Raw genomic sequence first — 55207 nt, 5'->3', positions numbered from 1 at the left:
CCACACACGAGCAGGTACGCGTCGCCGCGATCGCGGCCCAAGCCGACGAATTCATCAATCGGCTGGACAAGGGCTACGATACGCAGGTCGGCGAACGCGGCGTCACGCTGTCTGGTGGCCAACGCCAGCGCATCGCCATCGCGCGCGCGATCCTGAAGAACGCGCCCATTCTGCTTCTGGACGAGGCCACCTCGGCCCTCGATGCGGAGAGCGAAACGCTCGTACAGAAGGCGTTGGATGGGCTTATGCAAGGGCGCACCACACTGGTCATTGCCCACCGCCTCGCCACCGTGCTGAAAGCCGACCGCATTCTCGTCATGGATCAGGGCCACGTCGTCGAAGAAGGCACGCATCAGAGCCTGATCCGTCATGGCGGCATTTATGCGAAACTCGCTCGGCTGCAATTCGATGCGGCCAACGAGGATGTCCTGGCGGCCGTCAAGTAGGCTATCTCATGTCGAATAGCGACTAAAGTCTGATCGACGGATCTCCCGTAGGCAGTTGCCTTTACGGCAACCTGCCCTAACCTCCCTGTGCCCGAGGTAGGGGTTTTGCTGTTGAAATCAGTGGGAGGAGATTCGGATGGCGCTTTCTAGAATTACCCGTCGCATGTGCCTGGCGCTCGGCCTTGGCCTGTTCGCAGCGGCCACAGGCACAGCCGCATCGGCCCAGGCTTTTCCCGACCGTTCCATAACGATGATCGTGCCCTTTGCCGCCGGTGGTTCAACCGATGTCGTCGCCCGTATCGTCGCGCAGAAAATGTCCGAGGATCTCGGCCAGCAGGTCATCGTGCAGAATGTTGCGGGGGCCGGCGGCAATCTTGGCGCTGGCAATGTCGCGCGTGCCGCGCCGGACGGATATACGATCCTGATGGGCACGGTCGCCACGCACGCGCTCAATCCCCTGATCCTGAAATCGACGCCCTATGATGCCGAGAAGGATTTCGCGCCGATCTCGTTGCTCGTGATTGTCCCTAACGTGCTGGCCGTCAATCCGGAACTGCCCGCAAAGAACGTGCAGGAACTGATCGCGCTGTTGAAAGCCGATCCGGACAAATATAGCTACGCCTCATCCGGCAACGGCACGCCGCTGCATCTTTCCGGCGAACTTTTTAAAAGCATGGCGGGCGTCGACATGCAGCATATTCCCTATAAAGGCGCTGGACCGGCACTGAATGACGTCATCGGCAACCAGGTACCGATCATGTTCGACAACCTGCCCTCGTCGTCGAGTCACATCAAGGCCGGCACGCTGCGAGCTCTGGCCGTAACAACCGCCGAACGCGCGTCATCCTTCCCTGATATTCCGACCATCGCGGAATCCGGTATCCCGGGATACGAGACCTACACGTGGAACGCGCTCTTTGCGCCGGCCAATACGCCGGCCGATGCGATCACCCGCCTCAATACCTCCGCCAACAAGGCGCTGACCGATCCGGCCGTTGCCGAGCGGATGAAAGAATTCAGCGCAAAAATCGTCGGCTCCACGCCGGAAGAACTCGGCGCCCATGTGAAGGCCGAGCTTGCGAAATGGAAACCGGTCGTGGAGGGCGCCCATATCCAGATGGAGTGACCGCAACGGGAGGGGACAGCATGCCATCAGCCCCTTCTCTCGCGCCCGATCCAACCGGCGGCAATTGGACGCCATGCAATTGAATTCTAATTAAGGTAGTGGAAAAGCTGGCAGTTCTGGGCTAGCTTTCGGACGGCTGATGCATGATTTCAGCTTACCAGGAGGGATCCATGTACAGATTTGAAGTTTACAAGGATAAGGCCGGTGAATTCCGCTTCCGCTTCAAGGCGTCGAACGGCGAGACCATGTTCTCGTCCGAAGGCTACAAGGCGAAGGCATCCGCAATGAACGCCATCGAATCCATCAAGAAGAATTCGCCTGGCGCTGACGTAGTGGATCAGACAAAGGCGGAAGCCTGACTGGAAGCGGAGGCGGCATCAGTCGCCTCCAGCACTCTCCGCTCAGCGTATTTTTCGCACGCATTTCCATATGATCGATTTTTTCGACAGCAAATGTCGAAATGAAGACGACTGAGACCTCATTGTTTCGGAACGGCTTGACGCCGCGCCACCGGGGCATTGCAGCATGGGCGAATTCGGCCTTAGATGCTGTCTGCCCGGTCAACGCCCCCAGAGGATCAGGAGTTTCCGATGCAATACGCACTTATCATCCGTGAATCCGCAGAAGACTTCGTCCGCCGCAGCGACCCCGCTTACCGCGACGGCTGGACGGCCTATACCAAGGCACTGGTGCAGGCCGGGATCTTGACTGCCGGTGCCGGCCTGACCCCGCCTGAGACAGGCACGATCGTGCGCCGCAAGGGCGAGAACCATGATGTACAGGATGGCCCCTACCCGGAAGGCAAGGAATCGCTCGGCGGCTTCTACGTGATCGACGTGCCCGATCTCGATACGGCGCTCGAATGGGCCACGCGCGTTCCCGTCTCCGAACAGGGCTCGGTGGAGATACGGCCCCGGCTGCAGGTCGCGTGAGGCCGTTGTGACATCTGATGCGGGCCGTGCCGCCGAGAGAGTGGCACGGCAATCCTACGGCAAGCTCATCGCCTTCCTTGCTGCTCGCTCCCGCGATGTTCCGGCGGCGGAGGACGCCCTGTCTGATGCGCTGGCGGCGGCGTTGCGGGTCTGGCCCGAGCGCGGCATTCCCGACAATCCCGAGGGCTGGCTGCTCACCGCAGCCCGCCGCAACCTTATACAGGCTGCCCGCCATCAAGCTGTCCGCGACAATGCCAGAGAAACGATTACGCTGGCCATCGAGGAGGCCGAGGAGCGCATGAACGATGCGCAAAACGCCGACTTTTCCGATGAACGGCTGAAGCTGCTTTTTGCCTGCACGCATCCGGCGATCGATCAGTCCGTTCACACGCCGCTGATGCTTCAGACTGTGCTCGGCATTGATGCGAAGACAATCGCACAAGCCTTCATAGTCTTGCCGGATGCCATGAGCCAGCGCCTAGTGCGAGCCAAGGTCAAGATCCGCGATGCCGGCATTCCCTTCGCCATTCCCGAGCGGCAGATCCTGACGGAACGGCTGGCAGATGTCCTCTCGGCAATCTATGCTGCCTACGGGCTCGGCTGGGATGGTCTCGATGGTGAAGGAGACAGTCGCACGGGCCTGACCGATGAAGCGATCTGGCTTGGCCGCGCACTCATGACCATCCTGCCCGACGAGCCGGAGGCCATCGGGCTGCTCTCGCTGATGCTTTATTGCGAGGCGAGAAAACACGCACGGCGTGATGTCGATAGCGCCTACGTACCGCTTGAGGAACAGGATACCGGCCTCTGGAACGAAATCATGATGGCGGAAGCTGACGCGTTGCTGCGCAAGGCGGGCACCTACGACCGCTTCGGTCCGTTCCAGTGCCAGGCAGCGATCCAGTCCGTCCACGCTACGCGCCGCCGGACAGGCACGACGGATTGGAAGGCGCTCATTACCCTCTACCGGGCACTCGTCGCGATGAAACCGACACTCGGCTCGAACGTCAGCCATGCCGCCGTCATCGGCAGAGTGGACGGCCCGGCCCTGGCCATCGCCCTGCTGGATGAGTTGGAACAACGGGGCATCGCCAATTACCAACCTTACTGGGCGGTACGGGCGCATCTGCTGGCAGATCTTGGCCAAAGTGACGCCGCGGCAGAAGCCTACAGGATGGCGATCGGCCTCAGTAACAGTCCCGCCGTCCGCACTTTCCTCACCGGCAAGCTTCAGGCCGTTATTTCTCGGTCAGCTTGAGCTCGATACGGCGATTGGTGGCGCGCGCCTCCGGCGTATCGCCCGGTGCAATCGGCTGGAATTCGCCAAAACCTGCCGCAACGAGCCGGTCTGCAGGCACACCCTGCGCGATCAGGAACTTCACGACCGAAATCGCGCGGGCGGATGAAAGCTCCCAGTTGTCGCGGTAGCGGCCTGAGCCTGAGAGAGCAACATTGTCGGTATGGCCATCGACGCGCAGCACCCAGTTGATTTCGGGCGGGATTTCCTTGGCGAGGTCAAGCAGCGCCGCGGCAAGCTTTGCCATTTCTGCCTGGCCATCCGGATTGAGGTCGGCACCGCCGGACGGGAACAGCACTTCAGACTGGAAGACGAAACGGTCGCCGACGACGCGGATGTTCTCGCGATCGGACAGGATTTCGCGCAGGCGCCCGAAGAAGTCCGACCGGTAGCGGTTGAGTTCCTGCACGCGCGCAGCCAGTGCCACGTTCAGACGGCGGCCGAGATCGGCGATCTTCGTCTGCGACGTCTGATCCTTCTCCTCGGAAGCCTGCAGCGCTGCCTCGACAGCAGCGATCTGGCTGCGGAGCGCCGCGATCTGTTGGTTGAGAAGCTCGACCTGGCTGAGGGCACGGTCGCTCACCTGCTTCTGCTCATCGAGCTGTTGCGTCAGCGTTCCGATCTGCTGCTTTGCCGCATCCTGGCCGCCGGCACCGGCGCTGAGAAGCGCCTGCAAGCGCGTACGCTCGCCCTCGGCACTCGCAAGCGACGCCTGCAGATTGGCGACCGAATCCTGAAGATCCTGATTGCTGCCCTTCTCGAGCGCCAGCAACTGCGTGAGCTCATTGATCTGGCTGTTCAGACGCGTCAGCACCTCGTCACGGCCGCTGATTTCGCGGCTGAGAATGAACTGGCCGACAACGAAAACCGTGAGGATGAACATGATGGCGATGAGCAGCGTCGACAAGGCGTCGACGAAACCCGGCCAGTAGTCGACCGCGCGCTGATGGCGACGGTTGCGGGCAAGAGGCATGGTTTACTTGCCCTCGCTCTTTTCGACCTGGCCGGACCGCTCACGCGCTCTGTCGCTGCCGCGGTCTTGTACGCCGATGCGTTCAGCCAGACGATCGAGCGTGCGGCGCATCGCCTTTGCCTCGTCCTGCTGGACCTCGATCCAGTCGCGCAGCATCTGCTGCTCGTTGCGCATGTTCTTGACGAGGCCCTGGATGCCTTCGGCAAGGCTTGCCATGGCGGCGACCGATCGCTGGCTGGACGGGCCGTCCCCTTCGGCTACCTTTCGCAGATATTCCGACAGTGCCTTCATATCTTCCGACGAGCCGGCGGAAACGCCGTCAAGCGCCGGCACCGGAATGTCGGAGCCGACATCGGTAACGGAGGAAAGCCAATTTTCCAGCTCCGTATAGAAACGGTTCTGCGCACGTCCGGCCTGCAGATCGAGGAAGCCGAGGATCAGCGAACCCGAAAGACCGAGCAGCGAGGACGAGAAAGCCTGGCCCATGCCGGAAAGCGGCATCGCAAGCCCTTCCTTCAGCGTCGAAAGCACATCGCCGGTACCATTCGAGCCGGCATCGAGCGACTGGATGACAGAGCTGATCGAGCCGATCGTGCCGATAAGGCCCCAGAAGGTGCCGAGCAGGCCGAGAAAGACGAGCAGGCCGATGAGATAGCGGGAAACGTCACGTGATTCGTCGAGACGGTTGGCAATTGAATCCAGAATGGAGCGCAGCGCGGTGGTCGACAATGCAACCCCGGACTTGCCTCGATTTCCGATCAGCGCCCGCATCGGCGCGAGCAGCCGCGGATTGCGGTTTACCTTGTCGGCACTGCCGGCAGCGCGGAAGGAATTGAACCAGCGTACTTCCGGGCGAAGCGACAATACATGATTGAAAACGAGAATGATTCCAACGGCAAGAACGCCGACGATGAGACCGTTGAGACCCGGATTATGCATGAAGGCGGTCTGTGTTTGCCGGAACAGGATCGCCGCTATGAAACCCACAATGATAAGGAACAACACCATCGTCCAGAAGAACGACATGGGACTGGAAAGCTTGTAGGCGTAGCCACCGGCCGTCTTCTCGGTGGAGCCGAACTCGGCCGCATTCACATTTTCCATAGATTCCTCGGCCTCCGGATTCATTGCAGCCGGAGACTAGATCAACATTGTGCCGAATTGAAGTATGCGCCGCCGAAAAGCGGGACTTTACAACAGCCTGTTTCCAATACCCATCAGCGGGTCGGGACGGGCCGCTTGACGACTTCCATCAGGGCCTTCTGGATGTGCTCGTTACCTGCAACGATCGAGCCCGTCTCCAGGATCGAGGTGCCGCCGTCCCAATCGGTCGCAAAACCGCCGGCTTCACGGATGAGCAGAATGCCGGCAGCCATGTCCCACGGCGACAGTGCCGTTTCCCAGAAGCCGTCGAAACGACCGGCGGCCACATAGGCAAGATCGAGCGAGACGGCGCCCATGCGGCGAATGCCGGCGACCTCACCCATAACATGGCGCAGCTCGATTAGGAACCTGCCGTGATTGCCGCGGCCAAGATGCGGCACGCCGCAGCCGATGACGCTGTCGGAAAGCACCCGGCGCGAGGCGACGCGCAGCCGGCGATCGTTGAGGAACGCGCCGCCACCACGCTCAGCAGTGTAAAGCTCGTCCGTTGCCGGATTGAAGACCACGCCTGCGACGATCTCATTGTTGCGCTCGAGCGCGATCGAAACCGCGAAAGCCGGAATACCATGCAGGAAGTTGGTCGTGCCGTCGAGCGGGTCGACGATCCAACGGTGCGCACCGTCGGTACCCTTGATCTCTTCGCTCTCTTCGCCGAGGAAGCCATAGGTCGGACGCGCCTTGAGAAGTTCTTCCTTGACGATCCTCTCGGCCTTGCGGTCGGCATTCGAAACGAAGTCGCCCGGCCCCTTCACAGATACCTGCAGGTTCTGCACTTCCCCGAAATCACGCCCCAGCGACTTGCCTGCCTTGATGGCAGCCTGAACCATGACATTGAGAAGAGCTGAACGGGCCATGTGGGCATTTTCCTTGGATAATACGGGACGCGCTGTCAGGGGCGGGATATGTCCCTGAACGCCGGAAGCGACAGCGCTGCATAGATTGGCGGCCTCAAGACCACAAAATCAGGGAAATTTCAAGGGGAATGCCGCATGGCAGGGTTGCAGCACGAAAGGATAGTTCCCAAATTATTCTGGACAGATCAGTCTGGAAACTTTATTGAGGCATCATGGCGAGGCACAAGGAATTCGATCGCGACACCGCACTCAAGGCAGCCATCTCCGTGTTCACCGAACACGGCTACGAGGGCACGTCGACGGATGCGCTGCTGTCGGCCATGAAGATCAGCCGGCAAAGCATGTACGATACTTTCGGCGACAAACGCAGTCTCTATCTGGCAGCGCTCGATCGCTACAACAGCGATAGTGTATCGGAGCTGCTGGCCGACCTACAGCGCGATATAACGCCGTTGAAAGCGCTGGAAGAAACGCTGATCGCCTTTGCTTCCCGCCCGGAGGCCGAAGCCGGCCGTGGCTGCCTCGGCGTGAGCGCCGTATGCGAGTTCGGACGCACGGATCGCGAAGTCTCGGCCTTGACCGACAAGGCAGGCCGCCGGCTTTCCGCCGGCATACAGGCGATCCTTGAGGAAAGCCGGAAGCGAGGCGAGATCGCAGGCGATGTCGATACCGCCGATGCCGTCCAGTTTCTCGGCTCGACACTGTCGGGCATGAAAGTCAGCGCCCGTAACGGCGCCTCCTCGGAAATCCTGCGCGGCATCGCCCGCCTCGCCATCCGAAGCCTCCGCTAGACTACAGGCACACCTAAACCCGATCTCGCATACCCGATTCCAGACTAAACAGTCCAAAAAGAAAGGAAGTCACAATGTCCCAACCACTTTCCGGCAAGATCGCTCTCGTCACTGGCGGCTCGCGCGGCATCGGCGCTGCAATCGTGCGCCGCCTCAGTAGCGACGGCGCGACCGTCGCATTCACCTACGCTGCTTCGGGCGACCGTGCGAAGGCCATCGTCGAAGACATCGACGCGAAGGGCGGCAAGGCGCTGGCGATCAATGCCGATAGCGCTGATCCGAAGGCCGTTCAGGATGCGGTCGAACAGACGATCTCAGCATTCGGCACCATCGATATCCTCGTCAACAGTGCCGGGATCCTTTTGCTGAACCCGGTCGAGGATTTTCCCCTCGAGGATTTCGACCGCATGTTCGCGGTCAATGTCCGTGCCGTCTTTGCCGGCACGCAGGCGGCTGCACGCCATATGAAGGCAGGCGGCCGCATCATCACCATCGGCAGCATTGTCGCCGAGCGGAGCGGCTTCCCGACCTCTTCGGTCTATGCCATGACCAAGGGTGCGGTCGCGGCCATGACGCGCGGCCTTGCCCGCGATCTCGGCCCGCGCGGCATCACCGTCAACAACATCCAGCCAGGCCCGACTGCGACGGACATGAACTCGAACGAAGCCAGCCATGAGATACTGAAACAGTTGATGGCGCTCGGCCGCATGGGCGAGGACAAGGAAATCGCAAGCTTCGCCGCCTATCTCGCCAGCCCCGAAGCCTCCTTCATCACCGGCGCCAGCCTGACGATCGACGGCGGTTATCTCGCCTGATGCCTTAAAAACGGACGGCGGCACAAATGCGCCGCCGTTCCATTGGTTCAGCATTGGAGGTTCAAGATTTCTGTTGTGTAATCAGCACTTCGCGGGCGATCTGGTCGAGCGACAGGATACGGTCGACGCCGCCCTTGGCGATAGCTTCCTTCGGCATGCCGAAGACAACCGAACTCGCCTCGTCCTGGGCAACGGTGTAGGCGCCGGCCTGATGCATTTCCAGCATTCCGCGCGCACCGTCATCCCCCATTCCGGTCATGATGATGCCCATCGCGTTTGAGCCGGCCGAACGGGCAGCGGAACGGAAGAGAACATCGACGGACGGGCGGTGACGGGAAACCAGTGGCCCCGGCTTGACGGACACATAATAACGCGCGCCCTGACGCTCCAGCAGCATATGCTTGTCGCCCGGCGCAATCAGCACATGACCGCGCAACACAGGATCGCCGTCGGCCGCCTCCTTGACCTCGACTTCACAAAGGCCGTTGAGGCGCTTGGCGAATGCTGCGGTGAACTTCTCCGGCATGTGCTGGACGATGACCATGCCCGGTGCATTGGCCGGCAGCGCCTCCAGAAATTCGCGCAGGGCTTCCGTTCCGCCCGTCGAAGCGCCGACGCAGACGACCATTTCCGTCGTCTTCGCCATTGCCCGACCGGTCGGCGGCGGCAGCATCGCATCGGCCGTCAGCTTCTTGGCTGGCCCTTCTGCCGAAGCCGAGCGGATGCTGCCTGCAGCGCGGCGCATATTGGTAAGCCGCGCATGCGAGGCGCTCTTGACCACTTCGCGGATGCGCATGGCGTCATCGGCCAGGCTATCTGCCGCACCGATCTTGGATTTCAGGATGACGTCGACGGCACCTGCCTCAAGCGCCTGAAGCAGAGTTTCCGAACCCGCTTCCGTCAGTGAGGAGCACATGACCACCGGGATCGGCCGCTGCGACATGAGTTTGCGCAAGAAGGTGATCCCATCCATGCGCGGCATCTCGACATCGAGGGTGATGACGTCAGGGATCTCTTCCTGGATCTTGCGTGCCGCCATGAACGGGTCGGAAGCCACGGCCATGACTTCGATTTCCGGGTCTTCTTCCAGAACCCGTGTCAGCGTCTGCCGGACACTGGCGGAATCGTCGATGATGAGGACGCGGACTTTTTTGGCCATAGTATCCTCTCAAATGCGCTGGAACACCGTATTCGAAACCTGCTTCAAGGGAAGGTCGAAGCCGGTGATCGATTCTGAGTGACCGATAAACATGTAACCGCCCTTCGCGAGGCAATTGCAGAGACGGGTGAGCACCCCGGCCTGCGTCTGCTTGTCGAAGTAGATCAGCACGTTGCGGCAAAAGATCAGGTGCATCATGTCGCCGATAGGATACTTCTCATCCATCAGGTTCATGCGGGCGAAGCCGACACGGCTGCGCAGCTTCGGCGAGATGCGAACCTCGCGGCGACCCTGCTGTTTGGCAACCATAACATATTTCTTCTGCAGGTCGCGCGGCACCGGAGCGATCAGATCTTCCGCATAAATACCTTTGCGCGCTGTCTGCAGCACATCGGTGGAGAGATCGGTCGCCAGCACATTGTAGGAGACATCGCTGCGGTTCTCGACGAACTCGGCCAGCACCATGGCCATCGTATAGGGCTCTGCACCCGTCGAGCAGGCAGAACTCCATGTGCGGATCGTCCGCAGGCCGCTGTCGGCGAGCGTCGGGAGGGCGACCATCTGCATATATTCGAAATGCTTGGCTTCCCGGAAGAAGTCGGTCTTGTTGGTCGTCACGACGTCGATCAGGTAGACGGTCTCCTGCTCGAGACCATCCTCGTTGAACAGGAAATCACAATAATCGTCGAAGCTTGCATGGCGCGTGGCGCGCAGACGCCGGCGCAGCCGGCCTTCCAGCATCGTCAGCTTCGTCGGCGGCATTTTGATGCCGCTATAGTCATAGATGAACCGTGCCAGCTTGTCGAAATTACGCTTGCTGATCCTGTCACCCGGCAATTGGGTTTCTACCGCTGCCATACTCATAAAACGCGACGCTCCGAACAGGTCTTGAGGGCCTCAGGCGGCCGATTGCAGGACAGTGGCATCCTCGCGCGACAGAAGCCGGGCAAGGTCGACGATGACGACGAAGCCGTTCTCGCGGCGCACGACACCGGCAATGTAATCCGACCGCCAGCGTACGCCGATATCGGGTGCGGACTCGATCTGATCGCGACGGAAGGGCGTCACTTCGAAAACGCGGTCGGCAACGAGGCCGAGCGTCAGAAGGCGATTTTCCATCGGAACGTCGAGAACCAGCACGCGCGTATGCGGCGTCGGTACTGTCTTTGACATGCCGAGCTTCAGGCGCAGATCGATCGTCGGGACGCCCTGGCCGCGCACGTCGCGCAGGCCGAGCAGATAGTCGGGGCCATTCGGAATCTTGAATGCTTCCGCATAGTCGAGGATTTCGCGCACCACCTCCACCGGAACGGCGAAGATCTCCTCGCCGAGGCTGAAGGTCACGAATTGGGCTTCCAGAGATGTTGTTGCCATGATCAACCGCTTTCCTTGGATTCGGGCGCCCCCATTATCGGAGACGCCTGTTAACATATTGAAAGGACCCGGATGCTCAGGCGCTTTCCTTGAACTCGGCATCCCCGTCATCAGGGCCACCCATCGACATATCCAGGGCAAAGCCCTTGGCGCGTGCCTGCTGGGCAGCAACCGTATTGGCAGCCGTGGTCTTCTTGCCGACCGGCTTGCGGCCTCCGGTCGGGGCCGGCGTGCGGACGCTGACCTTGGCAGCCGGAGCACGCGACAGGCGGTTGCCGGCCATGTCCACCTTGAAGAAGGCGATCGAGGCCTGCAGTTCCTCAGCCTGCGTGGCGAGTTCTTCGGAGGTCGCCGACATCTCTTCGGAAGCGCCGGCATTCTGCTGCGTCACCTTGTCGAGCTGCTGGATCGCTTCGTTGATCTGGGCTGCACCAATATCCTGCTCGCGGCAGGCGGCGCTGATCTCGGAGACCAGTTCGGCCGTCTTGCGGATGTCAGGAACCAGGCGACCCAGCATGTCGCCAGCTTCCTGCGCTGCCTTTACCGTATCGCCGGACATCGCACCGATCTCAGCGGCTGCCGACTGGCTGCGCTCTGCGAGCTTGCGCACTTCCGAGGCGACGACCGCAAAGCCCTTGCCGTGTTCGCCGGCACGCGCGGCTTCGACGGCAGCGTTCAGGGCGAGCAGATCGGTCTGGCGGGCGATTTCCTGAACGATGCCGATCTTCTCGGCAATCGTGCGCATTGCCTGAACAGCACGCGAGACCGCTTCACCCGAAACTTCGGCATCCTTGGCGGACTGGCGGGCGATCTTTTCGGTCTGGGCGGCGTTGTCGGCATTCTGCTTGATGTTTGAGGCCATCTCTTCCATCGAAGCGGAGGCCTCTTCAGCCGAAGCCGCCTGTTCGGTCGCGCCCTGCGAGACCTGCTCGGAGCTGGCCGACAGTTCCTGGCTGCCGGACGAGACGTTTTCCGCAGCCGCGATTGCGTCCGCAACGACACCACGCAGGCGCTCCACCATCTGCTCAAGAGCGATGCCCAGCGTATCTTTCTCCGACAGAGGCTTCGGAGACACGGTAAGGTCGCCGTTCGAGATCTGGTTGGCGATCTGCGCGGTATTGCGCAGGTTGCCGGTCATCCTCGTCATGGAATTGACTAGGTCGCGGATCTCGTCATTGCTCTTGTGCTCAATATCCTGTTCGAGATCGCCGATGCTGACGGCATCCGCGAGCTGGACTGCGCGCTTGAGGCCTCGGGAGATATTGAGCAGGATCCAGATGGCAGCAGCGGAGGATACGATGATCAGACCGATCGTCATCATCACGAGCATATTGCGCGACTGCGCATACTGGTCGTTGGTGGCGGCGTCGGTTTCGGCGACATTGCCAGTCACGGTGTCGTTCAGCTTGGTGAGAATGCCAAGAAGCTGGGTCGTTACCACTTGGCCTTCGCCCATCGAAATGACGCCGGCCTGGGTGTTGGATTCGGTGGTGTTCTGCTTGGCGAGATCGGCAACGCGATCCTGCAGCGCCGTCCACTTGCCGTAGAGGTCGCCGAACTGAGCCATGCCATTCCTGATGTCAGGGTCTTCCGAAGCGGCAAGGCGAGCCTGCAGTGTCTTGATCTGCTCGCGCTGCTGCGAGATCTCATCAACATAGCCGCCGATCTTGGTCGCATCGGTATTGATGATCGCATCCTTTTCGGCGCGGATGGAACGCATCACAGCATCGGAGAGATCACCGGAATCGCGCAGATTGGCGACCGGACCGGCAACCATGACCGAGATGTCGCTATTCAGCGACGAGAGATTGTAGATCGAAAGACCAGCCATGGCGCAGGTCAGGAGAACGATGAAACCGAACACCAGGCCCAGTTTGAGTTTGATCGTGAAGCGCATTCCAAGACCCCTTCAGGACTGCAGCGGATATCCCGCGAAATGACACATTGTGCCGCCGTAAAAACGCTTCATGCGTTGCCGGCCGAGCCGGTGTGCCCCGGCGCTTCCATGCGCCGGCCGTAACGGGGCCGCTGTTGCCGCGGCCCCAATGTCTGTCCGTCGGGAAGCGCCTACGCGCTTTCCCGGAAATCATCATCCGCCGTGTCCGGCCCGCCCATGGACATATCCAGGGCGAAACCCTTGGCACGGGCTTGCTGAGCGGCAATACCGTTGGCGGGACCCGCCTTGACGGCCGGCTTGCGGGCTGCGGATGGAGCCGGGCTGCGTGTGGTCACCTTGGCGGCCGGTGCGCGACCCTGACGACCACCTGTCGCCATTGCCTTGCCACCCGCCGTATCCACTTTGAAGAAGGCGATGGACGTCTGCAGTTCCTCGGCCTGGGCAGCGAGCTCTTCCGACGTCGCAGACATCTGCTCGGAAGCACCCGCATTCTGCTGAGTGACCTTGTCGAGCTGCTGGATCGCCTCGTTGATCTGCGACGCACCGACATCCTGCTCGCGGCATGCAGAGCTGATCTCCGCCACGAGTTCCGCCGTCTTTCTGATATCAGGAACCAGGCGGCCGAGCATATCACCGGCTTCCTGGGCGGCCGTGACGGTATCGCTCGACATGGCGCTGATTTCCGCTGCCGCCGACTGGCTGCGCTCGGCAAGCTTGCGCACTTCCGAAGCCACGACTGCAAAACCCTTGCCGTGTTCGCCGGCACGAGCCGCTTCCACAGCGGCATTCAGCGCGAGAAGGTCAGTCTGGCGGGCGATTTCCTGAACGATGCTGATCTTCTGGGCGATCGTACGCATGGCCTCGACGGCACGGGAAACGGCATTTCCGCTCATCTCCGCATCCTTGGCGGACTGGCGGGCGATCTTTTCCGTCTGGGCAGCGTTATCGGCATTCTGCTTGATGTTGGCAGCCATCTCCTCCATCGAGGAGGAGGCTTCCTCGGCCGACGAAGCCTGCTCGGTGGCGCCCTGCGACACCTGCTCCGAGCTCGCCGAAAGCTCCTGGCTGCCGGCCGAAACATTCTCGGCTGCCGCAATTGCGTCCGCGACGACATCGCGCAAGCGCTCCACCATCTGTTCGAGCGCGGTGCCGAGTGTGTCCTTGGCCGAGAGCGCCTTCGGAGAAACAGTCAGGTCGCCCGCGGCAATCTGCGTGGCAATGTCGGCGGTGGCACGAAGATTAGCGACCATGCTTTGCATCGCGATGCCGAGCGTATCCTTGGCCGAAAGCGGCTTCACCTCGACCGAGAGGTCGCCTTCAGCGATCTGGTTGGCAACGTCTGCAGTAGCGCGCAGGTTGTTCACCATGCCGAGCATGGCAATACCGAGCGTATCCTTGTCGGAGAGCGGCTTCGGTGTAACGCTGAGGTCACCGTTCGAAATCTCGTTTGCGATGTCAGCGGTATTGCGCAGATTATCTGTCATGACGTTGATCGTGTTCACCAGATCCTTGATCTCGTCATTGCTCTTGATCTCGACCTTCTGGTTCAGATCGCCGATGGCGACAGCGCTGGCGACATTCATGATCTTGCGCAAGCCACTGTTGATGCCGAGCGCGATCCACAGTGCGGCGGCGAAAGCGATGACAGAAGCGCCGACAGCCATGCCGATCAGCAGGTTTCTGGTGTTGCCGTAGAGAATTTCCGTGTCGTCGTCGGCCCGGGTCATCGACTTCTGCTGAAGCGCCACAAGCGTCGCAAAGACGTCTTCCAGTTCTGTGACGATGACCCGAACCTCTCCACCGGAATAAGCCGTGGCCCCTGCCCTGTCGCCACTTTGCTGGATCAAGGCGACTTTGTTGGAACCTTCCACGAAACGTTTGCTGAGCTCGACCAGTCTGTCCCACGTGGGCTTGCCTTCGGCTGTTGCGAGCTGCTGGCCGCCTGTCGCGAATGTGAGCAATTCATCCATGCTCTTCGCCGAGTTTTCGTAGTGTTTCCTGGCTGCTTCAGGATCCATTTCCAAAAGGGCGTTCTTCTGCCACCTGATGGCATCGAGCTCGGCAGCTTTGGCTTCCAGAGCCAATTCCAGTCTTTTTGAAGGACCTGCGATCAGGTTGCCGACGGCTTCGTTCAGCGAGCTGAGGCTGATAATTCCAAAGACTGCACTACCCACTAGTAACAATATGACGAAGCCGAACGCGGCTGCGAGCTTGAGCTTGATCGTGATACGCATCGCAATACCCCTATTTGAAAGCGACGGAATAAATTTGAACCGGTGGTTTCCTTGGCGCGGCATCACGCAGCAAAAACATTCCGGCAGGCGAAGACAGTTACGAAGAATTGCGATCTTACGTCCGGCGTTCCTGGGCACCGGAAGCTTATGTCAGGGGCCGCCTAGCCCCTGACAGGATTGGAGGGAGAAAGCGCTCAGGCGCTTTCCTTGAACTCGGCATCCCCGTCATCAGGACCACCCATCGACATATCCAAGGCAAAGCCCTTGGCGCGTGCCTGCTGGGCGGCGACCGAATTGGCAGCCGTGGTCTTCTTGCCGACCGGCTTGCGGCCTCCGGTCGGAGCCGGCGTGCGGACACTGACCTTGGCAGCCGGAGCGCGGGACAGGCGGTTGCCGGCCATGTCCACCTTGAAGAAGGCGATCGAGGCCTGCAGCTCTTCAGCCTGCGTGGCGAGTTCTTCGGAGGTCGCCGACATCTCTTCGGAAGCGCCGGCATTCTGCTGCGTCACCTTGTCGAGCTGCTGGATCGCTTCGTTGATCTGGGCTGCACCAATATCCTGCTCGCGGCAGGCGGCGCTGATCTCGGAGACCAGTTCGGCCGTCTTGCGGATGTCAGGAACCAGGCGACCCAGCATGTCGCCGGCTTCCTGCGCTGCCTTTACCGTATCGCCGGACATCGCACTGATCTCAGCGGCTGCCGACTGGCTGCGCTCTGCGAGCTTGCGCACTTCCGAGGCGACGACCGCAAAGCCCTTGCCGTGTTCGCCGGCACGCGCGGCTTCGACGGCAGCGTTCAGGGCGAGCAGATCGGTCTGGCGGGCGATTTCCTGAACGATGCCGATCTTCTCGGCAATCGTGCGCATTGCCTGAACAGCACGCGAGACCGCTTCACCCGAAACTTCGGCATCCTTGGCGGACTGGCGGGCGATCTTTTCGGTCTGGGCGGCGTTGTCGGCATTCTGCTTGATGTTTGAGGCCATCTCTTCCATCGAAGCGGAGGCCTCTTCAGCCGAAGCTGCCTGTTCGGTTGCTCCCTGCGAGACCTGCTCGGAGCTGGCCGACAGTTCCTGGCTGCCGGACGAGACGTTTTCAGCTGCGGCGATCGCATCGGCGACGACACCACGCAAGCGCTCGACCATCTGCTCCAGAGCGATGCCCAGCGTATCCTTTTCGGACAGAGGCTTCGGAGACACGGTAAGGTCGCCATTCGAGATGAGGTCGGCCACTTCAGCCGTTGTGCGCAGGTTCGTCACCATGCTGCGCATCGCGATGCCGAGAACGTCCTTGTCCGACAGCGGCTTCGCATCGACCGACAGGTCGCCCATGGCGATCTTGTCGGCGAGCTCAGCCGTATTCCGTAGATTGGCGGTCATAACGTTGACGGTATCGATCAGATCCTTGATCTCGTCATTGGTCTTGACAGCGACATTCTGGTCGAGGTCGCCGATCGAAACAGCCTTGGCGACAGTCGCGATCTTCTTGAGACCGTTGCTGATGCCGAACGTGATCCAGAGGGCAGCGGCCAGCGCGATCAACACCGCAATACCCGATGCAATACTGAGGATTAGCTTTGTGGAATTATAAAGATCGTCGTTGGCTTGATCAGTCGCCTTCATGCCCTTGCGCTGGATTTCGACGAGGGCCGCAATTGCTTCACCCATATCGCTCGTCATGTCACGCAGTTCGCCAAGCGAGAGAGCCTGGGCGCCGGCCTGGTCGCCCTTGGCGTCAAGCTGCTGAAGTTCAGCGGACTTCTCACGGAATTTCGCACCAATGCCCTGCAACTTCTCCCAATAGGGCTTGCCCTCCGGTGAAGCGATTTTGTGGCCCTCGTCGACGGACTCAAGCATGGCCTGCAGGTTCTGATCGGCCTCCTTGTAGAATCCATCGGTCGTCTGCGGATCGGTCGAAAGCAGCGCGTTTTTCTGCGCGCGAATGGCGTTGACTTCGGCCACATTGGCTGTCAGCGCGAGTTCAAGACGGCGTACCGGACCGTCGATCATCGCACCACTGGCATTATTCAGAGAGCCGAGGCTCATGCTGCCGTAAACGGCGATGCCGACTAACAAGAGGGTCATCAGGCCGAAGGCAAGACCCAGTTTCAGTTTAATGGTGAAGCGCATTTGAATACTTCCTTGAAGGAGATCGACAGAGCTGGGTGCATTACTCGACGTTCAGGCATGGGTCGTCATTCTGCCGTTTTTGGCAGCATGCATCGCGGACATGTTCAATTACTGGAGACCATCGTCGCTTGCTCCGCATGTCCGTTGTTCGGACCCTCCCGGAGCTCACAATCGGCTTGCAAAACCGCAGCGCGTCTGACTGCGGAAGATCCCACCTTTTCGGAGGAAAACCCGATGCTCCGCCTGCCTCTTAAAGCTGGCCGGCGGACATCTGCCGATCGATACCAACGCATACACACGTTGGGCATTTCCCTAAGCCGCGGGCCACAGGTCCGCAGCAGTGTTCATTTCGGCGAAGCGCTCAAGCGCTTTCGCGAAAATCGTCGTCGCCGGCGTCGGGGCCACCCATCGACATATCTAGGGCAAAGCCCTTGGCACGTGCCTGCTGAGCGGAGACTGTCTGGCCGTGATTGTGGCTCTGCGTAGCCGGAGCCGGCTTGCGTTGGGCGGCGGCCGGAGCCTTGACCACCTTGGCGGCCGTCTTTGCAGCGGCCTTCCGTACGCCGGCACGGGTCGCGCCTGCCGTATCGACCTTGAAGAAGGCGATTGAAGCCTGCAGTTCCTCGGCCTGAGCAGCAAGCTCTTCCGAAGTAGCCGACATTTCTTCCGAAGCACCGGCATTCTGCTGGGTCACTTTGTCGAGCTGCTGGATCGCCTCATTGATCTGCGAGGCGCCGATATCCTGTTCGCGGCAGGCGGCACTGATCTCGGAGACCAGTTCGGCAGTCTTGCGGATATCGGGAACCAGGCGGCCGAGCATTTCGCCGGCATCGCGGGCGGCCTTGACCGTATCGCTCGACATGGAGGAGATCTCCGCGGCCGCCGACTGGCTGCGCTCTGCCAACTTGCGGACTTCGGATGCGACCACCGCAAAACCCTTGCCGTGTTCGCCGGCACGAGCAGCCTCGACAGCGGCATTCAGCGCGAGCAGGTCGGTCTGACGCGCGATTTCCTGAACGATGCCGATCTTCTCGGCGATCGTGCGCATCGCATCGACGGCGCGGTTGACGGCATCGCCGGAAGCTTCCGCGTCCTTGGCGGACTGGCGGGCGATCTTTTCGGTCTGGGCGGCATTGTCGGCATTCTGCTTGATGTTGGCTGCCATCTCTTCCATCGAAGCGGAAGCCTCTTCAGCCGAAGCCGCCTGTTCGGTCGCGCCCTGCGAGACCTGCTCGGAGCTGGCCGAGAGTTCCTGGCTGCCCGAAGAAACGTTGTCGGCGGCAGACAAGGCGTCGGCGACGACGCCGCGCAGGCGTTCGATCATGACATTGACGTTGCCGAGTAGTTCGCCGATTTCGTCATGCGTGGTGATTTCGGCCATCTTCGTCAGGTCGCCTTCGGCAACTTCGCGGACAACGGTGTTGGCGCGGCTGAGACCCTTGCTGATGGTATTCGCGATCCAGAAGGCAGTGAGGCCAGCAATCAGCAACGCTACGGCGGCAACCGCAATCATCGTCGTGCGCGTCGTGGCATACTGCTGATCGGCGCTATCATCGGCTTCCTTCATGCGCTGTTTTTCGAGCGTCAGAATTTCATCGAGTGTGGCGTCGATATCGTTGGCCGCCTGGCGAGCCGTCGTGACCGAGACATTGTTGGCGCCGTCCATATTGCCGTCCTTGATGAAAGTTCGGATCTGGTCGTCGGCCTGATTGAATGCCTTGGAGAGTTCGGCAACTCGCTCCCAACGCGCCTTGCCTTGCTCGGTCGCAAGCTTCGTCACGGCAGCGAAGGCATCGGCGAAGTCCTTGCGAGCCTTGTTGCCCTTTTCGATCGCACCGGAAGCGTCGTCGGCATTGCGTGCCGTCAGGAGGTTCTTCTGCTGGCGGATGGCTTCGAGCTGGGCGATATTGATCTGTTGCGCCAGGTCAAGGCGCGCAGCGGGACCGGCAAGAAGGTTACCGATCGTGTCGTTCAGCGAGCCGAGGCTGAAAATGCCGTAGGCGGCGGTGCCCATGAGCATGAGAATGATAAAGGTGAACGCTGTCACCAGCTTTGTCTTGATCGTCAATCGCATCGTCTTAACCCCTCAGTGATTGGCCCCCGGCTAATTGACGGCCCCCGCCGTCTCATGCCTCGATGAGAAAATCGCCTGCAAATTCGGGAGGATGATGAACTCACCACCCCTCTTGACCAGGCAGTTGATATAATCCGCGCGCCAGCGCATACCCACGCTCGGCGGCGGCTCGCTGGCGTTCTTCGTCAGCGTCGTCACCTCGTTCACCTTGTCGGTACGGATGCCGACGAGTGTCTGCTCCCCCTGCAGATCGACCTCGATGACGATGATGCGGCTGTCTATTGTCGCTTCCGAAGCCTCCATCCCGAAGGCGAGGCGAAGATCGGCAAGCGGAATGACCTTGCCGCGGAAATTGATGACGCTGGCAACGAAAGGCTGGGCGCCCGGTACCGCGGTCTCGGGAAGCAGATCCAGGATTTCCTGTACGATGACTGCTTCCAGAGCGAAGGTTTCGCCATTGAGATCGAAGGTCAGAACCTCGACTTCTTCAGCGTAATTCCAGTGCTTGTCGAATTTTTCGGCTGTTGCTGTGCTCATCCTGCCACGCGCAATTGCGCCTCCTGTTGCTGACCCGCGGCAACGAGGTGCCCGACGTCAAGAATGAGAGCGACGCTGCCGTCGCCAAGAATGGTGGCGCCGGAGAAGGTCGCCACATCGTTGTGCAGTTTCGACATCGACTTGATGACCGTCTGATGGTCGCCGATGATCTGATCGACCACCAGACCGACACGTTCGGTGCCTGTCGAGATGACGACCACCTTCTGATGCACGTCCGGCTTGGTGCCAGTTCGGAAGAGATCGCGCAGCCTGAGGAACGGCACCAGACTGTCGCGCAGCGAGATGAAGCTGCGCCCACGTGAGCGGAGATCTTCTTCCAGCGACAGTTCGAGGCATTCCTCGACCGCCGAGAGCGGGATGACGTAACGGCCGGAACCCACTCGCACCAGCAGACCGTCGATGATGGCGAGCGTCAGCGGAATGCGGAGAGAAACCTCCGAGCCTTGTCCGGGCAGGCTGACGATATCGATCGTGCCGCGCAGTGCCTCGACAGTCTTCTTGACGACGTCCATGCCGACACCGCGACCGGAGAGGTTGGTAATCGCTGCCGCGGTAGAGAAGCCCGGCGCAAAGATGAGCTGCAGCAGTTCCTGATCGGAAAGCGGCTGGCCGGGCGCGATGAGGCCCGAGGATTCCGCTTTGGCGCGAACGCGGTCACGGTTGATGCCACGGCCGTCATCCTTGATGGAGATGATGACCTCGCCGCCGGACTGGTGGGCAGCAAGCGTCACCGTGCCGGCTTCTATCTTGCCGGCGCCAAGGCGTTCGGCCGGCGGCTCGAGACCGTGGTCTATCGAATTGCGAACCAGGTGAACCAGCGGATCGGCAAGACGCTCGATGACGGTCTTGTCGACTTCGGTGGTTTCGCCCTCGGTGACGAGTTCAATGACCTTGCCGGTCTCACGTGCAAGATCGTGGACGAGGCGGCGGAAGCGCGAGAAGAGCGTTCCGACCGGCACCATGCGCAGCACCATCATCGTGTCGCGCAGCTCGCCGGAGAGACGTTCGATTTCTTCCGAAACCGAGCGCAGCGCAATATCCGAACTGGAGCTTGCCAGCTGACTAAGCCGTGACTGGGCAATGACGAGTTCGCCGACGCGGTCCATCAGTTCGTCCAGGCGTTCTGCCGGAACGCGGACGTTTTCCTGCGCCTTCGCCTGGGCTGCCACCTGAGCGGGGGCAGCCGCTTCGCGCTTCACCGGAACCGCCTCGACGGGGCGGAATTCCGGAGCAGCGGCGGGCACTGGAGCGACAGCTGCCGCTGCAACCGCGGCAGGAGCTACGTCTTTCTTTGTCTCGGCCGGCGCGGTCTGCGGACCGGCGATTTCCTGAACGTCGAGTTCCATGTCATCCATCACGAAGATGAAGACGTCGTCGATGGCGGAACGGTCTTGTTCGCTCGTCAGAACGACGTCCCAGGAAACGTAAAGCTCTGTCGGAACCATATCGTTAAGCGGCGGAATGCCCAATGTGTTTGCGCGGATCGTGCATTCGCCGAGATCGCGCAATTCATCCAGAAGGCCAAGCGGGTTGGTGCCGTTGGCCATGGAATTCGCCGGCAGGCTGAAACGGATGCGCCAGGTCCTTTTCTTCTTGGCGGGAGCGGCGACGGCAGGTGCTGCAGCGACAGGCGCCGTGACCTCTTTGGCCTCCGCCTTACCGCCGACGGCGGCCTGGAGCTGGGCAAGCAGCTTGTGGCCGGTATCGCCGTGGTCGGCATCAGGCTGTTCGACGAGGGCGCGCATATGATCCTGCGCGGCAAGAACGGCGGCGACGAGCTCGGCGGTCGCCGGGACCTCGCCCTTGCGAACACGATCAAAGGCCGTTTCGCAATGGTGAGTGAAAGCGGCAAGCGCCTCGAAGCCGAACATCGCACCCGAGCCCTTCAACGTATGAAGGCCGCGGAACACGGCGTCGACGAGGTCCTTGTTTTCGAGGTCGTGGTTGAGGTCGAGAAGGCCGGCTTCGATCGCCTCGAGGCATTCGGCCGCTTCGGTACGGAATACTGCGACTGGATCAAGCGAGCTCATCTGCCAAGAACCTTCTTCACGATCTTAACGAGACTTTCCGGATCGAACGGCTTGGTGAGCCAGCCGGTGGCACCGGCGGCCTTGGCACGGGCCTTGAGATCCGCGTCGGATTCCGTCGTCAGGAAGATGATCGGCACGCCGGCCTGGGCGGGCAGCTTCCGCAACTCTTCGATCATTGTCAGCCCGTCCATGACAGGCATGTTGAGGTCGGTGACGATCAGGTCGAAATTGCCGCTCTTGGCCGTTGCCAGACCCTCGGCCCCGTTGACGGCTTCAGTGACCGTGTAACCGGCATTGGTCAGCGTGACCTTGGTGGTCAGCCGGATGCTGGCGGAATCGTCGACGGTCAGGATGTTTGCGCTCATAACGTCACCTCTTTATGCAACCAGAACTTCTGGTCTTCTTGATCGAAGGCTTCCATAAATCCGGCGCGCTCAAGGAGCTTGAGAAGCGAGCCGCTGGCCGGAGTTGAAAGGGTAAAAGTCTTGCCTTCTGCCTTGGCCTGACGGCGGGCGGCTTCTATGAGCTGGAGAAAACTCAGATCCGCTTCCGCGTTTTCGGGAAGACTTAAGGCAATACTATTATTGCCGCGAAAATGATCAATAATATTCGCATATACTTCCGAAGCATTACGAATGCTCAGAGCTTCCGGAAGGGATATAGATTCGAAATATTTTGCCTGAGTATCCAATGCAGCCTCCATGGTCGGAGAAATACTTAACGACCATAAAAGGACTCTCATGACAGGCTTAACAGCGCGTAAACAGCGGTTGTAGGAAAGTGCAATTGCCGCGAGTCCGGACTCCCTGAATTCTCATCCGGGATAATTTATACTGAAGCTTTCTCATATTATAAAATAACCTGAAAAAACAAAGCGATAGTTATTAAATTATGAAAAGCTTATAAAATCTTGTCGAATAGTTTTATGGGTTGTTAATCACAACGTTTACGAGTCTCCGGCGTTTACCTGCCGTTTCCATCCTGCCCGTAAAAATAGAGTCAAATTGCCTGTGTTCATAAGTAAAGGTACAAATGTGACAAACGCGACGGCATCGGCACAGACTGCATTCTTGGCATCAGGTTCGGATATTAGCCAGACCCTGGAATCGGCCCGCGCTCAGGTCGAGGAACGCTTCCTCGAAGGTGGCACGGTCCTGCTGTCCGTGATGGATGTCCTCAATCGTCTGTTGACGTCGCTGGACCAGATCGCCAAGGCGCTGGACAACAATGAGGCGAGTGACACCAGCGCCGATCTCAATGCGACCGTCCAGAATCTGATCGAGCTTCCGGGTGCAGAACAGAACCGGCAGCAGGCTCTGACGGCACTTGCCCAGACCGGCTCGGAACTGCACCGGCATGTTGCCGATATGCAGGAAACGATGCGTTATCTGCGCACCTTCGCAGTGACGGTAAAGATAACGGGTGCGGGTCTCGCCGAATTCGCGGGCTTCGCTCAGGAAATCCTCGAGCGCATCTATTCGGGGACGGACGAAGTCAATCGCTTCGCCACCCATCTCGACAGCCTGCAGAAGGAGGTTAAGCTCGCCCTCTCGTTCGGCAACAGTCTCTCCAAAAGCTATGCGGACACCGTCCCTGCCGTCGCCAGGGCGCTTAAGGACGACGCAAAGAAGATTGCCGATCACCGCCAGAATCTTGGCGCCATCGCTCGTGACGTAGGCGCCATCGCTCGAGGCGTACAGGGCAAGGTCGCATCTACGCTTTCGGCGCTGCAGATCGGCGATATCACTCGCCAGCGCATCGAACATGTACAGAGCACCTTCTCGCTGATGGAGGATTTCCTCGCGAGCGAAGACGGCGCCAAGCTTGATGCCGATGGACGCAAGCGCCTGCAGAACGTCATTCATCACCTGACGGCCGCGCAGATGGCAGAGATGTGCACCGACTTCCAGCGAGATTCTCGTAACGTCGTAAAGACCATCGCAAGCTTCAGCCAGGATACGCAGGAAATTCTGAGATTGCGCGACCAGATGAGCGGTCAGAGCGACGGCAGCGGCGGCAATTTCATGCGCGCGCTGGAATCCAGCGTCTCCGCTGCTCACGAGATCGTCAAGCAGGTCGATATGGCAAGCCGTCAAGCCGACCAGGTCAGCCAGTCGACGATCGGCACCGCCGCAACGCTTCTGCAGTCCATCGAGGCGATCCGCGCGGTCAAGACCGATATCCACTATATGGCACTCAACACCAACCTGCGCTGCAGCCGTCTCGGCGAAGAAGGCAAGTCGATCAACGTCGTCACGGCCGAATTGCGCATCTTTGCGGGCAAGCTCGATGATTCAGCCGATGCCATCGTCAATGGCCTGCCGGCGCTCGAGGCCTCGGCCGGACGTGTCGCCCCTGCCGCCGGCACCAAGAATGGCGGCCTTGCCGAAAGCCTCACCTCGGCCGTCGGCACGATCCGCGCTGCGGCCAACCTGATGGAAGACGAGCTCAAGGTACTTGCCGAACATGGCCGGGAGGTCGCGACCAGGATCAACCTGCTGATCGGCAAGCTCGATTTCCAGCATGATCTCGGCGACGTGCTTGCCCGCTGCGCCGACGTGCTGGAAACCGTGGCCGGCGACCAGATCGCCGATATTTCCGACATTGCCGAAGCAATCGCGCCGCTCGACCGCAGGATCTTCAAGCTCTACACCATGGTGCAGGAACGCAATGTCCATCGCGACATCATTCCCGCCACCGAGGAAACAACGGCAGCGGCTCCTGCTGAGCCCGCCAAAGCCCAGAGCGACGAGGATCTGTTCGAGGACGCTCTTTTCTAGAAAGGCCGCAGGTTAGTTGATACGGCGAAACTTGTTCGCCGCTTCGATCGCCGCCTTCTGCTGGTCGTCCTCGATGCCGAGATAGAAATCCTCGAGCGAGGGGTCGCTCAACCCCGCCCGCCGCGACAGGACATACCATTTGGCCGCCTCGACCGGATTGGGCGCCGTACCGATCGCATTGATATAGAGATGCGCGAGCTTGTTTTGCGCAGCGACATTACCTCTGTTGGCGGCGATCTTCAGCCATTCGAAGCCGCGCACGTAATCCTTCGGCCCACCGACACCGTTGACCAACCAGATACCGATGTCGAGTTGGGCCGTATCGAAGCCCGCGCGCGCCGCGCGTGCCATCCACTCGCGGGCCAGCTGCTTCTTGTCTTCGGGCAGGTCCGGCACTTGCTGATAGATCTGCGCTACCGCATATTGCGCGTCTGCGACGCCCTGCTCCCCCGCCTTTTCATAATAAGGCAGGGCAAGTTTCAATCCCTTATCGCCAGGATTGTCGGCAACGAGCGTCTGCGCCCAATTGAATTCTGCGGATGAATTTCCAGCATCGGCCGCCTTGCGCATGTATTCATCGGCCTTCGCCTTGTCGCGCGTGACGTTATTGCCCTCCATGAGGAGCAACGCATATTTGAACATGGCGGCCGGATCGCCGCCCTCCGCCGCCTTACCGTACCAGAAGGCAGCGTTCTTCATGTCCCGCTTGACGCCGAGGCCCTGCGACAGGATCTCGGCGATCAGGGTCTGGGCCGCAGGATCGCCGAGTTGCGCCCGCGGCAATGCCTTGTCCATGGCAGTCAGATAATAGCCACGCTGATAGGCGCCGAACGCCTCGTCGATCTGACCCTTATATTCCTTTTCAGGTGGCAGGTCGGGCAGCTTCGCCCCCATACGATCAAAAACTCCGACACCATCGGACGGCACAATACCCTGCGGCTGCGGTCGATCGGTACGGAATGTCTGGCTGGGCGTCGCCGAGGGCTCGGTACTCGCCTCATTTGCCTGCGCCGGCGCAAATTCCGGCGGGACCGCCAGCAAGACGGTCATACAAAGGAGAGCGCATCTCGAAAAGCGGGCGGGGATCGGCATAAGCGCGATATCAATCCTCAAACCGTGGCGCTTTTTCGTCAAGCAAGGCATTGATCTGAGCCACGATCGAAGGCGCGTGAGCCGGCTCGGCAAACACGCCCATGCGCATTGCCACGAACTCAGCCCCGGTTTCCGCAACGGCAAGCGCGGAAGCCGGATCAGTGCCGCCCATGACGATACACGGGATTTCGATCATCGACGCCCACCACTCGGCAAGCGCCAGGTTCTTCGGATGCGCCTCCGGCTTGATGTCGCCGTCGAGCTTGCCGAAGAAGATATAGTCGGGCCGCTCCTCGCCGACTGCGAGCGCCGTATGCCGGTCGGCGGCATTGCCGCCGCCGACGATCAGCTTATCGGCATAACGATCGATCGCATCGGCAATCTCGCTTGCGGGTCCGGCGATGTGCAGGCCGTCGGCCTTCGCACGGCCGACGACGCGGCTGTCGCCGGCAATCAGCGCCGCGGCACCGGCGTCCTGAATGATGGGCACGAGCTTTTCAGCGTGTTTCTGGAAGCTGCCGTCATCGAGACCGTATTGCGGCAGAATGACGGACGCGACATCGCCACCCTTCAACGCATCGGCAACGATCGTCGCCCTTTCATCGGCATCGGCGATATCGGGCAGAACGAGAACAAGGCGGCAGCGGTTTTCCGGTTCGGTCATGAAGTCTTTCCATCTGCGGCGGTTTTTCCTGCTCTATGGCGGATCCGCACTCGTTTTGAGTGAGTAATTCCGATAGAGGGGGCTTGCAAGGGGAGGAACTTCAAAAGCATGCCGCAAGATCTGTCATTTTACTACGCCGCAATCCCGGCTGTCATTCTTGTCGGGCTTGCCAAAGGCGGGATGGGCGACGCTTTGTCACTGATCGGCCTTCCCTTTCTCGCCCTCGTCGTGGCACCCGTCGAAGCCGCCGCGATCCTGCTTCCCATCCTCGTCTTCATGGACATGATATCGCTGTTCATCTGGCGCCAGCACGGCGACTGGACGACGCTGAAGATCATGCTGCCGGGCGCCCTTCTCGGCATTGCCTTCGGCTGGGCCACCTCCGCTCTCGTGCCGGGCAGCATGCTGCGCATTCTTATCGGCGCCGTTACCGTTGCCTTCTGTCTGCGCTACTTCTGGAACAATTTCGGACCCCCCAAGGGTATAGTCATACCGCCACGCCCCCAGCGCCCGGTACTGGCAAGCCTCTGGGGCACGTTTTCCGGTTACGGCAGCTTCGTTGCCCATGCCGGCGGCGCGCCCTTCCAGATCTACGCCCTGCCGCTGAAGCTGCCGCCACGCGAATTCACCGGCACCAGCGTGCGCTTCTTCGCCATTCTGAACGCTGTAAAGCTCGTTCCGTATTTTGCGCTCGGCCAGCTCGACACCCGCAATCTTCTCGCCTCCGCCACGCTCCTCCCCTTCGCCCCGCTGGCAACGATTGCCGGTGCATGGTGTGTGCGGCGCATGAAGCCGCAGATATTCTACCCCTTCATGTATGCTATGGCGCTGATCGCTGCCTTCCTGATCCTGCGCGAAGGCATGCTCGAATAGGGTTGCATTCCATTGCGATGCACAATTTCCTTGCTGCAAGGGCCTGTTTGACGTAGCTTTTTGTGATGTCGAACACGGACCCCTTCGCTGCGATTGCCGATCCGAACCGGCGGTTCTTGCTGGAGGAATTGCGGCGCGCGCCGAAGACGGTCAATGAGCTTGCCGAGGGCCTCCCGATCAGCCGTCCTGCCGTGTCGCAACACCTGAAAGCGCTGCTCGAAAGCAACCTCGTTTCCGTGACGTCGGAAGGAACGAAGCGTATTTACACGGTCAATAACCGTGGCTTCGACAAGCTCAATCTCTGGCTGGATCAGTTCTGGGCCTAAGGCGCCCCTCATCGTAAAAACGCCAGCCCGATGCCGCATGCAAGGGACTGGCGCTTGATTTCGGTTATTCACCGGGTCTTGCTTGATGGTCTAGAAAATTGGGGAATTTACCTTTTCTTTCACAAGACAGATGTCCGGCGATATCCTGGAAAGATCAATGGACGGATGACTTGAGACGCTCGATCTCGTCCTTGATGCGCAGCTTACGGCGCTTGCATTCGGCAAGTTCAGTATCGGAAATAGAGGGAGATGTTCTGAGGGCATGCAACTCCTCCTCGAGAGCGACATGCTTTTTCTGGAGCGATTCAAGATGAGCTTGAACAGTCATTTGACCCTTCCTTCCTCTTACCCTTCCCCAGCCATCCATTGCTGGGGATCCAAGGTGTCAACCCGCGGACTGTGACACATTTTTAAAGGCTTGTCGAAGGCCAAAAGATGAAGACTAAGCGGCAAATTCATGATCAACACTAACTTCCCGTTACCTCTATTTGGTGATAGGAGCTTGCGGAAATTATCGGCAGGCCGGACAAGGTCCGAAGACGATTATGGGGAATGCAAATGGCCGATCAGGAACAGGCGGAAATCAGGCTCATGGTGGCGCGTCTTCGCCAGGAGCACGAGGATTACGACGCCGCGATCAACGCCATGATTGAGACGGGCTGCGATGCCCTGCGCATCCAGCGCATGAAGAAGAAGAAGCTGGTCATCAAGGACAAGCTCTCCAAGCTAGAAGACCAGATCATCCCTGATATCATCGCCTGAAGGAACGATTGTGACGATGCCAGACAGACCACCAGTCGCCATCATCATGGGCAGCCAGTCCGATTGGGAAACCATGAAGAATGCTGCCGATACGCTGGAAGCGCTGGAAATCGAGTATGACGCGCGCATCATCTCGGCTCATCGCACACCCGACCGGCTCGTAAACTTCGCCAAGGGCGCACGCGCCGAGGGCTTCAAGGTCATCATCGCAGGCGCAGGCGGCGCGGCTCACCTTCCGGGCATGACGGCGGCCATGACGCCGCTGCCGGTTTTCGGCGTGCCCGTGCAGTCTAAGACCATGTCCGGCCAGGACAGCCTGCTGTCCATCGTCCAGATGCCGGGCGGCATTCCCGTCGGCACGCTTGCCATTGGCAAGGCCGGCGCGATCAATGCAGCACTTCTTGCTGCGGCGGTCCTTGCCCTCTCGGACGAGGAGATCGCGGAGCGCCTCGACGAATGGCGTGAGCGCCAGAGCGCCTCCGTCGCCGAATATCCGATGGACGATCTCTGATGGTCAGGACGATAGGCATCATCGGCGGCGGCCAGCTCGGCCGCATGCTTGCCATGACCGCAGCACGGCTGAATTTCCGCACAATCATATTGGAGCCGCAGGCCGACAGCCCCGCTGCTCAGTTCGCCAACCAGCAGATCGTTGCCGCCTATGATGATCCTTCGGCGCTCGCCGAACTGGCCGGGCTCTGCGATGTCGTAACCTACGAATTCGAGAATGTGCCTGTCGCCGCTGCCGAAATGCTGGCAAAGAGCGTGCCGGTCTATCCGCCGCCGAGGGCGCTGGAAGCTGCACAGGACCGGCTGATCGAAAAGCGCTTCATCAATGGTTGCGGCATCCCGACGGCGCGTTTCCATGCCATCGACAGTCAGGCCGACCTCGATTCGGCGCTGGCGGATTTCGCCGGCCAGGGCGTGCTGAAAACCCGCCGCCTCGGCTATGACGGCAAGGGCCAGAAGGTGTTCCGCTCGCCGGCTGACACTCCTGATGGCGCCTATGCGGAGCTTGGCTCGGTGCCCCTCATCCTCGAAAGCTTTGTCGCCTTCGAACGGGAGGTCTCGATCATCGCCGCCCGCGCCGCCGACGGCACTGTGCTCTGCTTCGACCCGGCCGAAAACGTGCACCGCAACGGCATCCTGCATACCTCGACAATTCCGGCGACAATCTCCGCCGCCACCGCCGATGCGGCGCGCAAGGCTGCCGAACAGATTCTCACCGCGCTCGACTATGTCGGCGTCATCGGCATCGAGTTCTTCGTGCTGGCCGATGGCAGCCTGATCGCCAACGAGATGGCGCCTCGCGTCCACAATTCCGGCCACTGGACGGAAGCTGCCTGCGTCGTCTCGCAATTCGAGCAGCATATCCGCGCCGTCGCCGGCCTGCCGCTTGGCAATCCGCACCGCCATTCCGATTGCGTGATGCAGAACCTGATCGGCGACGATATCCTCGGCGTTCCGGACTGGCTGAAGCGCGACGATACGCTGGTGCACCTCTACGGCAAGACCGAGGCGCGCGCCGGCCGGAAGATGGGCCACGTGACGAGGCTGACGGGCAAAGCCTGCTGAGCCGTTTACCCGGCCAGCGCCTGAAACCCACGGAAAAAAGCCTTCACGTGGTTGACACAAGGCGGAGGTCGGGTTATCTGCTCCCCCACCTAAAGAGCGCGCCCAGCCGGCGCGCTTTTGATTGTTAAAAGACACGGGCGAATGTGAATTCCCCCAGAAACATCGCGGATCAGAAAAATGAAGATCAAGAATTCGCTCAAGTCGCTCAAGGCGCGTCATCGTGACAACCGTCTCGTTCGTCGCAAGGGCCGCATCTACATCATCAACAAGCAGAACCCGCGCTACAAGGCTCGTCAGGGCTGATTGCGCGTATCCGGTTTGCCTGCCCTCAGGCGGGCATATCGGTTGGTCGCTTCGGTGATCACGCCAAATTTGTTTGATCTTCAGCGATGGCGGGCTAATATGTCCGCCATGCGCTTTTTTGCCTTGACCTCAGCGGCGCTGCCGCTTGCCCTCACCCTGTTCGCTCCTGCTCTCCCCGCCATGGCTCAGCAGAAGGACGTTATCGTCGAACAGCCGGCTGATTCCGCTTCGTCTCCAAAGCAGCGTCTCGACCAGCTCTATGGGCAGCTGAAGCGTGAGCGCGACCCCGACAAGGCAAGCGGTATCGCCAATCAGATCCGCATGGAATGGAACGATTCCAACAGCGCGACGATCAATCTCCTGATGCAATGGGCCGACAAGGCGATCGAGGAAAAGCGCAATCCGGCAGCGCTGGATTTTCTCGATGAAGCCATCGCTCTGAAACCCACCTATGCCGAAAGCTGGAACCGTCGTGCAACGCTGAACTTCGTGCTCGGCAATTATCGCAAGTCGATGGCCGATATCGAACAGGTGCTGAAGATCGAGCCCCGCCATTTCGGCGCGCTGTCAGGCATGGCGGCTATCCTCGCCACCACGGGCAATGACGAGATCACCCTCAAGGCCTGGGAGCGCGTTCTGGATATCTACCCCGCCGATCGCACCGCGCAGGAGCAGGTCAGCACACTCTCGGAAAAGCTTGCCGGCAGCCGCACCTGACAGATCCGGCGCGCACTTGACGGCGTAGGAAGGCGCACAATCTTAGCTCAATGATGTCGTCACTGTGCGGTTAGTGCCATGCTTGCCGAAATCTCTGCCCTCCTCGCCCCCATTGCTGCCGCCATCGGCTATTCTTCCTACAAGGCCCGCCAGTTCGAACACGCCTATCCCAACATCGGCGAGTTGACCGATATCGGCGGCTATCGCATGAATGCCGTGCATGTTCCGCGCCCTGGCACCGCCGATCTTCCGCCCCTGGTCTTCATTCATGGCGCAAGCGGCAATTTGCTCGACCAGACCGGCGCCTTTCGCGAGCCTCTGGAAGGCCGCGCCGAGATTCTCTTCGTCGATCGCCCCGGTCACGGCTACTCGGAACGCGGCGGGCCGGAAAACGCGCTGCCATCAGGCCAGGCCGACGCCATTGCCAAACTGATGGAAAAGCGTGGCATCGAAAAGGCTGTCATCATCGGCCATTCCTTCGGCGGCGCAATCGCAGCGGCCTTTGGCGTGCGCCATCCCGACAAGACAGCCGGCCTGTTATTCCTCGCGCCGGCCTCCCATCCATGGCCAGGCGGCATTGATTGGTATTATCATGTCGCGACGACACCGTTTGTCGGCTGGCTCTTCAATCATGCGGTCGTCGTGCCCCTCGGCCTACGACGGCTGGAACGTGGCACGCTGAATGTCTTCCATCCCAATCCCCGGCCTCTCGATTACGTCTCCAAGACCGGTCCGTCGCTGGTGCTGCGGCCGCGTGCCTTCTACAACAACGCCACCGACTTCAAACGGCTTCATGAATATCTGACAGCCAACGCGCCGCACTATTCCGAAATATCCGCGCCAACCGTCATCATCACCGGTGACAGGGACGAGATCGTCTGGGAGCATCTGCATTCGCGTGGATTGGCGCGGGATATCAGGGGTTCGGAGCTCGTCACGGTCAGAGGCGTCGGCCACAAGCCTGACTACCTTGCGACCGACGTCGCCATTGCCGCCATGGAGAAGATCGCCGGCAAACCGCGCGACCTTGCAGCAATTGCCCGCAAGGCAGAAGAGCGGCTTGCCGGCTCTTCCATCAATCAGACGGTCGGAACGGTGCCATCGTCGATCGTATATTCCGCACCGTGAATGGAGGCAGCGCTGAGGAAGCCGTCGGCGGGACTGTCTGAGCGTTCAAGTGCCGAGGTGAAGCCGCCATCGCAGGTCAGGACGTGACCACTCATGAAGCTGATCGTCTACACGCCTCTCGACGAGCACGACACGAACCGGAAACTCGCCGAGCTTCTCGCCTGATCATTGTCTGCGGTCGAATTGACGCCATATCTTTCCCGTCGCCGTCCTCCGAGGGGAAAATCATGGACTGCATTCGCAGACGATCCGTCGCCATTCTCGCCGCCATCTCGCTTTGCGTAGCGCCGCTATCGGCTTTTGCCGCCTCGCCGGCACCTGTCGAGGCCGAGCATGGCATGGTCGTCGCCGCCCAGCATCTGGCAACCGATGTCGGCGTCGACGTGCTGAAGAGCGGCGGCAATGCCGTCGATGCCGCGGTCGCGGTCGGTTATGCGCTGGCCGTCGTCTATCCGACGGCCGGTAATCTTGGTGGCGGTGGTTTCATGACGATCCGGATGAAGGATGGAAAAACCACCTTCCTAGATTTCCGCGAACGCGCACCGCTCGCGGCAACCAAGACCATGTATCTCGATGCCAAAGGCGATATCGTCCCGCGCGCCAGTCTCGACGGCTATCTGGCCGTCGGCACACCGGGTTCGGTCATGGGCTTTGAGACAGCCCGGGAGAGATACGGCACCAGAAAGCGTGAAGAACTGATCGCCCCGGCCTTAAAATATGCAAAGGAAGGCTTTACCCTGGAACAGGGCGATGCAGCCTCTTTCGCGAGTGGCGCCAAACGGCTCGCCAAGGACGAAGAGGCCGCAAAAATCTTCCTGAAAACCGATGGCAGCCCCTATGTGTCCGGTGAGAAACTGGTGCAGCCTGATCTCGCTGCCGTCCTGCAATCGATCTCGGAGAAAGGCCCCGACGCCTTCTACAAGGGCGCGCCGGCTGAGGCGATCGTCAAGGCCAGTCAGGCCAGGGGCGGCATTCTCGCCAAGGAGGATTTCGAGCAGTACAAGGTGCGGGAACTAAAGCCGATCGAGTGCAATTATCGCGGCTATGACATCATTTCCTCGCCGCCGCCCTCCTCCGGCGGCGTCATCATCTGCGAGATCCTGAACGTTCTCGAAGGCTATCCGCTCTCTTATCTCGGTTACGGATCGGCCGAAACCGTGCACATCATGGTCGAGGCCATGCGTTATGCCTATGTGGACCGCAACGCCGCACTCGGCGACCCTGATTTCATCGACAATCCCATCTCCAAACTGCTGGACAGAAGTTATGCGGCATCAATTCGTGCCAAGATCGATCCGTACAGGGCCGGCACGTCCGCCAATCTGAAGCCGCTCGGCGGCAAGGAAAGCACCGAGACGACCCATTATTCAATCATTGATGATGAGGGCAATGCAGTTGCCGTGACCTATACGCTGAACGGCTCCTTCGGCGCCGGTGTCGTCGCACCTGGCACCGGCGTGCTGCTCAACAACGAGATGGATGATTTTACTTCCAAGCCGGGCGTACCGAACCTCTACGGCCTCGTCCAGGGTGAGGCCAATGCCATCGCCCCAAAGAAGACGCCGCTCTCCTCCATGAGCCCGACGATCGTCACCAAGGACGGCAAGCCCTTCATGGTGATCGGCAGCCCCGGTGGTTCGCGCATCATCACCATCACCCTGGAAGCCATCCTCAACGTCGTCGATTTTGGCATGGACATCAGCCAGGCGGTCAATGCTCCGCGCATTCATCACCAGTGGCAGCCGGACACGGTCTACCTGGAGCCCTACGCCCTCTCGCCGGATACCGAAAAGGCGCTTGCCGCAATGGGTTACAAGTTCGATGCCGGCAATAATACGCCCGTCTGGGGCCAGGCAGCCGGTATTCTCGTCGGCGGCAAGAGCCTTGCGGCGATCGAGAAGGGCGGCGGCGCCCGTTACAACGGCGCGATGGACAGTCGCGCAATTGAAGGTTCCGCCAACGGCTATTGAGCAAGCGCCTCAGCGGATTCTCACCCGAACGAAATCGCCGTCGATCTCGACATGCGGTTTTGCGCCCGGCACACTTGGCTGCCGGGCGTCGACCCAGGAAGCCTGCGCCGTTACCTTGTAGTCGACCGGCACATTGTCTCCGAAGCCGAGATAGGCATCGAGTGCGCGAGCGCGGATCGACACGTTTTCATCCGCTTCGACCCTGTCGAAGTCGAGGGAAGCCTTCACGGCATCCGCACGGATATCGATGCCGCTGGCATGACCGTCGAGGGTGATGTCGGCCGCCTTTCCAGCAATAGCAAGCTCGGAAAAATGACCAATGAGCCTTGCGCTGAAGGCGCTCTGATCGATCCGGAGGGCTGCACCGGCAGGTACGTTGGCATTGACCTCAACCACGCAGTCGGATGGGTCCAGCCAGGATGATGCAGCGATATCGATATGCAACACCGAACCATCAACCCGCATATCACTATTGTCGCGACAATCGGCAAAGTACCAGCTTGAATACCAGGATGAGAACCAGCCTTTCCGCCGCCCGCTCAGCGACGCGCCGTAGGGCTGATCACTTCGCGTGGTGATGTTGATCGAGCTGGCATCGCCACTGATAGCAACCGCACGCACGCCGGAAAGATCGGGCATTGCTGTGGTCGATACCTTATCCGGCAGTGCAGAAGTGGTGGCTGCCAGAAGCACCGGCATCACAAGAAGAATGATCATCGAAATCCGTCCATGAATGAAGCCCTCCCGTCGAGGACAGTTTCAGGATGGATTTTCAGCCCCTATTTTGAGACCTCGATCACGATCCGGGTCGACCGCGAACGCAATCGGGTTCATTCTGGGATCATTGTTGCTGCCGGATATCGCCGATGATCTTCGTTCCCCTGCCCTTCGTCGTGGCTCTGCTGCTTGCCATCGTGCTCATCCGCATGCTGCGGCAGGGAGACGGATCGCTCGCCGAAAAGCGGCCTTTCCTGCTGCTGATCGGATTCTACGTCCTCCAATCCGTGGTGATCGGCATCCGCTGGGGTTACGACGTCATTGCGATCATGCCGATTCAGTCGTTGATCGCGACAACGATCGCGGCCCTCGCCTGGGTCTGCTTCAAGGGGCTTGCCATGGAAGAGCAACCCACCCTTTTCCGTTTCTGGCCGCACCTTTTGCCGACGGCCTCAATCGTCGTCTTGATCGCGCTGTATCCAGAGCCGATCAGTCTCGCCATTATCCTGATCTTCCTTGGTTATGGTGCAGCGCTGCTCTGGCTTGCCCGGCATGGTCCAGATGCGCTCGTCACCTCCCGCCTTGACGGTGCAGTGCTGTCCTATCGTTCGCTGCAGATCACGGGCTTTGCCCTCATCGCCTCCGCCGTCACCGACGTCATCATCAGCTTCGATTTCACCAAGACCGGCGGCACTCATGCAGGCGCCATCGTCGCACTCGGCAATGTCATTGCGCTGCTGATCCTGGGCACCGCCGCTTCGGTAGCGAGTGGCGGCAGCAGCATGGAAGCGACATCTGAGGAGCCACCGCCGCCGCCGGCAACGGAAGAAGACGGGGCCGTCGCTGCTGCCCTCGATACGCTGATGCGCGCCCGCCAACTCTATCGGGATCCCGATCTCAATCTCACCCGCATTGCCCGCAAGATGAATCTCCCGGCCCGGCGCGTCTCCACCGCTGTCAACCGCATCCACGGCATGAGCGTCTCGCAATATGTGAATGACTTCCGCATCCGCGCCGCCTGCGAGCAGCTGGTCGGCACCGATCATCCGATAACGCAGGTGATGTTCGACTCCGGTTTCATCAGCAAGTCCAATTTCAATCGCGAATTCGCGCGCATGAACGGCGAAAACCCCACACAGTTCAGAAAACGGCGTGTCCCGCGGGAATCGGGTGGCGCGGCGTCCAATGTCATATTCATGTCACCGTGACAAAGTCGCCGTTCACAAGCAAAGATGCGCGCTCTATGCATGAGCGGCATTAAGCAAAAAGAGATTCCCATGGCTTCCATTGAAATGATCGTTGCCGCCCGGGCTCGCCTGCGCGGTCATGCGCGGCGCACGCCGCTTCTCTCCTCCCCCTTTCTCGATGAAATCGCCGGCCGGCGGCTGCTCGTGAAGGCCGAATGCCTGCAGCATTCCGGCTCCTTCAAATTCCGCGGCGGCTGGTCTGCCGTCTCGGGTATCGATCCGGAACTGCGCAAAAAAGGCGTCATCGCCTTCTCCTCCGGCAACCATGCACAAGGTGTCGCCCTTGCCGCGCTCATGCACGGCATCCCCTCCGTCATCATCATGCCGAGCGACGCTCCGAAGCTGAAGATCGCCAATACGCGCGCCTTCGGCGCCGAAGTGGTGCTCTACGACCGCGCCAATGAAGACCGGGATGAGATCGGCGCGAAGCTTTCGGCCGAACGCGGGTTGACGCTCATCAAGCCCTTCGATGAGCCTCTGGTCATTGCGGGCCAGGGCACCACCGGGCTGGAAATCGCCGAACAGGCAGAAGAGGAAGGCGTCAAGAATGCCGAAGTCCTCGTTCCCTGCGGCGGCGGCGGCCTGAGTTCGGGCATCGCCCTGGCACTGGAAGCAAGCGCACCGGGTTTTCGCGTCCGTCCCTGCGAGCCGGAAAACTTCGACGACACGACGCGCTCGCTTGCCTCGGGCAAGATCGAGCGCAATGCTTCACTCACGGGCTCGATCTGCGATGCGATCGTCACGCCGCAACCGGGCAACATCACCTTCCCGATCCTGAAACGCCTGGCGGGACAGGGCGTTGTCGTCACCGACGATGAAGCACTGCGCGCTGTCGCACTTGCCTTCAGCCGCCTCAAGATAGTCGTCGAGCCAGGCGGGGCCGTTGCCCTTGCCGCTGCACTCTTCCATGGCGACCAGTTGGACAGCGATACGGCTATCGTTGTCACCTCAGGCGGCAACATCGACGCCGACGTGTTTACGACTGCGCTGGAGCGCTTCGGCTAAAGGCTGGCAACTTAACGACGAAGACCCTGATCGCGATCGGCGACGGCCTCGATCATGATCGGGGTCTCGCTCGCCTGAGAAACTGCGAAAACCTCGTCTCGCCGCCGTGTGGCGGTCTTCGTTCCGAGGTTTTCATGATACATCTTATCATCCTGCTGCTGTCGGCCTGCCTTCTTGCCGCCAACACTCCGGCACATACGGCTGACACTATCGGCCTTTCCTTTTTCTCGGTCCCTGTGCCCGGACGCGGCGGCGTCATGGACATCACGCTCTGGTATCCGGCGACGGCGGGTGGAACGCCTGTCCTGGTCGGTGACAGTCCGCTTTTCAAAGGCGAGGCCGCGCAACAGGGCGCACCTGCCGCCACCGGCAGCCATCCCTTGATCCTGCTTTCCCATGGCGGTCTGAAATCCGGTCCGTTCATCGGCGCCTGGATGGCATCGCGCCTGGCTTCGAAAGGCTTCGTAGTGGCGATGATGCGCCAGCCGGATCCGCAGACGATGACGAGCGAGGAGAGCATTCATGAAATTTGGCTCCGGCCCGCCGATCTCTCCGCCGCCCTGACCGCGATCGAGAAGGACAGCACGCTACCTGCAAAGATAGACCGAAACCGTATCGGCGTGCTGGGCTTCCTCATCGGCGGAACATCTGCACTTTCGCTCGCAGGCGGCAACCTGGATCCGGAAAGCTTTGCACGCTCCTGCAATCCCGACGGCACCGGCGTCGACTGCGCCGAGTTCGCCAGCGCCGGCATCGATCTCCGTTCCATCGACAGGCAGAAGCTCAGCCGCACTCATCTCGACACGCGGGTGAAGGCGGCTGTTGTCATCGATCCTGAATTCGGCGCCAATTTCGCACCTGACAGCCTCAAGCACATATCGATCCCGGTGCGACTGATCAATCTCGGCACACCGGAAACCCTCTGGCCCGGCCTGCGCGCATCAGGCCTGCAAGACGTAATACCCAATGCGCGCTACGATCTATTGACCGGGGCTTCGCAATACAGCGCCTTCAGCGAGTGCAAGCCGGCTGGCACCGTGATCCTTCGCGAGGAAGGTGAAGAGCCTCTCTGCGACGACGCCGAGGGAACGAACCGGTCTTCTATTCACGATCGCCTGGCAGAGATGGTCGCAGCAGCCTTCCGCACGGATCTCCCCCAATAGAAAACATCGTCCGCAGCGACCTGCGGACGATGTCCTTCTCTATCTATCGTCTTCAGGCGATCTTGTAGCGTGCAGCCGGAGCCGAACGCGACAGGTTCGGCATCAGCGCCTGGCGGGCCTTTTCATAGGCAGCAAGCAGGCTGGCATCTTCGAGCGCCGGGATCGTCACAAATTCTCCCTCGGCAAGACCTGCCAGCGAGGCATCGACCATGTTTTCCGCCGACATGACGATTTCGCCTGGCAGATGCTCGACCGGCGTGCCGGCAATCCCCCAGAATTCGGTGGCCGTGGCGCCCGGCAGCACGACCTGGACACGGATGTTCTTGTCGGCAAGCTCGTGCTTCAGCGACTGGCTGAAGGCGAGCACGAAGGCTTTGCTGCCGCCATAGACACCGTTCAGGACCTCGGGCGCGATTGCGACGATCGAGGCGATATTGATGATTGTGCCGCCACCACGGGCAACGAGGCCAGGGACCGACGCATAGGTCAGCCGCGTCAATGCCGTCACGTTGAGCTCGATCATTTCCTGCATCCTGTCGACGTCGGAGCCAAGCAGTGGCGCCGTGCCGCCGAAGCCGGCATTGTTGACGAGCATGGTGATGCTCTGATCTTCCTTCAGTACCTTCTCAACTTTGGCGAGATCGTCCTTCTTGCCGAGATCGGCAGACAGCGTCTCGACGGTGCGGCCCGTTTCATCGCTCAGCCGGCTTGCCAGCGCCTTCAGCCGATCACCGTTGCGGGCGACGAGGATGAGATTGTAGCCCTGCTTCGCCAGCCGGTGGGCATAGATCGCGCCAATGCCCGAAGAGGCGCCCGTGACCAGCGCCGTACCCTTATGTTCTTGTGCCATGATCGTTTCTCCATTTCGTACGCCCGCCCGATTGACTTGCGCTTGAGGAGAGTTTTACGCCCGATTGCTGACGTCCTAAATGTCATATATACCACCTTTTAGGACATACACTTTTCAGGACATGATGACGATGCAGCAAATCGGTTTCCTGCTCTTTCCCGGCTTTCAGATCATGAGCCTCGCTGCCGCCTCGGCCTTCGAATTCACCAATCTCGAGATCGGCGAAAAGGTCTACGACATCCATTATCTCTCGGAGACCGGCGGCCCCATCGCCAATTCTCTCGGCATGATCGTCGAGACAGAAGCTTTCGGCGATCCCGCTTTCGACACGCTGATCGTTACGGGTGCGCCCGACATCAAGCTGCCTAACGAAGCGGAGGCAAACTTCATCCGCGCCGCACTTCCAGCAACACGTCGCCTTGCATCCATCTGTACCGGCGCTTTCCTGCTTGCCGATGCCGGTGTTCTTGATGGCCGTCGCGCCACCACCCACTGGTATCTCGCCCGCGAACTGCAAAGCCGCTATCCCGAGATCAGGATGGAAGAGGACCGCATCTACATCATCGATGGTTCCGTCTGGACCTCGGCAGGCATGACGGCTGGTGTCGATCTGGCGCTGGCGATGGTTGAGAAGGATCATGGGTTGGAGATTGCTCGAGCTGTTGCCCGCAAGCTCGTCGTCTATCATCGCCGCGCCGGCGGCCAGTCGCAGTTTTCCACGCTTCTGGAACTGGAGCCGAAATCCGACCGCATCCAGAAGGCACTCGCCCATGCGCGCAGCAATCTGAAATCCACGCTCTCGGTGGAGGACTTGGCCGAGGCAGCACATCTCAGCCCCCGCCAGTTCAGCCGTGCCTTCCGCGCCGAAACAGGTCAGTCCCCCGCCAAAGCCGTCGAGAACCTGCGGCTGGAGGCGGCCCGCCTGATGATGGAGCAGGGCCGCCATCCGATCGATACGGTCGCTCGCGAAACCGGCTTTGCCGATCGAGAGCGCATGCGCCGTGCCTTCCTGCGCGCTTTCGGCCAGCCGCCGCAGGCGATCCGCCGGGCCGCGCAGCAGGAACTGCAGGCGTGATGCACCCGGCAGTGCCGGATGCATCGTCTCTGGCTTATCCCTCCTGAAGCGCCCTGCGGATGGCGATTTCGACAGGCGAGTAGGCGCCATCATCACGCGTGAGCTTCAGCGGGTCCGATGGAGCAAGTCCCGGCTGCGCCATGAAGCGCGGTTCCTTGCCGCGATGCATCTGTGCTGCATGGATGAGGAACGGATGGCACAGATAGACCGTGCCCGCCTTCCCTGTCGCGAGAGCAAGCGGCCTGTCCTCGCCGACATGCTCCAGCCACAGATGCGCCATGCCGGCCTCACCGGCCGGCTCCAGCAGCCTTGCGATGTCCTTGTGCGACCCGACCCGGATACGCGTCGGCGCGTCTTCTTCGCCGACATCCGAGAACAGGAAGAGCATCAGGAGCGCCCGTCCGCGCGAGTTGATATTCACCCGCCAGGCGGAAAAATCCCGCTGCTCGCCCGGGTTTCCATCCTCTCCCGGAAAGCTCAGGTCCACATGCCAGCCGGCATCGCCGGGATCGTCCGGATGTGGAAAGCGGACCGGGAAACTGCCAAGACCGTCACGCGGCTCCCAGCGTCCCTTGCCCACGAGCTGATCGAAAGCCGAATGCAGCATGGGCATGTTGACCGCCGTCTCGAACGGACCGCCGCCATAGCCGGCAAGCCGGACGACCGGCCGCACCCAGGTTTTCGGATCATCGGGATCGAAGGAAATATCCCGCCACATGATGGCGCGGGCTTCCTCGGCCACGTCACGGGGAAAAGCAGCATCGATGCGTACGAAGCCGTCCTCGATGAATTGCTCGATCTGCGCCGCGCTGAGCGCCGGCGGGTAATCGGTGGATGTCATGAAAAATCTCTCTATCGCCAGACCCTGCCGGCACCATTCATTCGCCTGACGCAGGGTGGTTACAGTCCACGGCAACACCCCAGCCAACCGGCTGGTGAAGCGGCCGCATCTCTTTTTGCCATTGGCAGAGCCTTAGAGGCTCAAGAAGAAGACCGTAGCGATGTTGAGAGTGATCATTTTCATAGCAAAGAAAACCTAGCGGCTTCCGCAGGCAGGGTCAACGCCTCACCCGACCCGCCTCAATCCCTTCTCCTGATCGGAGGGTACGGAAACATCCCGTACTGCGTCGTGCACGGATTGTAGCACCAACTCCGCCAATCGAGCCGTTGCAGCATCCGGCTCCGCCTCCGCGCGGTGCAGAACCAACCCCAGTTTCGGCAGTTTCGGCAGGCCCGCTTCGCCGGGCGCCAGCGTCCGCACCTTGGCGGGCAGCCCGATGGGCGTGCGCACCGTAATGCCTAATCCCGCGGCAGTCGCCGCCCAGAGGCCACCGAGGCTCGGGCTGACAAAGGACAGGCGCCAGGAGATGCCGGCCTCGTCCAGCACCTTCGTCGCGGCGTTCCTCAGCAGGCAGGGCGCTTCGAGCGAGGCAAGTGGCATCGGCTCGCCGCTTCCAGCCGCCCATGCTGGCAAGCCATTCGCCGGGCCGATCCAGCGCATCGGCACGTCGGCAATATGCTCGCAATGCGCGGTCAAAGTGCCGGAGCTCCAGGCGAGCGCAAGATCGAGCTTGCCTGTCGTCACCCGTTCCAGAAGCTCGGCATTGCGCACCACACGCGCTTCGATCCGCACCTTCGGATGCGCTCGTGCGAAGCGTCCGAGCACTTCAGGCAGCAAGTTCTCGCCGAAGTCCTCCTGCAGGCCGAGCCGCACCCAGCCTTCCAACTCGACACTCTGCACTGCAGTGACCGCCTCGTCGTTCAGATCGAGCAATCGCCGGGCGTAGGCAAGCATCGTCTCTCCGGCTTCCGTCAACGCCAACCCGCGCCCGGATTTGCGGAAAATCGGCGTACCAGCCTGCTCCTCCAGCTTCTTGAGCTGTGCGCTGACCGCCGAGGTCGAGCGCCCCAGACGATCCGCCGCCCTGGCGAAATTGCCGAGATCCATGCCGGTCGCGAATGTCCTCAGCACATCGAGGTCGAATGTAATCCGTCTCATTTCACGATCTCGATTTTCAGGATGATTAATCCATAAAATTCTGATTTTCCGCATCATCGTGTCGTGGCATGCTTCTCCTGTCAAGACAAAGAACAAGGAGGCATCCAATGCCATTCGCTCGCATCTCCCTTCTGAAGGGCAAGTCACCGGACTATCTGCGTGCTCTCTCGGACAGCCTTCACAAGGCCATGGTGGAAACCTTCAATGTGCCGCCGGCCGACCGCTTCCAGATCATCCACCAGCATGAGCCGGGCGAACTGATCTTCGATCGCAATTACCTTTCCGGTCCGCGCTCGGATGATTTCGTGTTGATTTCGATCACGACCGGCAAACCGCGCACGACGGAAATGCGCAAGGCTTTCTTCCGCCGAGCCGCCGAATTGCTCCAACAATTGCCCGGCTTGCGCCCCGAAGACGTGATGATCGTCATCTCGACCAGCGAACCGGACGAATGGTCCTTCGGCGACGGCCTGGCACAAATGGCCGAACCCGGATGGGAGGCGCGCGCCAGGGGAGTTCCGGCATGAGCACGGCCAATCCGAGGATAATGACGATCCGCCGTCCCGGCAGTGCCGTCCGTTCTCCTGAAGGCATTTCGAATGCGCCCTTCTGGGTCGAGATGCTGCTCGACAGTGAGATCGATGGCGAGAACACCGCCATGCGCGCAACCCTCGATCCCGGTACCGTGACACACTGGCATACGCATCCGCGCGGCCAGCTTCTTTATGTCCTCTCCGGCGTCGGTCTCGTGCAGCGGAAGGGTGAACCAGTCGAGGAAGTCAGAACCGGCGATGCAATATGGTTCGCGCCGGACGAGCTTCACTGGCACGGGGCAACAGCTCACAGCCCTTTCAGCTATCTCAGCATCCAGGGTTTTGAGAAGGGACGCTTCGTCGACTGGTCTGACAGAGAGAAGACAAAGCCATGATAGCCATGCAATATTCCTTCACCTTGCCTGCCGATTACGACATGGAGATCATTGATCGCCGCATCCGCGACAAAGGGCCGGCGATGGATGGCTTCCTGCATCTCGGTTTCAAGGCATTTTTGAGCGCACGCCGAGGTGAATTCGGCAGCCGGGAAAATCTGTATTCGCCCTTTTATCTCTGGGATCAGCCGGAAGGCGCCAGCAATTTCATCTGCGCCCCCGGCTTTGCCGCGCTGACAGACGCCTTCGGCCGGCCGCGCATTCGCCATTGGATCGTCTGGCATGCGCATGTCTCACCGGATCTCGCCGGCGCCGGCTTTGCTTACAGCGAACATCTCCCTATCGAACCGCATGTCTCTCTGCCCGACTTACGGCTGCAAGAGGTTGACCTGGCAAAGCAGGAAGCCGGCGGCAAACATCTGCTCGCCCGCATTACCGCCTTTGATCCGCATGACTGGACGATGGTCCGCTTTGGCCTCAGTGCGGAAGCCCTGCCCGCGTCAGGCACCGATCAGATTTATCGCGTCGGTCACCTCTCCTGCGGCTAAGAGTATCAAAGGCAGAATCAAAAAGAAAAAGCGCCCCTCTTTCGAGGAGCGCTTTGTATTTTCAGGCCTGAAAGCAATCAGATGCCGCTCTGGCCGTCGGAGCCGATATAGGCGATGCGCAGCATGTTGGTCGCGCCCGGCGTACCGAGCGGCACGCCTGCAGAGATGATGATGCGATCACCGGGCTTGCCGAAACCTTCTGCGGCTACGATGCGGCAGGCGCGGTTGACCATGTCGTCGAGGTCGGTCGCGTCATGCGTGACGACGCAATGCATGCCCCAGACGACCGACAGACGGCGCGCCGTCTTGATGATCGGCGACAGAGCGATGATCGGCACCTGCGGACGCTCGCGCGAGGCGCGCAGGCCGGTCGTGCCGGAAGAAGTATAACAGACGATGGCCGACAGCTTCAGCGTCTCGGCGATCTGGCGGGCAGCAAGCGAGATGGCGTCGGCGCCGGTTGCTTCCGGCTGGGCGCGCTGCGCATAGATGATGCCCGGATAGTGCGGATCCTTCTCCACCGTGCTTGCAATCGAGGCCATCATCGAAACGGCTTCGACCGGATAGGTGCCGGAAGCCGATTCGGCCGACAGCATGATTGCGTCAGCGCCTTCGAAGACAGCGATGGAAACATCAGATACTTCGGCGCGGGTCGGAACCGGCGAGGAGATCATCGATTCCAGCATCTGCGTGGCGACGATGACAGGCTTGCCCGAACGGCGGCAAGCGCGGATAAGTTGCTTCTGAATACCCGGAACAGCTTCGAGCGGCATTTCGACACCGAGGTCGCCGCGGGCGACCATCAGCGCGTCGGAAAGTTCGATGATTTCCTCGATACGTTCCAGAGCCTGCGGCTTCTCGATCTTCGACATCAGGCCGACGCGTCCGCGGGCGATCTTGCGCACTTCGGCAAGGTCATCCGGGCGCTGCACGAAGGAGAGCGCCACCCAGTCGACATCGTCGGTCGCCAGAACCGCATCGAGGTCGGCACGGTCCTTGTCCGTCAGCGCGCCGACGCCAAGCAGTGTATCCGGCAGGCTGACACCCTTGCGGTCGGAAATGCTGGTACCGGCGATAACGGTCGTGACGATGCTCTTGCCGTCGCACTTTTCTGCGCGCAGAGCGAGCTTCCCATCATCGATCAGCAGGCGATGGCCCGGCTGAACGGCTTCGAGAATTTCAGGATGCGGCAGGTAAACGCGGGTGTTGTCGCCGGGGGTGTCGTTATTATCCAGCGTAAAGGTCTGGCCAGGCTTCAGCTCGACCTTCACATCGGTGAACTTGCCGACGCGAAGCTTGGGACCCTGCAGGTCGGCCAGAATGCCGATCGGCCGGCCCGAGCGGGCTTCGACGGCGCGAATGCGCTGCACGAGCGTGCGCATCACGTCATGGCTCGCATGGCTCATGTTGATGCGGAAGATATCCGCACCCGCCTGGTGCAGCTTCTCGATCATCGACTCCTCGGAGGAGGCGGGGCCGAGGGTGGCGAGGATTTTAACTTTGCGGTTACGCTTCATCAATTCTGGCTTTCTTGCGTCCCTGGGGTGTCGGAGAGTTGAACCATCCAGCTTCCCTGGCGGCCCGTATCATATTCCTTGAATCCCATTTTCTGATAACCCCGGGCATAGCAGTCCTGCACACCCGTGATCTTGAATTCGTTTTCCGCCACGCACATCTGCACGTCACCCGTCCATCGGCCTCCCCGGGCGGCGTCTTCTGCGTAGAGGTAATAATAACGCGACTGCAACTCTCCCTCGATCAGCGTGGCGCAGGTCGTTGCCGGCACCTGCCACCAACCCTCCGTAACCCAGCCGTCCTTCGCTCTATATCCGATCGCAACGCCAACCAGATTTTGCGTACCGTTGCATACACGGAAATCCGCACGCGCGGCATCGGCAATGAAGAACGGCGAGACGGCTGCAAGAGCGAACAATGCGAGACGGGCAAGCGGCCCGGACCGCGTGAGGAAACTTGGCGCGGCTTGGATCAACACGGCTCCCAAATAGCTCCACGGTTATTCGTTATCCGTGTCTTCTTGCGCCGCCATCAGGCGAAAGTCAACGCAATGCTAATCGATTATATTTCCTTTCATAACCACCGATCGAGCGCATCTTGTCGCGTTGGTCTGCCCATCGCGCTTGAACCGGCCGAAGGCGCATGCAATCACTGGGCGAATACGCGAAATGACAATTGGCAATTTCCTTATGGATCACTTCCAATCCTTCGAAATCCTATCTGGCCAACATGACAAAGGCATGGTGATCCTCGGCGATCATGCCATGAACCGTCTGCCCGAACGATATGGCCGGCTCGGCCTGCCGGAAAGTGCTTTCTCCAGGCACATTGCCTATGACATCGGCATTCAGGGCCTGGCGCGCAAGCTGTGTGCAAAACTGGACGTACCGGGCGTGCTCGGCGGTTTTTCCCGCCTGCTGATCGATCCGAACAGAGGCGAGGACGACCCGACGCTGATCATGAAAATCTCCGACGGCGCCATCATCCCCGGAAACCATCCGATTACTGAGGAGGAATGGAACTACCGGATCGAAACCTTCCACAGACCCTATCACAATGCCGTGTCGGAGACGATCGACAGGGTGGCGAACGCGACCGGCAAAGCGCCGCTGGTCCTCTCCCTCCACTCCTTTACACCTGCCTGGAAGAGCGTTCCCCGCCCCTGGCATGCGGCGGTGCTCTGGGACAGCGACCACCGCGCCGTCGCACCATTGCTTGAAAGACTGCGGGTCGATCCTGATCTCGTCGTCGGGGACAACGAACCCTATGATGGCGCCCTGAAGGGTGACACCATGTATCGTCATTGCATGATGACGGGCATCCCGCACGCACTTCTGGAAATACGCCAGGACCTCATCGGCAACGAGGCCGGTATCGAGGAATGGGCGGCGCGCCTGGCACCCGTCTTTGCGGAGATGAACGCCGATCCGGCTCTGCATGCATACAGCGTGCACACTTCGCGAACCGGCCCCTATTGAGAAGGACTTGACCCATGACCACGCTCAGCAAAAAACAGCAGACGGAGTTCGAGGCAGCCGCCTTCCGCCGGCTCGTTGCGCATCTTCGGGAACGAACCGACGTGCAGAACATCGATCTGATGAATCTCGCCGGCTTTTGCCGCAACTGCCTGTCCAACTGGTACCGCGAAGCTGCGGAAGCCGAAGGCGTTCCTATAACAAAGGACGAATCGCGCGAGATCGTCTACGGCATGCCCTACGAAGACTGGAAGAACATCCACCAGACGGAAGCATCGCCTGTGCAAAAGGCAGCTTTTGAGGTGAACAACCCGCACAAATAGTCCACCCGCTCTCAAATCGTCTTGACGCTGGCGGCACTTCGCGGCAGTCACTGGCAACCCGAATGCATATCCCGAAATCAGGAGAACACGATGTCTGATGCACATGGCGTCGCCCGCGATCAGCTTCGCGCTTTTGTCGAGCGCATTGAACGCCTGGAAGAAGAAAAGAAGACCATCGCCGACGACATCAAGGACGTCTATGGCGAAGCCAAGGGCATGGGCTTCGACACCAAGATCCTCAAGAAGGTCGTTGCGCTGCGCAAGAAGGACGAGCAGGAGCGCATGGAAGAGGATGCGATCCTCGATACCTACCTGCATGCCCTCGGCATGATCGAATCCCCGCCGGAAGGCTGAGGACCATCCAGCCATATTTTCAGAGAGCCGCCTTCATGGCGGCTTTTCTTTTGACGCCGTCAAAGGCCAGCGCATTTTCGCCCTGCCGCTGCCCCTAAAACGAAAGCCGCCGGAGACGATCCAGCGGCTTTTGCTTACTCGAAATCTGGATGGATCAGCGCGTGTTGAACTTGCGCACTTCCATGAAATTGACGGCGGTGCCGCTGAAGCGACCTGGGTCGATCGAAGCAGTCTTCTGGAAGCCTTCGGCATAAACCGAGGTTGGCTGGGCGCGCAGCTCCTGGCTGACGAAGCGCGGTGCCTGCACCTTCTTGGACGCCATTTCCAGGCGGGCATTGGTAAGAGCCCACTGTGAGATCATCTTCTGCGTCAGCTTCGGCTCTGTACGAACCGTCTGGCGGCTTTCGTCGGCAACTTCCGCTTCCTGCTTCGTCGGACGACCACCCTTTGTGGGCAAGCCCTGCGCGACCGGGCTGTTGACGGCGACAGGCTTCGGCGCCACGGGAGGAGCAGCAAAGCTTGCGGACTTCGTCATCGGGGCAAGTGCTGCAAGCTGCAGCGGCGGCTTGTCGAGTGCCGACGGGTTCTTCGGCGCGGCGGCGTTGATTGCCTGCTCCACGGTCTGCGGCTCAGAAGGTGCGTTCATAGCGACATCAACGCCACCGCTCTGATCCTGCTGCTTTGCAAGTGCTGCCGCCATGGCGGGCGAAAGCGTATCCTGATCAGCTTCGTCTTCACCTGCGTCAGGATCGGCATTCTGCGCAGCAAGCAGGTTTTCGGCAACGGCCGGACGTTCGGCTGGGGTCGGAACGCTCGTCGACATCAGGCCCGGATCAACAGAGGCAAGTTCGGCATCACCCGGGGCACGACGCTGCCCGAGGAGCGACGGAACCGGAATGCTGTAACCACTGAGATCGGCAAAATGCTCAGGTTCCTGCGGCTGGCCAGCCGGCATGGCAGCAAGGGCCTGCTGGGCGGCGTTGCCTGCAGATGGCGGCACCAGGGCATTGGCAACCTCGTTGCCGGCAAGCTGATTGCTAAAGGCCGGGCGAACCTGCGGCACCGGTGCATTGACGCTTGCAACTTCGGTCTGCGGCTGAGGTTCATCAGCTGCCGGGACAGCCTCAGCCTTCGGCGGCGTTGCCTTTGCGACAGCAACCGGTGTGCTATCCTCGGAATTATCCTCTTCCTCGTCGGCGCCACCGCCAAAGAGGTAGGCAAACAGCGTCTTCTGCTTGCGAGGTTCGTCATCGGAAACTGAAGCGCCGGCGCTGGCCATCATGATCTGGCTGCCGTTCGCCATGCGGCGCTTGTAATCGGCCATTGCCTGCTGGTAGCCCGGCAGCGGCTTGCCATCGGCGGGAATATGAATGGTATTGCCGTCAGGGAAGAGCCTGACCAGCTCGTCGCGGCTCATGCGCGGCCAGGCGCGAACGCCGCCAACATCCATATGCACGAAGGGCGAACCGGACTTCGGGTAGAAACCGACGCCGCCGACCTGCATCTTCATGCCGATACCGCGCAGCGTGGCGAGCTTCACGTCCGGAATGAAGAAGTCCATCGCCTTGCCGAGCATATGCTGGCTCTTTTCGGCGACACCGGACTTGCGCGAACGACCGCGCAGCATCTCGTTGGTAGCCGGCGAGCGGAAACCGCAGACGACGTTGATGTAATCCCTGGAGCCGGACTGGCGGTAGACTTCCCAGATGAGGTCGAAGAGGCGCGGATCCATCTTCGTCGGCTGATTCTTGCGCCAGTCACGCAGAAAACGGTTGAGCTGCTCAAGACCCTTGGGGTCGAACCTGCCGTTTCGCTTATAGGTGATGACGGCCTTTTCGCCGGTATGAATGAAATAGAGCTTCAGGCTGCGGGTGTCCCCCGCTGCCTGAGACGGCGTGCTAACGAATACCGGTGAGGAAACCGCGAGTGCAATGAGGGCGGCCGCTGCCGTCCTAATTGCCTTTCCGCCAATCTTGGCGCACGACAAGCGCCAACTCAAGCGCGAAAGCTTGGTATTCCCATTCAGATTCGGCAACTCGATCCCCGTCAGACAGTCAATGTCCAATGCTGTCTCAAATGGCTGTCAATTGCGGTCACACGATGGCAAAAATGCCACACATGATCAACCTTTTCTTTATAGAGTGAACGAGCCGCTAACAAGTGGTTTATGGACGGTAACGAAACGTGGTTGCCTTATTCTTAATAAAAAGGCCCTTACGCCGCATCTTTCTGAGGATTATCGGGGTCGATACCGTAATCCTTGAGCTTTCTATAAAGTGTGGATCGCCCGATACCTAGCTTTCTTGCCACTTGACTCATTTGCCCTCGGTAGAATTTCAAGGCAAAACGAATCAGTTCTTCCTCGACATCGGCGAGACGCCGAACATCACCAGACTGATTGACGCTCGATATCGCGTTGTCGGAAGCCTCGGCCCCGCGGCGTATCGTCTCGGCGACGGATTCCGCCTGATAGTCCTCGGGGAATTCCGCGTCCGGATCGAGGTGCGAATTGTTGGCAACGAGCGCCAGATGATCAACGACCTCGTAGTTCGGAAGCTGCGCAGCGATCTGCGGGAAGTCCGCCTCAGTCAGCTCCGGACCTTCAGCAAGCACGACGGCGCGGAAGATCGCGTTTTCGAGCTGGCGGATATTGCCCGGCCAGTCATAGGCAGTCAGCAATGCCAGCGCACCGGCATTGACCGTCATGCGGCGGCCGTTCTTCTGCTCGCTGGAGAAGCGGTCGGCAAAGACGCGCACCAGATGCGGAATGTCTTCCTTGCGCTTGCGCAACGCCGGAATAGTGATCGGGAAGACGTTCAGGCGATAGTAGAGGTCTTCGCGGAAGTGGCCGTTCTTGACCTCTTCGATCAGATCCTTGTTCGTCGCCGAGATGAGGCGAACATTGACCTTGTGCGCAGTGCGCGCACCGACGGTCTCGATCTCGCCCTGTTGAACGGCGCGCAGCAGCTTCACCTGCACTTCGAGCGGGAGGTCGCCGATCTCGTCGAGGAAGATGGTGCCGCCATCGGCTTCCATGAACTTGCCGATATGCTTTTCGGTCGCGCCGGTAAACGCACCCTTTTCGTGACCGAAGAGGATGCTTTCGACGAGATTGTGCGGAATGGCGCCGCAATTGACCGTCACGAACGGCTTGGTGGCCCGATCGCCCCCTGACTGGATGGCGCGCGCCACCAACTCCTTGCCGACACCCGATTCGCCTTCGAGGACGACCGGGATATTGGACTGCGAGGCGCGCTGCGCCAGATCGATGACGCGGATCATCGCCGGGCTTGCCGAAACGATGTCGTCGAAGCCGACGGAACCCGAGCGTGAACGGCGGCCGGTACGGGCCTTCACCTCACGCTGGTCGAGCTTCATGGCATTGGAGATAGACGTATTGATGCGCTCCGGAGAAACCGGCTTGACGACGAAATCGAAGGCGCCAGCGCGCATGGCCTGCACGACCGTTTCGATGCCGCCCTGTCCCGTCTGGACGATAACAGGAATCTGGGTGCCGAAATCATGCAGTGCTTCGAGAAATTCGAGGCCGGTCATTTCCGGCATCATCAAATCGAGCACGATGACATTGAAAAGGCCGGGATCGCGCTTCACCATCTCCAGCCCGATGCGGCCGTTTTCGGCCTGATGCACCACATGGCCGCTACGCTCGATCGCGTTCTTGAGCAGACGGCGCTGCACGGGATCGTCCTCGACCACAAGGATCTGCCCTGCCCCTTTGAGCTCATTGTAACCGGTCATTGTCGCCTCACTTCATGCGAAACCATAGAGCGCACTCTGACAGAAAGGCTTGAACATCCAGTTTTGAGAAACAATTGCATTTTAACGATTACGACAGGCCGTTTTCGTGCCGTAACAGGGCCTTTTTCGTGCTGAAAAACCCTTGCTGACAGGCGTTACGACGCTTAGACAGTCAGACCTGTCATAAAAGAGGAAGAGGAACCGCCCCATGAGACATATGCTTGCGCATGCCGATCTTCACCTTTCGGCAACGGCTCCCGCTGCAGCATCAGATCCGGCTCTGGGCGACCTTCCTTCCTGGCGGCTGCAGGATCTCTACCCCTCGGCCACCTCCACCGCCTTCGTCGCCGATATGGAAAAGGCCGGCAAGGCCGCTTCCGCTTTCGAAGACAAATGGAAGGGCAAACTTGCCGAAGCAGCCGCGAAGAACGGCGAGGAAGGCATCGGCCAGGCGCTGAAGGAATATGAGGCGCTCGACGATATCATGGGCCGCCTCGGCTCTTTCGCCGGTCTTACCTATTTCTCGGATACGTCCAACCCGGCAAACGGCAAGCTCTATGGCGATGTCCAGGCCAAGCTTACCGACTATTCCGGCCGTCTGTTGTTCTTCGCTCTCGAACTCAACCGTATCGACGATCCAGTGATCGATGCCTGCATGGCGAACGATCCGCTTGCCGGCCATTACCGCCCCTGGCTGGTCGACCTGCGCAAGGACAAGCCCTACCAGCTCGAAGATCAGCTCGAGCAGCTCTTCCTCGAAAAGTCGATGACATCCGCTGCCGCCTTCAACCGTCTCTTCGATGAGACGATGGCGGAGCTGCGCTTCGAGATCGACGGCGAGAAGCTACCGCTCGAAGTGGCATTGAACATGCTGCAGGAAAAGGATCCGGACGTGCGCCGCAAGGCGGCAATGGCGCTCGCGGAAACCTTCAAGACCAACATCCGCATCTTTACGCTCATCACCAATACGCTCGCCAAGGACAAGGATATCTCCGATCGCTGGCGCAGCTTCGAAGACATTGCCGACAGCCGCCATCTGGCGAACCGCGTCGAGCGCGAAGTGGTCGATGCACTTGCTGCGGCGGTGAAGGAAGCCTATCCGCGTCTTTCGCATCGCTATTACAAGATGAAGGCGAAATGGCTCGGCATGGAGCAGATGAATTTCTGGGATCGCAATGCGCCGCTTCCGGAAACCTCTGGTGCCATCATTTCCTGGACTGAAGCCAGGGACACGGTGCTGTCCGCCTATGGCAATTTCGCGCCGGAAATGGCTGAAATCGCCAAGCGCTTCTTTGACGAACAGTGGATCGACGCCCCCGTGCGCCCCGGCAAGGCGCCCGGCGCTTTTGCGCATCCAACCGTTCCATCGGCCCATCCCTATGTGCTCGTCAATTACATGGGCAAACCACGCGATGTGATGACGCTCGCCCATGAGCTCGGCCACGGCGTTCATCAGGTTCTTGCCGGCGCGCAAGGCGCCCTCATGTGCCAGACACCGCTGACACTTGCCGAAACAGCTTCCGTCTTCGGCGAGATGCTGACCTTCCGCGCGCTGCTCAACCGGACGACCGACAAGCGCGAACGCAAGGCCATGCTTGCCCAGAAGGTCGAGGACATGATCAATACGGTCGTGCGCCAGATCGCCTTCTACGAGTTCGAACGCAAGGTTCATACCGCCCGCAAGGCCGGCGAACTGACCGCCGACGACATCGGCGAACTTTGGCTTTCCGTCCAGTCCGAAAGCCTTGGCCCGGCGATCAGGATTTCCGAGGGTTATGAGACCTACTGGGCCTATATCCCCCACTTCATCCATTCGCCCTTCTATGTTTACGCCTATGCTTTCGGCGACTGCCTGGTGAACTCGCTCTATGCCGTCTATCAGAAAGCCGAGAAGGGCTTTCAGGACAAGTATTTCGAGATGTTGAAGGCTGGCGGCACCAAGCATCATTCCGAACTGCTGAAGCCGTTTGGCCTGGATGCAACCGATCCTTCCTTCTGGAGCAAGGGCCTGTCGATGATTGAAGGCCTGATCGACGAACTCGAGGCACTGGACAAGGCATAAGACCGCCGAAACTCGCAGCTTCGCTGGAAAGGCAATGGCAGCGTCCGAACCCTTCATCCTGTTCCGGGACGACACGACCGGCGAAGTCATGCTCTTCGCCGGCCCGGTAAGCACGATCATCGCCCGCACGAAGGCGGAATTCCTGCCGGCACTCACGCGGATGGAAGAGGCGCGACAGGCCGGCAAGTGGCTTGCCGGCTACATCGCTTATGAGGCCGGTCATCTCTTCGAAGAAAAGCTTGCTCCCTTCGCGCAAGAGAACCGCGAGACACCGCTGCTGCTGTTCGGTGTCTTCGACGCGCCGCAACCGGACGATCATCCTCTCGCAAGGCCACGGCAGCGCCGCGAAAACGAGGAATTCCTGACGGCACCGAAGGCCGGCTGGAATTTCGATATATATAAAGAGCGTTTCGACCGCCTCCACAGGCATCTGCGCCTCGGCGATATCTATCAGGCCAACCTGACGATGCCGATCGAAGCCCGTTGGAGCGGCGACCCGCTGGCCGCCTTCTGGTCGCTGATCGACCGCCAGCCCGTCAAGTACGGCGCGTTTGCCGATCTCGGCGGCCCCATCATTCTTTCCCGCTCACCGGAACTGTTTTTCCGCACTGACGAAGATGGCTGGATCGAGACGCATCCGATGAAGGGTACGGCCAAACGCGGCGCGACACCGGCCGACGATGCTGGAATCGTCGAAGCCATGAAGGCCGACATCAAGACGCAAGCGGAGAACCGCATGATCGTCGACCTCTTGCGCAACGATATCTCGCGCATCACCGAGGTCGGCACGCTCGACGTTCCAAAACTCTTCGAAATCGAGACCTATCCGACTGTCCACCAGATGGTTAGCCACGTCCAGGCGAAGCTCCTGCCCGATCTTTCCATCCGCGACATCTTCGCCGCCCTTTTTCCCTGCGGCTCGATTACCGGCGCGCCGAAGATCCGCGCCATGGAAATCCTCCACGACCTCGAGGACGGTCCGCGCGATGCCTATTGCGGTGCAATCGGCATGATCACGCCCAACGGCGCGATGCGCTTCTCCGTTGCCATACGCACCATGACGCTCTTCGACGGCGGCAAAGCAGTCTTCAATGTCGGCGGCGGCATCGTCTTCGATTCCACTGATGAAGCCGAATATGAGGAATGCCTGCTTAAGGCCCGCTTTGCCGTCGGCGACCAATGGATTGCCCGATGACGGATTTTTCGCTGATCGAAACCCTGCGCTGGCAACCGGACGAAGGGTTCGTTCGCCTGCGCCTTCATCTCGCCCGCCTCTCCCGCTCCGCCCGCCGCATTGGTTTTCCCGAACCGATGGATGTGGTCGCGAAGCTGGAAGATGCGGTAAGGGATGACAAGGAGCCGCGCCGTGTCAGGCTGACTTTCGACGGCCAGGGCCGGATCGACATTACCACCGCGCCCTTCACGCCGCTGCCGCAAGACACGGTCTGGAAACTCCGTATCGCCAGCACGCGTCTCGATTCCAGTGACAAGCTACTGCGTATCAAGACCACATGCCGGACTGTGTATGAAGCGGCGCGCGCCGAGTTCCCGCAGCAACAGGCGGATGAAGTCATCTTGCTCAACGAGCGACAAGACGTCTGCGAGGGAACGATCACTTCCGTCTTCCTTGATGACGGCTCCGGCATTCTCAGGACATCGCCGATCTCCTGCGGCCTGCTCGCCGGCGTGCTGCGCACCGAGCTCATCTGCCAACGAAAGGCCCGCGTTGGTCGCATCACGCTCGATGATCTGGACAAGGGTACACTTTACGTTGGAAATTCGCTGCGCGGCCTGATCCGCGCTGCGCTGCAAAAGGACTGACCAATGCTGATCCTCTCCCTGACCTATGTGAAGCCCAACGAAGAGGCCGACAAGCACATGGAGCCGCATATGGCCTGGGTGAAGGAAGGATATGCGAAGGGCTGGTTCCTCGCTTCCGGCCGGAAGGTACCACGCACCGGCGGAGTCGTTCTCGCCGTCGGCGACCGTGCCCAGATTGAAGCCTATGTCGCAGCCGACCCGTTCACCATCCATGGCGTTGCCGAATATGACATCACAGAAGTCGCGCTTACGACGGTGACGGAAGGGTTGGAGGCTCTGAAGCGCTGAGTTACAAACCGCACCCGGCAAATCGTCAGGCTCAAAAAGGA

At 60.3% G+C, this 55207-nt stretch carries 58 protein-coding genes (1 of these 58 running past the window's edge); 31 read left to right on the top strand and 27 right to left on the bottom strand.

What is annotated here, in order from left to right; genetic code table 11:
- The 5 genes from H4W29_RS12870 to H4W29_RS12850 all read left to right on the top strand — a co-directional run.
- Nucleotides 1-446: the final stretch of an ABC transporter transmembrane domain-containing protein gene (locus tag H4W29_RS12870; protein ID WP_192729248.1), read on the top strand. Its footprint begins 1357 nt before the window's first position; only the last 446 of its 1803 coding nucleotides appear in the window; its start codon lies beyond the left edge, outside the window; it ends in the stop codon at nt 444-446.
- 136 nt (nt 447-582) lie between these two features.
- A complete protein-coding gene (locus H4W29_RS12865) occupies nt 583-1572 on the top strand; it encodes a Bug family tripartite tricarboxylate transporter substrate binding protein (protein ID WP_192729247.1) in 990 nt (329 codons plus the stop codon).
- Between the two features lie 170 nt (nt 1573-1742).
- Entirely contained in the window at nt 1743-1931 is a 189-nt protein-coding gene (locus H4W29_RS12860) for a YegP family protein (protein WP_192729246.1), read from the top strand.
- A 231-nt stretch (nt 1932-2162) separates the two neighbouring features.
- Entirely contained in the window at nt 2163-2504 is a 342-nt protein-coding gene (locus H4W29_RS12855; RefSeq protein ID WP_113320878.1) for a YciI family protein, read from the top strand.
- A 7-nt stretch (nt 2505-2511) separates the two neighbouring features.
- Complete coding sequence (locus tag H4W29_RS12850; RefSeq protein ID WP_192729245.1) at nt 2512-3762, top strand: RNA polymerase sigma factor; 1251 nt, start codon at nt 2512-2514, stop codon at nt 3760-3762.
- On the opposite strand, the gene H4W29_RS12845 is transcribed toward H4W29_RS12850, so the two are convergent.
- The 3 genes from H4W29_RS12845 to H4W29_RS12835 form a co-directional block, all read right to left on the bottom strand.
- Complete coding sequence (locus H4W29_RS12845) at nt 3743-4774, bottom strand: peptidoglycan -binding protein (RefSeq protein WP_192729244.1); 1032 nt, start codon at nt 4772-4774, stop codon at nt 3743-3745. The genes H4W29_RS12850 and H4W29_RS12845 overlap by 20 nt on opposite strands.
- 3 nt (nt 4775-4777) lie before the next feature.
- On the bottom strand, nt 4778-5878 hold the full coding sequence (locus H4W29_RS12840; RefSeq protein WP_192729243.1) for a MotA/TolQ/ExbB proton channel family protein: 1101 nt from the start codon (nt 5876-5878) through the stop codon (nt 4778-4780).
- Nucleotides 5879-5991: 113 nt separating this feature from the next.
- Nucleotides 5992-6792 carry an inositol monophosphatase family protein gene (locus H4W29_RS12835; RefSeq protein ID WP_192729242.1) on the bottom strand — a complete coding sequence of 267 codons (801 nt, stop codon included), beginning with the start codon at nt 6790-6792 and terminating at the stop codon, nt 5992-5994.
- A 212-nt stretch (nt 6793-7004) separates the two neighbouring features.
- On the opposite strand from H4W29_RS12835, the gene H4W29_RS12830 reads away from it, so the two are divergent.
- Both H4W29_RS12830 and H4W29_RS12825 read left to right on the top strand, forming a co-directional pair.
- Nucleotides 7005-7583 carry a TetR/AcrR family transcriptional regulator gene (locus H4W29_RS12830; RefSeq protein WP_192729241.1) on the top strand — a complete coding sequence of 193 codons (579 nt, stop codon included), beginning with the start codon at nt 7005-7007 and terminating at the stop codon, nt 7581-7583.
- 74 nt (nt 7584-7657) lie between these two features.
- Nucleotides 7658-8398, top strand: a complete 741-nt coding sequence (locus H4W29_RS12825; RefSeq protein ID WP_192729240.1) for a 3-oxoacyl-ACP reductase family protein — start codon at nt 7658-7660, stop codon at nt 8396-8398.
- A gap of 61 nt (nt 8399-8459) precedes the next feature.
- Here the strand turns inward: H4W29_RS12825 and H4W29_RS12820 are convergent, their stop codons facing one another.
- The 11 genes from H4W29_RS12820 to H4W29_RS12770 all read right to left on the bottom strand — a co-directional run bounded on the left by H4W29_RS12820 (nt 8460) and on the right by H4W29_RS12770 (nt 22538).
- Complete coding sequence (locus tag H4W29_RS12820) at nt 8460-9557, bottom strand: protein-glutamate methylesterase/protein-glutamine glutaminase (RefSeq protein ID WP_192729239.1); 1098 nt, start codon at nt 9555-9557, stop codon at nt 8460-8462.
- A 9-nt stretch (nt 9558-9566) separates the two neighbouring features.
- Nucleotides 9567-10421, bottom strand: coding sequence for a CheR family methyltransferase (locus H4W29_RS12815; protein ID WP_007826507.1), 855 nt, complete (start codon nt 10419-10421; stop codon nt 9567-9569).
- Nucleotides 10422-10454: 33 nt separating this feature from the next.
- Nucleotides 10455-10931: a chemotaxis protein CheW gene (locus tag H4W29_RS12810; protein ID WP_113320887.1), complete on the bottom strand. Its 477-nt coding sequence runs from the start codon at nt 10929-10931 to the stop codon at nt 10455-10457.
- Nucleotides 10932-11007: 76 nt separating this feature from the next.
- Nucleotides 11008-12828 (bottom strand): methyl-accepting chemotaxis protein, encoded by a 1821-nt coding sequence (locus H4W29_RS12805; protein WP_192729238.1) that lies wholly within the window; start codon nt 12826-12828, stop codon nt 11008-11010.
- A gap of 170 nt (nt 12829-12998) precedes the next feature.
- The gene (locus tag H4W29_RS12800; RefSeq protein WP_192729237.1) at nt 12999-15062 is read right to left on the bottom strand and encodes a HAMP domain-containing methyl-accepting chemotaxis protein; all 2064 of its coding nucleotides are present in this window, start codon (nt 15060-15062) and stop codon (nt 12999-13001) included.
- A gap of 194 nt (nt 15063-15256) precedes the next feature.
- The gene (locus H4W29_RS12795; protein WP_192729236.1) at nt 15257-17185 is read right to left on the bottom strand and encodes a HAMP domain-containing methyl-accepting chemotaxis protein; all 1929 of its coding nucleotides are present in this window, start codon (nt 17183-17185) and stop codon (nt 15257-15259) included.
- A 361-nt stretch (nt 17186-17546) separates the two neighbouring features.
- Nucleotides 17547-19259 carry a methyl-accepting chemotaxis protein gene (locus tag H4W29_RS12790; RefSeq protein ID WP_192729235.1) on the bottom strand — a complete coding sequence of 571 codons (1713 nt, stop codon included), beginning with the start codon at nt 19257-19259 and terminating at the stop codon, nt 17547-17549.
- A 30-nt stretch (nt 19260-19289) separates the two neighbouring features.
- Complete coding sequence (locus tag H4W29_RS12785; RefSeq protein WP_112544062.1) at nt 19290-19796, bottom strand: chemotaxis protein CheW; 507 nt, start codon at nt 19794-19796, stop codon at nt 19290-19292.
- A complete protein-coding gene (locus H4W29_RS12780) occupies nt 19793-21847 on the bottom strand; it encodes a chemotaxis protein CheA (RefSeq protein ID WP_192729234.1) in 2055 nt (684 codons plus the stop codon). The genes H4W29_RS12785 and H4W29_RS12780 overlap by 4 nt, the downstream gene beginning before the upstream one ends.
- Nucleotides 21844-22212, bottom strand: a complete 369-nt coding sequence (locus H4W29_RS12775; protein WP_007826493.1) for a response regulator — start codon at nt 22210-22212, stop codon at nt 21844-21846. Before H4W29_RS12775 ends, H4W29_RS12780 begins: the two co-directional genes overlap by 4 nt.
- Entirely contained in the window at nt 22209-22538 is a 330-nt protein-coding gene (locus H4W29_RS12770; RefSeq protein ID WP_192729233.1) for an STAS domain-containing protein, read from the bottom strand. Before H4W29_RS12770 ends, H4W29_RS12775 begins: the two co-directional genes overlap by 4 nt.
- A 343-nt stretch (nt 22539-22881) precedes the next feature.
- Between H4W29_RS12770 and H4W29_RS12765 the strand changes: the two genes are divergently transcribed.
- A complete protein-coding gene (locus H4W29_RS12765) occupies nt 22882-24627 on the top strand; it encodes a methyl-accepting chemotaxis protein (RefSeq protein WP_192729232.1) in 1746 nt (581 codons plus the stop codon).
- A gap of 12 nt (nt 24628-24639) precedes the next feature.
- Here H4W29_RS12765 and H4W29_RS12760 read toward each other — a convergent pair whose 3' ends face one another.
- Nucleotides 24640-25719: a tetratricopeptide repeat protein gene (locus H4W29_RS12760; protein WP_192729231.1), complete on the bottom strand. Its 1080-nt coding sequence runs from the start codon at nt 25717-25719 to the stop codon at nt 24640-24642.
- A gap of 10 nt (nt 25720-25729) precedes the next feature.
- Complete coding sequence (locus H4W29_RS12755) at nt 25730-26383, bottom strand: thiamine phosphate synthase (protein ID WP_192729230.1); 654 nt, start codon at nt 26381-26383, stop codon at nt 25730-25732.
- Between the two features lie 108 nt (nt 26384-26491).
- Here H4W29_RS12755 and H4W29_RS12750 point away from each other — a divergent pair, with 108 nt between their 5' ends.
- Together H4W29_RS12750 and H4W29_RS12745 are read left to right on the top strand one after the other, a co-directional pair.
- Nucleotides 26492-27256: a sulfite exporter TauE/SafE family protein gene (locus H4W29_RS12750; protein ID WP_192729229.1), complete on the top strand. Its 765-nt coding sequence runs from the start codon at nt 26492-26494 to the stop codon at nt 27254-27256.
- 65 nt (nt 27257-27321) lie between these two features.
- Nucleotides 27322-27582 (top strand): ArsR/SmtB family transcription factor, encoded by a 261-nt coding sequence (locus tag H4W29_RS12745; RefSeq protein WP_025669780.1) that lies wholly within the window; start codon nt 27322-27324, stop codon nt 27580-27582.
- Nucleotides 27583-27736: 154 nt separating this feature from the next.
- Here H4W29_RS12745 and H4W29_RS12740 read toward each other — a convergent pair whose 3' ends face one another.
- Nucleotides 27737-27910 carry a YdcH family protein gene (locus tag H4W29_RS12740; protein WP_007826474.1) on the bottom strand — a complete coding sequence of 58 codons (174 nt, stop codon included), beginning with the start codon at nt 27908-27910 and terminating at the stop codon, nt 27737-27739.
- 230 nt (nt 27911-28140) lie between these two features.
- On the opposite strand from H4W29_RS12740, the gene H4W29_RS12735 reads away from it, so the two are divergent.
- The 6 genes from H4W29_RS12735 (at nt 28141) to H4W29_RS12710 (ending at nt 32067) form a co-directional block, all read left to right on the top strand.
- Nucleotides 28141-28344: a YdcH family protein gene (locus H4W29_RS12735; protein ID WP_007826473.1), complete on the top strand. Its 204-nt coding sequence runs from the start codon at nt 28141-28143 to the stop codon at nt 28342-28344.
- Nucleotides 28345-28360: 16 nt separating this feature from the next.
- Nucleotides 28361-28855 carry a 5-(carboxyamino)imidazole ribonucleotide mutase gene (gene purE / locus H4W29_RS12730; protein ID WP_192729228.1) on the top strand — a complete coding sequence of 165 codons (495 nt, stop codon included), beginning with the start codon at nt 28361-28363 and terminating at the stop codon, nt 28853-28855.
- The gene (locus tag H4W29_RS12725) at nt 28852-29919 is read left to right on the top strand and encodes a 5-(carboxyamino)imidazole ribonucleotide synthase (protein WP_192730727.1); all 1068 of its coding nucleotides are present in this window, start codon (nt 28852-28854) and stop codon (nt 29917-29919) included. The genes purE and H4W29_RS12725 overlap by 4 nt, the downstream gene beginning before the upstream one ends.
- A 177-nt stretch (nt 29920-30096) precedes the next feature.
- Nucleotides 30097-30222 carry a type B 50S ribosomal protein L36 gene (gene ykgO / locus H4W29_RS12720; protein WP_007826467.1) on the top strand — a complete coding sequence of 42 codons (126 nt, stop codon included), beginning with the start codon at nt 30097-30099 and terminating at the stop codon, nt 30220-30222.
- 99 nt (nt 30223-30321) lie between these two features.
- Nucleotides 30322-30939, top strand: coding sequence for a tetratricopeptide repeat protein (locus H4W29_RS12715; RefSeq protein ID WP_192729227.1), 618 nt, complete (start codon nt 30322-30324; stop codon nt 30937-30939).
- A 78-nt stretch (nt 30940-31017) separates the two neighbouring features.
- Complete coding sequence (locus H4W29_RS12710; RefSeq protein WP_192729226.1) at nt 31018-32067, top strand: alpha/beta fold hydrolase; 1050 nt, start codon at nt 31018-31020, stop codon at nt 32065-32067.
- Here H4W29_RS12710 and H4W29_RS12705 read toward each other — a convergent pair.
- Entirely contained in the window at nt 32019-32162 is a 144-nt protein-coding gene (locus tag H4W29_RS12705) for a hypothetical protein (protein WP_192729225.1), read from the bottom strand. The two genes, H4W29_RS12710 and H4W29_RS12705, sit on opposite strands and share 49 nt — an antisense overlap.
- 132 nt (nt 32163-32294) lie before the next feature.
- Here H4W29_RS12705 and ggt point away from each other — a divergent pair, with 132 nt between their 5' ends.
- Nucleotides 32295-34037, top strand: a complete 1743-nt coding sequence (gene ggt / locus H4W29_RS12700; RefSeq protein ID WP_192729224.1) for a gamma-glutamyltransferase — start codon at nt 32295-32297, stop codon at nt 34035-34037.
- 9 nt (nt 34038-34046) lie between these two features.
- Here the strand turns inward: ggt and H4W29_RS12695 are convergent, their stop codons facing one another.
- On the bottom strand, nt 34047-34754 hold the full coding sequence (locus H4W29_RS12695; RefSeq protein WP_192729223.1) for a hypothetical protein: 708 nt from the start codon (nt 34752-34754) through the stop codon (nt 34047-34049).
- A 149-nt stretch (nt 34755-34903) separates the two neighbouring features.
- Between H4W29_RS12695 and H4W29_RS12690 the strand changes: the two genes are divergently transcribed.
- Both H4W29_RS12690 and H4W29_RS12685 read left to right on the top strand, forming a co-directional pair.
- Nucleotides 34904-35962: an AraC family transcriptional regulator gene (locus H4W29_RS12690; RefSeq protein ID WP_192729222.1), complete on the top strand. Its 1059-nt coding sequence runs from the start codon at nt 34904-34906 to the stop codon at nt 35960-35962.
- Between the two features lie 69 nt (nt 35963-36031).
- The gene (locus H4W29_RS12685; RefSeq protein ID WP_192729221.1) at nt 36032-37006 is read left to right on the top strand and encodes a threonine ammonia-lyase; all 975 of its coding nucleotides are present in this window, start codon (nt 36032-36034) and stop codon (nt 37004-37006) included.
- An 11-nt stretch (nt 37007-37017) separates the two neighbouring features.
- On the opposite strand, the gene H4W29_RS34655 is transcribed toward H4W29_RS12685, so the two are convergent.
- Entirely contained in the window at nt 37018-37149 is a 132-nt protein-coding gene (locus H4W29_RS34655; protein WP_281401263.1) for a hypothetical protein, read from the bottom strand.
- Between H4W29_RS34655 and H4W29_RS12680 the strand changes: the two genes are divergently transcribed.
- Nucleotides 37141-38169, top strand: coding sequence for an alpha/beta hydrolase family protein (locus tag H4W29_RS12680; protein WP_192729220.1), 1029 nt, complete (start codon nt 37141-37143; stop codon nt 38167-38169). The genes H4W29_RS34655 and H4W29_RS12680 overlap by 9 nt on opposite strands.
- A 52-nt stretch (nt 38170-38221) precedes the next feature.
- Here the strand turns inward: H4W29_RS12680 and H4W29_RS12675 are convergent, their stop codons facing one another.
- On the bottom strand, nt 38222-39019 hold the full coding sequence (locus H4W29_RS12675) for an SDR family NAD(P)-dependent oxidoreductase (protein ID WP_192729219.1): 798 nt from the start codon (nt 39017-39019) through the stop codon (nt 38222-38224).
- Between the two features lie 130 nt (nt 39020-39149).
- Here H4W29_RS12675 and H4W29_RS12670 point away from each other — a divergent pair, with 130 nt between their 5' ends.
- On the top strand, nt 39150-40094 hold the full coding sequence (locus H4W29_RS12670) for a GlxA family transcriptional regulator (RefSeq protein ID WP_192729218.1): 945 nt from the start codon (nt 39150-39152) through the stop codon (nt 40092-40094).
- Nucleotides 40095-40128: 34 nt separating this feature from the next.
- Here the strand turns inward: H4W29_RS12670 and H4W29_RS12665 are convergent, their stop codons facing one another.
- Complete coding sequence (locus H4W29_RS12665; RefSeq protein WP_192729217.1) at nt 40129-40935, bottom strand: phytanoyl-CoA dioxygenase family protein; 807 nt, start codon at nt 40933-40935, stop codon at nt 40129-40131.
- A 225-nt stretch (nt 40936-41160) separates the two neighbouring features.
- Nucleotides 41161-42093: a LysR substrate-binding domain-containing protein gene (locus H4W29_RS12660; protein ID WP_192729216.1), complete on the bottom strand. Its 933-nt coding sequence runs from the start codon at nt 42091-42093 to the stop codon at nt 41161-41163.
- A 107-nt stretch (nt 42094-42200) separates the two neighbouring features.
- On the opposite strand from H4W29_RS12660, the gene H4W29_RS12655 reads away from it, so the two are divergent.
- Genes H4W29_RS12655 through H4W29_RS12645 form a run of 3 tightly spaced genes read left to right on the top strand, consistent with a single transcriptional unit; the run spans nt 42201 to nt 43569 of the window.
- Nucleotides 42201-42620, top strand: coding sequence for a tautomerase family protein (locus H4W29_RS12655; protein WP_192729215.1), 420 nt, complete (start codon nt 42201-42203; stop codon nt 42618-42620).
- Complete coding sequence (locus H4W29_RS12650) at nt 42617-43021, top strand: cupin domain-containing protein (protein WP_192729214.1); 405 nt, start codon at nt 42617-42619, stop codon at nt 43019-43021. The genes H4W29_RS12655 and H4W29_RS12650 overlap by 4 nt, the downstream gene beginning before the upstream one ends.
- The gene (locus H4W29_RS12645; protein WP_192729213.1) at nt 43018-43569 is read left to right on the top strand and encodes a DUF4865 family protein; all 552 of its coding nucleotides are present in this window, start codon (nt 43018-43020) and stop codon (nt 43567-43569) included. The genes H4W29_RS12650 and H4W29_RS12645 overlap by 4 nt, the downstream gene beginning before the upstream one ends.
- Before the next feature lie 77 nt (nt 43570-43646).
- On the opposite strand, the gene pyk is transcribed toward H4W29_RS12645, so the two are convergent.
- Complete coding sequence (pyk, locus tag H4W29_RS12640) at nt 43647-45086, bottom strand: pyruvate kinase (protein WP_192729212.1); 1440 nt, start codon at nt 45084-45086, stop codon at nt 43647-43649.
- The gene (locus H4W29_RS12635; protein ID WP_007822872.1) at nt 45086-45559 is read right to left on the bottom strand and encodes a DUF1036 domain-containing protein; all 474 of its coding nucleotides are present in this window, start codon (nt 45557-45559) and stop codon (nt 45086-45088) included. The genes pyk and H4W29_RS12635 overlap by 1 nt, the downstream gene beginning before the upstream one ends.
- 214 nt (nt 45560-45773) lie before the next feature.
- Between H4W29_RS12635 and H4W29_RS12630 the strand changes: the two genes are divergently transcribed.
- The 3 genes from H4W29_RS12630 to H4W29_RS12620 all read left to right on the top strand — a co-directional run bounded on the left by H4W29_RS12630 (nt 45774) and on the right by H4W29_RS12620 (nt 47236).
- Nucleotides 45774-46562, top strand: coding sequence for an N-formylglutamate amidohydrolase (locus tag H4W29_RS12630; protein ID WP_192730726.1), 789 nt, complete (start codon nt 45774-45776; stop codon nt 46560-46562).
- 14 nt (nt 46563-46576) lie between these two features.
- Nucleotides 46577-46882, top strand: a complete 306-nt coding sequence (locus tag H4W29_RS12625; RefSeq protein WP_192729211.1) for a DUF1244 domain-containing protein — start codon at nt 46577-46579, stop codon at nt 46880-46882.
- Between the two features lie 90 nt (nt 46883-46972).
- Complete coding sequence (locus tag H4W29_RS12620) at nt 46973-47236, top strand: DUF2312 domain-containing protein (protein WP_007822869.1); 264 nt, start codon at nt 46973-46975, stop codon at nt 47234-47236.
- 154 nt (nt 47237-47390) lie between these two features.
- On the opposite strand, the gene H4W29_RS12615 is transcribed toward H4W29_RS12620, so the two are convergent.
- Both H4W29_RS12615 and H4W29_RS12610 read right to left on the bottom strand, forming a co-directional pair.
- Nucleotides 47391-49271 carry a peptidoglycan L,D-endopeptidase MepK gene (locus H4W29_RS12615; protein ID WP_192729210.1) on the bottom strand — a complete coding sequence of 627 codons (1881 nt, stop codon included), beginning with the start codon at nt 49269-49271 and terminating at the stop codon, nt 47391-47393.
- Nucleotides 49272-49450: 179 nt separating this feature from the next.
- Nucleotides 49451-50995, bottom strand: a complete 1545-nt coding sequence (locus H4W29_RS12610) for a sigma-54-dependent transcriptional regulator (protein ID WP_192729209.1) — start codon at nt 50993-50995, stop codon at nt 49451-49453.
- A 208-nt stretch (nt 50996-51203) separates the two neighbouring features.
- Between H4W29_RS12610 and H4W29_RS12605 the strand changes: the two genes are divergently transcribed.
- From H4W29_RS12605 to H4W29_RS12590, 4 genes are read left to right on the top strand one after another with little or no spacing between them, the layout of a single operon-like run.
- Nucleotides 51204-53057 carry a M3 family oligoendopeptidase gene (locus tag H4W29_RS12605; RefSeq protein ID WP_192729208.1) on the top strand — a complete coding sequence of 618 codons (1854 nt, stop codon included), beginning with the start codon at nt 51204-51206 and terminating at the stop codon, nt 53055-53057.
- A gap of 34 nt (nt 53058-53091) precedes the next feature.
- Nucleotides 53092-54252 carry an aminodeoxychorismate synthase component I gene (locus H4W29_RS12600; protein ID WP_192729207.1) on the top strand — a complete coding sequence of 387 codons (1161 nt, stop codon included), beginning with the start codon at nt 53092-53094 and terminating at the stop codon, nt 54250-54252.
- Entirely contained in the window at nt 54249-54878 is a 630-nt protein-coding gene (locus H4W29_RS12595) for an aminotransferase class IV family protein (RefSeq protein WP_246517169.1), read from the top strand. Before H4W29_RS12600 ends, H4W29_RS12595 begins: the two co-directional genes overlap by 4 nt.
- A 3-nt stretch (nt 54879-54881) precedes the next feature.
- Nucleotides 54882-55166 (top strand): YciI family protein, encoded by a 285-nt coding sequence (locus H4W29_RS12590; RefSeq protein WP_192729205.1) that lies wholly within the window; start codon nt 54882-54884, stop codon nt 55164-55166.
- The last annotated feature ends 41 nt before the right edge of the window (nt 55167-55207 follow it).

It is taken from the genome of Rhizobium viscosum (genome assembly GCF_014873945.1).
Lineage (GTDB): Bacteria > Pseudomonadota > Alphaproteobacteria > Rhizobiales > Rhizobiaceae > Rhizobium > Rhizobium viscosum.
The sequence above is the reverse complement of the archived record's forward strand: the minus strand, read 5'-3'. Positions and strand labels throughout refer to the sequence as shown.

What these genes read in the sequence shown, in the direction of transcription:
- H4W29_RS12790 (WP_192729235.1), bottom strand. Translation starts at nt 19,259, where the DNA reads ATGCGATTGACGATCAAGACAAAGCTGGTGACAGCGTTCACCTTTATC.
- H4W29_RS12800 (WP_192729237.1), bottom strand. Translation starts at nt 15,062, where the DNA reads ATGCGTATCACGATCAAGCTCAAGCTCGCAGCCGCGTTCGGCTTCGTC.
- H4W29_RS12715 (WP_192729227.1), top strand. Translation starts at nt 30,322, where the DNA reads ATGTCCGCCATGCGCTTTTTTGCCTTGACCTCAGCGGCGCTGCCGCTT.
- H4W29_RS12625 (WP_192729211.1), top strand. Translation starts at nt 46,577, where the DNA reads ATGACCACGCTCAGCAAAAAACAGCAGACGGAGTTCGAGGCAGCCGCC.
- H4W29_RS12750 (WP_192729229.1), top strand. Translation starts at nt 26,492, where the DNA reads ATGCCGCAAGATCTGTCATTTTACTACGCCGCAATCCCGGCTGTCATT.
- H4W29_RS12830 (WP_192729241.1), top strand. Translation starts at nt 7,005, where the DNA reads ATGGCGAGGCACAAGGAATTCGATCGCGACACCGCACTCAAGGCAGCC.
- H4W29_RS12845 (WP_192729244.1), bottom strand. Translation starts at nt 4,774, where the DNA reads ATGCCTCTTGCCCGCAACCGTCGCCATCAGCGCGCGGTCGACTACTGG.
- H4W29_RS12840 (WP_192729243.1), bottom strand. Translation starts at nt 5,878, where the DNA reads ATGGAAAATGTGAATGCGGCCGAGTTCGGCTCCACCGAGAAGACGGCC.
- ykgO (WP_007826467.1), top strand. Translation starts at nt 30,097, where the DNA reads ATGAAGATCAAGAATTCGCTCAAGTCGCTCAAGGCGCGTCATCGTGAC.
- H4W29_RS12755 (WP_192729230.1), bottom strand. Translation starts at nt 26,383, where the DNA reads ATGACCGAACCGGAAAACCGCTGCCGCCTTGTTCTCGTTCTGCCCGAT.
- H4W29_RS12595 (WP_246517169.1), top strand. Translation starts at nt 54,249, where the DNA reads ATGACGGATTTTTCGCTGATCGAAACCCTGCGCTGGCAACCGGACGAA.
- purE (WP_192729228.1), top strand. Translation starts at nt 28,361, where the DNA reads ATGCCAGACAGACCACCAGTCGCCATCATCATGGGCAGCCAGTCCGAT.
- H4W29_RS12815 (WP_007826507.1), bottom strand. Translation starts at nt 10,421, where the DNA reads ATGAGTATGGCAGCGGTAGAAACCCAATTGCCGGGTGACAGGATCAGC.
- H4W29_RS12690 (WP_192729222.1), top strand. Translation starts at nt 34,904, where the DNA reads ATGATCTTCGTTCCCCTGCCCTTCGTCGTGGCTCTGCTGCTTGCCATC.
- H4W29_RS12865 (WP_192729247.1), top strand. Translation starts at nt 583, where the DNA reads ATGGCGCTTTCTAGAATTACCCGTCGCATGTGCCTGGCGCTCGGCCTT.
- H4W29_RS12590 (WP_192729205.1), top strand. Translation starts at nt 54,882, where the DNA reads ATGCTGATCCTCTCCCTGACCTATGTGAAGCCCAACGAAGAGGCCGAC.
- H4W29_RS12805 (WP_192729238.1), bottom strand. Translation starts at nt 12,828, where the DNA reads ATGCGCTTCACGATCAAACTCAAACTGGGCCTGGTGTTCGGTTTCATC.
- H4W29_RS12630 (WP_192730726.1), top strand. Translation starts at nt 45,774, where the DNA reads ATGGATCACTTCCAATCCTTCGAAATCCTATCTGGCCAACATGACAAA.
- ggt (WP_192729224.1), top strand. Translation starts at nt 32,295, where the DNA reads ATGGACTGCATTCGCAGACGATCCGTCGCCATTCTCGCCGCCATCTCG.
- H4W29_RS12710 (WP_192729226.1), top strand. Translation starts at nt 31,018, where the DNA reads ATGCTTGCCGAAATCTCTGCCCTCCTCGCCCCCATTGCTGCCGCCATC.
- H4W29_RS12705 (WP_192729225.1), bottom strand. Translation starts at nt 32,162, where the DNA reads ATGAGTGGTCACGTCCTGACCTGCGATGGCGGCTTCACCTCGGCACTT.
- H4W29_RS12685 (WP_192729221.1), top strand. Translation starts at nt 36,032, where the DNA reads ATGGCTTCCATTGAAATGATCGTTGCCGCCCGGGCTCGCCTGCGCGGT.
- H4W29_RS12620 (WP_007822869.1), top strand. Translation starts at nt 46,973, where the DNA reads ATGTCTGATGCACATGGCGTCGCCCGCGATCAGCTTCGCGCTTTTGTC.
- H4W29_RS12860 (WP_192729246.1), top strand. Translation starts at nt 1,743, where the DNA reads ATGTACAGATTTGAAGTTTACAAGGATAAGGCCGGTGAATTCCGCTTC.
- H4W29_RS12610 (WP_192729209.1), bottom strand. Translation starts at nt 50,995, where the DNA reads ATGACCGGTTACAATGAGCTCAAAGGGGCAGGGCAGATCCTTGTGGTC.
- H4W29_RS12775 (WP_007826493.1), bottom strand. Translation starts at nt 22,212, where the DNA reads ATGAGCGCAAACATCCTGACCGTCGACGATTCCGCCAGCATCCGGCTG.
- H4W29_RS12855 (WP_113320878.1), top strand. Translation starts at nt 2,163, where the DNA reads ATGCAATACGCACTTATCATCCGTGAATCCGCAGAAGACTTCGTCCGC.
- H4W29_RS12835 (WP_192729242.1), bottom strand. Translation starts at nt 6,792, where the DNA reads ATGGCCCGTTCAGCTCTTCTCAATGTCATGGTTCAGGCTGCCATCAAG.
- H4W29_RS12735 (WP_007826473.1), top strand. Translation starts at nt 28,141, where the DNA reads ATGGCCGATCAGGAACAGGCGGAAATCAGGCTCATGGTGGCGCGTCTT.
- H4W29_RS12675 (WP_192729219.1), bottom strand. Translation starts at nt 39,019, where the DNA reads ATGGCACAAGAACATAAGGGTACGGCGCTGGTCACGGGCGCCTCTTCG.
- H4W29_RS12645 (WP_192729213.1), top strand. Translation starts at nt 43,018, where the DNA reads ATGATAGCCATGCAATATTCCTTCACCTTGCCTGCCGATTACGACATG.
- pyk (WP_192729212.1), bottom strand. Translation starts at nt 45,086, where the DNA reads ATGAAGCGTAACCGCAAAGTTAAAATCCTCGCCACCCTCGGCCCCGCC.
- H4W29_RS12655 (WP_192729215.1), top strand. Translation starts at nt 42,201, where the DNA reads ATGCCATTCGCTCGCATCTCCCTTCTGAAGGGCAAGTCACCGGACTAT.
- H4W29_RS12795 (WP_192729236.1), bottom strand. Translation starts at nt 17,185, where the DNA reads ATGCGCTTCACCATTAAACTGAAACTGGGTCTTGCCTTCGGCCTGATG.
- H4W29_RS12780 (WP_192729234.1), bottom strand. Translation starts at nt 21,847, where the DNA reads ATGAGCTCGCTTGATCCAGTCGCAGTATTCCGTACCGAAGCGGCCGAA.
- H4W29_RS12745 (WP_025669780.1), top strand. Translation starts at nt 27,322, where the DNA reads ATGTCGAACACGGACCCCTTCGCTGCGATTGCCGATCCGAACCGGCGG.
- H4W29_RS12670 (WP_192729218.1), top strand. Translation starts at nt 39,150, where the DNA reads ATGCAGCAAATCGGTTTCCTGCTCTTTCCCGGCTTTCAGATCATGAGC.
- H4W29_RS12680 (WP_192729220.1), top strand. Translation starts at nt 37,141, where the DNA reads ATGATACATCTTATCATCCTGCTGCTGTCGGCCTGCCTTCTTGCCGCC.
- H4W29_RS12660 (WP_192729216.1), bottom strand. Translation starts at nt 42,093, where the DNA reads ATGAGACGGATTACATTCGACCTCGATGTGCTGAGGACATTCGCGACC.
- H4W29_RS12820 (WP_192729239.1), bottom strand. Translation starts at nt 9,557, where the DNA reads ATGGCCAAAAAAGTCCGCGTCCTCATCATCGACGATTCCGCCAGTGTC.
- H4W29_RS12605 (WP_192729208.1), top strand. Translation starts at nt 51,204, where the DNA reads ATGAGACATATGCTTGCGCATGCCGATCTTCACCTTTCGGCAACGGCT.
- H4W29_RS12740 (WP_007826474.1), bottom strand. Translation starts at nt 27,910, where the DNA reads ATGACTGTTCAAGCTCATCTTGAATCGCTCCAGAAAAAGCATGTCGCT.
- H4W29_RS12665 (WP_192729217.1), bottom strand. Translation starts at nt 40,935, where the DNA reads ATGACATCCACCGATTACCCGCCGGCGCTCAGCGCGGCGCAGATCGAG.
- H4W29_RS12785 (WP_112544062.1), bottom strand. Translation starts at nt 19,796, where the DNA reads ATGAGCACAGCAACAGCCGAAAAATTCGACAAGCACTGGAATTACGCT.
- H4W29_RS12695 (WP_192729223.1), bottom strand. Translation starts at nt 34,754, where the DNA reads ATGATCATTCTTCTTGTGATGCCGGTGCTTCTGGCAGCCACCACTTCT.
- H4W29_RS34655 (WP_281401263.1), bottom strand. Translation starts at nt 37,149, where the DNA reads ATGTATCATGAAAACCTCGGAACGAAGACCGCCACACGGCGGCGAGAC.
- H4W29_RS12825 (WP_192729240.1), top strand. Translation starts at nt 7,658, where the DNA reads ATGTCCCAACCACTTTCCGGCAAGATCGCTCTCGTCACTGGCGGCTCG.
- H4W29_RS12760 (WP_192729231.1), bottom strand. Translation starts at nt 25,719, where the DNA reads ATGCCGATCCCCGCCCGCTTTTCGAGATGCGCTCTCCTTTGTATGACC.
- H4W29_RS12810 (WP_113320887.1), bottom strand. Translation starts at nt 10,931, where the DNA reads ATGGCAACAACATCTCTGGAAGCCCAATTCGTGACCTTCAGCCTCGGC.
- H4W29_RS12600 (WP_192729207.1), top strand. Translation starts at nt 53,092, where the DNA reads ATGGCAGCGTCCGAACCCTTCATCCTGTTCCGGGACGACACGACCGGC.
- H4W29_RS12650 (WP_192729214.1), top strand. Translation starts at nt 42,617, where the DNA reads ATGAGCACGGCCAATCCGAGGATAATGACGATCCGCCGTCCCGGCAGT.